Raw genomic sequence first — 54,613 nt, 5'->3', positions numbered from 1 at the left:
AACAACAACAACACCCCGACTGCCCCTACCAAGCAGACCCAGACAGCGGCCGCGAGACATTTTCCTGAAAAACGCCCCAAAACAGCGCGCCCTTCCCGCTTCAAAAGCACCATAATCCCCTGTTGAAATTCCCCCTACTTGTTTGAAATCGGTTTTCGCGAGGACAGCGTGTCTAAAGGTGTTGTGTTATCGGTGTCGGCCTCGGTGTTGTTTGCCGTGATGTATTACTTCACGTCATTGCTGACGCCATTGAGCGGCCTGGAAATTTTCGGCTGGCGCATGTTGCTGACCGTACCGTGCATGACGGTGTTCATGATCGTCAGCGGCGAATGGCGGCGGGTCTGGGAATTGCTGCGAGTGCTGGCGGCCAAGCCTCGGCTGATCGGCGGTGTGGTGTTGTCGTCGGCGTTGCTGGGCGTGCAGTTGTGGTTGTTCATGTGGGCGCCGCTGAACGGGCGCAGCCTGGATGTATCGGTGGGTTACTTCCTGCTGCCGCTGACCATGGTGCTGACCGGGCGCCTGGTATGGGGCGAACAGTTGTCCTACCTGCAAAAGATCGCGGTGTTTTTTGCCGGCCTCGGGGTACTCAACGAGTTGTTCCAGGCCGGCGGGTTCTCCTGGGCGACGCTGGTGGTGATCATCGGTTACCCGCTGTATTTCATTGCGCGCAGATACCTCAAGACCGACCACCTGGGCGGACTGTGGCTGGACATGGCGCTCATGCTGCCGGTGGCCTGGTGGTTTGTGCAAAGCGGCGAACAGGGCTTTGCGGTGATGGATGCCCACCCCAAGCTGTACGGGTTGATCCCGATGCTGGGCCTGATCAGCGCCTCGGCGCTCGTGAGCTATATCATCGCCAGCCGCCTGCTGGCGTTCAGCCTGTTCGGACTGCTCAGTTATGTCGAGCCGGTGCTGTTGCTGGTGGTGGCGCTGCTGCTGGGTGAAGGCATCAAGGCCGGCGAATGGTTGACCTACATCCCGATCTGGATCGCGGTCATGGTCCTGGTGTTCGAAGGGGTCAAGCACCTGGTGCGTCAGCGCAGGGCTTGAGCGACGAACAGGCGACAGGCCGCAACAGCGCCTGATGGTGCTGAATGGCACCCTCATCGTCCAGGGTGGTGAACTGTACTTGCGTACCGGTCAGGCCCTCGTGAGGCAGCCCGGGCATCGCAATCCGTGCAGTCCCATAGGGCGCGACCATCGGCGGATCTTCGCTGCGATGCTCCACTGCGCTGAGTGTCAGTACCACCCCGGACAAGGTCACGTGATAGGGCGTGGGGTTAAGCACCTCCAACCCCGCCTCGCCTCCACCGCTTACGGACCATTGCAGCGCATGAGCCGCGTCCTGCACCTGCCCCGGCAGTTCGGCGGGCCGGAGGAAAAGCTTGATCCGCGTACGAAAGGCAAATTGCAGGACGTTGGTTTCAGCCGAGGCCTCAACGCTCGGCCTGATTGCCAGCACGTTCAGCCAGTACACCGACTCCCGGCCAGCCATCGGCTTCGGCGTTTGATAATGCATGATCCGCAAGGCGCGTCCGGTGCTTGCATTCATGCGAACGATGGGTGGCGTAATCGTGAACGGCACATCACTGTTTTCGGGCGCCGCCGCCGCATCGCCGTCATCGATCCACGCCTGCACCAGGCGCGGACTGTCAGCCTCGTTGTGCAGGTTGATCACCACCGCGCGCGCGGCGCCCGGATAGATGACACGTGTGCGGTCAATCACGATTTCACCCTGCGCGACGATCGCCTGCAGGCTCATCAGCACGCCAAGGCCCCTGCTCCACAGCGCGATGCTCATCGGTAGCTCATTGTGAAGGACGCCAACCCGTTCGCGCTGCCGGGCCGGATCGATGAGCCCGTCTGGATATAACGTGCGGTCAAAGGAATCTGCACGGTTGCATTGCCGGTTGTGCCGACCAGCCACTGGTTCGGGTTGCCAATGGTCGTGGAGTCAGCGCCGTAACGCACCAGTGTGCTCCCCCGCAGTAATTGCAGTGCGACGCCGCTGGCCACGGAGGTCGGGGTCAGGGACAACACATCGCTGCGATTGGCCGGCGTGGTCTGGTCTGTCACCGTGATAAATACGTCACGCGTAGCGCCGCTGGTGCCGCCCGCACATGACAGTGTGATGTTGCGGGTCACGCTGCCGGCGAAGCTGCCCACCCCGCGAAAGTCACGTGCAGCCACGGCCGGCATGGGCATTGCAACCGAAGGCGTGGTGACGCTGCAGGTGGGTTTGCGGGGCGCATTGATCGTGATATTGGAGAAGTTCACCGCGTAATAACCGGCGCCGCTGATGGGCGTGCCGGTGATCGTATACCGTGCAAGGTTCCTGGCGGCGATCGTGCCGCCGGTGATGGGGCCCGTGGCTACAAAGTAGATACGGGTATCAAGCCCGAGGACGATGGGCCTTGCCCTGATATCTCCAACAATCAGTGTGACACCTGCCGTGTTGATAGGCATGAACGGCCGATTCGGGTCCCTCGCCATCAAGGCAAACCCGACCCCAGGTACATTGGTGGCATGCACTGGCATTGAAAGCCCGTTGGCGGAAAATGTCCGGCCCGTCGGCGGGCTATTGACCAGCGCCAGCCTGGCCTGAGCCCCGAAAGCAATGCGTTCGGTACACCGAAGCGCGGACGATGGAAGGCTATCAAAGCGATAGCCGCTGGCGGACCCTATCACTTGTCCTACCTGTTGCCCGGCCGCAACGGTGATCGGGGGAATAGTAATATTCACCGACGGGCCGGGGGCGCAGGTGATCGCTTGAGCTTCCAGCGCCACCATCCATCCTCCCAGCACCACGCTGACAAGCGAAAACCTAGTCATGAAAACAACACCTCTGTCATATCGGATAAGTCATGCATCGCATCAATCATGAATCGGCGCTCGCTCATGGCTGGCCCGCCACCTGGCGAGCCTGGCTCGCCACGCATACCCCTTGCATGAAGTCGGTAGTGACCTGTCGCTGGCCGGCGGTCGCCGGCGGCATGTGATAGTGGATATCGCACTGCTCGGCGATTTTGCTGCCCCACTTGACGGTCAGGCGGCCTTCCTGCGGGATGTCCCGGACGAAGGCTTTACTGGCCTGCCCCACCACACCGACCTCACGCCCTTGCCCATCGAATACCTGTGCGGCAAATGGCAGCGGGCTGCCATTCTCGCGAACGCCCTTGACCACCACTGCCCGGCCGTTGACCGTGTCGAACTTGACCAGCGATACCGCACCCGAGGTCGGTACGACGTTGCGGGTCGATTCCTGAAGCTCCACATCCAGCGACATGCCTTCCGGATCGATCTCCACCGTATTGTTCTGGAACGCCGTCAGATTGGGCACGACGGCGTATCCCTTGCTGTTGACCCGTGTACCGCCGCCGCCGCCAAGCCGGGCGCCTTCGGCTCCCGGCACATGGACCAGCGCCGAGGCTTCGCCCAGGCTTTGCGAGAACGCCACACCGTCGGCGTGCACGACTACTCCGCCGTCGGCGCCGAACGAAAGCTGCGAGCTATCGCGGCTCTGGCCATATCCGGCGCGCAGGTGGGTGGCATCGGTGCGATAACCCGCATAGGTGTTGAACTGGCTGGAGCGTGTGTCTTCACTGGTCGCACGGTGGGCGGAAACACCGTAGTTGACCTCGGCGTTCTCGCCCAGGAAGCCGTTGATGCCCACCTGTTGCTGGCTACCCCGTGTATCGCCGGTATCCCGGGACAGCGAAGTATTGATCGTCGGCGACCTCGACTCACTCCCCAGGGGCATCGATAGCGTGAGCATGTAGCGGTTATCAATGCGCCCGGGTTGACCGATACGCCCGAAGAACACATCGTCACTGAGCTCGCTTTGGGTCAGTTGTCGCGTGTCCTGGACCCTGGAACGTTGTGCCGAAAGGTTCCAGTTGAGCTTGTTCCAGGTCGAGCCGTAGCTGGCGGTGAATGAAACCTGGCGGCCCTCGTTCTCGCCCCAATAGTCGACAGAGCTGCCGTACAGGCTCAGGGTGCCGATGCCCAGTTGCTGGCTGATGGTCAGGTCGAGCCGGCTTTTTTGCCGGGCATAGCCGTTGACATCACCGGAGCGGCTCGCGATCTCACGCACATTCAGGGCATCCGGAAGGTTCAGGTATCCCTCTGTGGAGAATCGATACGCGCCCAGCGCAAAATGCGTACCCGATGCCGGCAGGCTTTTGTTGTAGCCAAGCCCGAGGCTTTGCCCGGTCAGGCGCCCATGGTCAGGCACCGCGGTACGTGAGGTGGCGGTGTCCAGCGAAAACGCGCCGACGGGCGTATTCAACGCAACACCAACCTTTCCCTGCTCATAACCTTTGGAAAGACTGCCGCCGCCGTACACCGTCAGGTCATCGGTCAAGCCGTGTTGCAGAGTGCCTTGAAAGACGCTCGCCCCCTTGGCATCGATGCCCTTTTGCTGCACCTCACCCAGGGTGGCGCTGTATTTTGTCGTGTCGGCCCGCAGCAGTTGCGGGGCCACTGAGTACGGCACGACGAAGGTGTTCCGACGCCCGTCGACTTCGGTCACGCTGACGATCAAATCACCGCCGTAACCGGTGGCATGCAGGTCACTGATGACAAAGGGGCCAGGCGCCACCGTGGTCTCATAAATGGTGTAGCCGTTCTGGCTGACCGTGACCGTTGCATTACTGTCGGCGACACCCCGTACCTGCGGTGCATAGCCTTGCTGCGTCTGCGGGCGCATGCGGTCATCGGTGGCCAGGGTCACGCCCCGCAGGCGGACCCCGTCGACGATCTGTCCGTTGCTGAAGGTGTCTCCCAGGGTCAGTTGTGACTGCCAGGGGATGATACTGCGCTGCACATACGTGGACGTGTTCTGATAAGTCTCGAAGCCTGTGCGATTGCTCCAGGCCTGGGCGCCCTGGTGCCGCAAGCGCCAGGCGCCCAGATTGATCCCCGCATTGAGGCCCAGGTAAGTACGACCGTCACCTTCACCGGCGGTGACTGCGCTGGTGCTGAAGTTGTAATTGAGTAACCCTGCGGCAATCCCCTCATCCAGCGACTCGGGGTCAATGTAGCCACGCATGGAGCGCTTCATATAGGCCTGCGGCACGCTGGCGGCCAACTCGAGCGCACCCGGGTCGAAAGTGCTGGACGCCATCGGAATCCACTGCCCCAGGTCGCCGCAATACTGGCCGGCTGCGGCAGGGTTGCCGACCTCGCGCCCATGGGCCTCGGTATCGACTTTATCCATCGCGATACCGATCTTTTCCAACACTTCGCGACTCAAGCACGGCTGCGCACCGGCCTTTGCCTGGGCTGCGACGAACTCCACCTCCCTGCGGCCCAATGCCTGGCCGTTGACCACGATATCTACGCGGTACAGGCCGGGGCTCATCGGGTTGCCGGTGTTGAACCGTGACGTGTCGACCGACGACGCCAGGCCACTGGAGAATGCGTTCAGATCAAAGCTCAACTCAGACGCAAGCGCGGCATCGCTTGCCATCACGGCCGCACTCATCAAACCACCCAACATCATCGTGCGAGGCTGGAATGGCAAAATCGGGGCGCAACGATGCACCCTTACCTGGATGTGACTAGGCATAGTTATGACTTCAGTGGCCGCTGGGAAATGTACGTTTGCTTGCCATCGTCAACGTTCCGGGGACGCGTTCAGCGGTGCAACACAGCAGGCTGCACCGATGAAAAGCCACCGAAATCGTTGATGTAGGTGAAACTCACCCGCGCATCAGCAGGTATTGCCTTCGCGGCTTTCGGCACCGGTACCTTCAATGTGCCTCCTGGTTCCACCATTCCTTCCGGCAGGATCAGTTTTTTCGCGTTGGGATCAGCGCCCATGAGCAGGGCAATGTCGTTGAAGGTGACGTGATACGCCGATGGGTTATGCACCTGTATCTCGTTGCCCTGGGCGACCCGCGCCAGGGACCAGCGCAACAGCCCGGGCGCCTCCTCGGGTGTTCCGGATAATTGCGCCGGACGAAAAAACACTTTGGTGCGGATACGGAACGCGAACTTGAAGTGGTTCCGCTGGTCGTCTTCAAGCGTGGGATCAAACTCACTGGTCGCACCAGGGACCTCAAGTACATTCAACCAGAACAGCGACTCTCTATCCGCAGGCAGCGGTGCCTTGGTGTAGGACAGGCGCATGGACTGGCTTTTGCCTGAGTCCAGGCGAAATACCGGCGGAGACAGGACGAAAGGCACATCGCTCAGCGACGGCGCTGCCTCTGGGTCACCGGCGTCCAGCCATGCCTGGACCAGGCGGGGTGCATGTTTGTCATCATTGGTCACTCGTAGGGTGACCTCGCGTCGCTGCTCGGGGTAAATCTGTCGCGTACCGTCGATAACCACGCCCGCGTGCGCCATGTGCGAGGCCATCCCCAAGGACAGGCTCATCGCCACGCACATCGCTCGACGACTTAAGATCATCAGTAAATCCTGCATCGGGTAATCCTTGATAACAGTTGTCCTGCGCCCGACCGCCGGGTCGAGCGAGGATCTCAGGCGATGGTCATCTGCGTGGCTGCATCAAGGAAAGGTGACCGAGTACTGCACACTGCTGGTGACATTACCCGCGCCCGCCGCGCCACCGTTGGCGATATAGCGTGCGTAGAACGGCAAGGTCGCCAGGCCATTGGTAACGGTGGCAACGGTCGAGTTGTTGCCGGTGCGCAAGTCCATTGGCGTGGAGGTCGCACCATCGAGGATTTGTACCTCCACCCGCGAGGCCGGCGTTGCCGTGGCCGTGTTACGCAAGTTGCCGGTTGCCGGGTTGATGCCAGGGCTGGTCGGCTCATAACGTACGGCGACCTTGGTACCGTCCGGGCACCCACCCGAGCCGCCAACATAGACAAAGTAGCGCTTGGCGCCGGCCGTATCGCCTGCGGCCTTGAGGGCCGAGGTTTGCACTCGGTCAAGCACTACCGGGAAGTTGGCGCCCGAACCTGGCGAGGCCCCGGTACCGCCACTGATGGTGCAGGTGGTGCCACTGACCGAGCCTGTGATGGTGATGGTACCGTCTGCCGCATAAGCGGAGCTGGCGGCAAAGCCGCAAAAAGCCAGCACTGCAGCCGCCAGAGTTTGTTTTGTCATAGTCAGTCTTTCCTTAAAGTTGGGTTCGCGGAATGCACGGTTGCGACACAGGAGAACATCAGCTCTTGCGCCCCCCATGTGTGGAAATCGCGATCAATCGGGTTCCCAGGCCAGGAAAAGGCGTTTGTTTCAAGCTGGTTCTGAATGGGCAGGCAAAAAAAATGCTCCGTACCTTGGGATACGGAGCATGTTCGTCAAGCACCTGGGCAGTCTGCCAGGCCCCACATGGATCAGTCGGCGGTCAACACACCTCGGCGAACCTGATCGCGCTCGATGGACTCGAACAGCGCCTTGAAGTTGCCCTCGCCAAACCCGTCATCGCCCTTGCGCTGGATGAACTCGAAGAACACCGGGCCCATCAGGGTTTCCGAGAAGATCTGCAGCAACAGGCGCTTGTCGCCTTCGATGGATGAGCCGTCCAGCAGGATGCCACGTGCCTGCAGTTGATCCACCGGTTCGCCGTGGTTCGGCAGGCGACCTTCGAGCATTTCGTAGTAGGTGTCCGGCGGTGCGGTCATGAAGCGCATGCCGATCTTCTTGAGTGCGTCCCAGGTCTTGACCAGGTCGTCGGTGAGGAACGCCACGTGCTGGATGCCCTCGCCATTGAACTGCATCAGGAACTCTTCGATCTGCCCGGCGCCCTTGGACGACTCTTCGTTCAGCGGGATGCGGATCATGCCGTCCGGGGCGCTCATGGCCTTGGAGGTCAGGCCGGTGTATTCGCCCTTGATATCGAAGTAGCGCGCTTCACGGAAGTTGAACAGTTTCTCGTAGAAGCCGGCCCAGTAGGCCATGCGCCCGCGATAGACGTTGTGGGTCAGGTGGTCGATGACCTTGAGGCCGGCACCTTGGGGGTTGCGCTCGACGCCGTCGAGGTAGACGAAGTCGATGTCATAGATCGAGCTGCCCTCACCAAAACGGTCGATCAGGTACAGCGGCGCGCCGCCGATGCCCTTGATGGCCGGCAGGTTCAGCTCCATCGGGCCGGTTTCGATATGGATGGGCTGGGCACCCAGCTCCAGGGCGCGGTTGTAGGCTTTTTGCGAGTCCTTGACGCGGAACGCCATGCCGCACACCGACGGGCCATGCTCGGCGGCGAAGTAGGAGGCGATGCTGTTGGGCTCGTTGTTGAGGATCAGGTTGATCTCGCCCTGGCGGAACAGCTGGACGTTCTTGGAGCGGTGATTCGCGACTTTGGTGAAGCCCATGATCTCGAAGATCGGCTCCAGGGTGCCCGGGGTCGGCGATGCGAATTCGATAAATTCAAAGCCCATCAGGCCCATTGGGTTTTCATAGTGGTCGGTCATGGCCGGCGCCTCATCATTCTTGTGGGTAGCAATTGGTTATTTGCGAGCAAGGATGAGGTCGGAGGGCGGCGCGCAGGAAAGGCCTCGCACACTGCGGGCGAGGAAGTCACCAAAGATGAGGGGGGAGCCGAGTAGCTTCATGGTTACATCAGTCTCTGACGGCCGAGGCTTGCGTGAGCGCAAGTCCATATTCTTGTATGCGTAAATCGATTCTACACAGCGTAACTGCGTTTGTCCGTACTCTTATCAAATCCCCATTGCCCTGGCCTGTGCAAGGGGTTTGTTGCACAGGTAGATGCCCAGCAGGATGATGGCCCCGCCCGCCAGCATGGGCGCCGTCAGTTGCTCCCCCAGCAGCAAGGCACCGCAGATCACCGCCGTCAGTGGGTTGAGTGCGATAAACACGCCGGAGCGCGTCGCGCCGATACGCCGGATGCCGTCGTAGTAACCGATATACGCCAGCGCCGAGCCCAACACGCCGAGGTAGGCCAGGCTGAGCCACTGGGTGAGTTGCAAGCGGCCGAGCGCTTCTACGCTGACGCTTGCGGTGACAAACGCGGTGCTGATCAACATCAACGTGCCCAGCAGCACCGACCAGGTGACCGTCTGCAATGGCCCCAGGCTTTGGTTGAGCCCACGGGCACACAACGAATAAACGCCCCACCCTGCCACGCAGCCAAGGATCAGCAGGTCGCCGATCCAGGCATCGGCGGTGGCCTGCAGCAACTGCGGGTTACGGCTGACAATGACCGTCCCGGCACCGACCAGGCACAACAGGATCCCCAGCAGCTTGATCCGACTCAGCCGCTCCTTGAATAACAGCCAGCTCGCCAGGCCGATCACCGCCGGGTTCAACGCCACGATCAACGAAGCCCGCGACGCATTGATGTACTGCAACCCATAGAAGAAGCACAGGTTGTAGAAAAAAATCCCGCAGAAGCCCAGCACCGCCAGCTGCGCAAACTGCCGAAGGTTCGGGCGTAACAGTCGAATACGCGCGCAGGCCATGAACAGCAACAACGCCAGGCTGGCGAGGATAAAACGCAGGCTGGCGGCCAGCAGCGGATTGAGGTGGTCGGCCAGGAAGCGCCCGGCGACAAAGGTACCGCCCCAGATCATGGTGACGGCGGCGAGTTTGCAATAAGTCAGGTAGTCGGAGGCGGGATGCATGGGGATGGCTCTAGGTACGGGGAGAATTGGCGTATTCTTCAGCTAATAACTATTCATCGTAAAATGAGCTTTCACTCATGACCCTGACCCAATTGGAAATCTTCTCGCTGGTCGCCGAGCTGCAGGGTTTTACCAGTGCGGCCCACCGCCTGGGCATCAGCCAGTCGGCGGTGTCCCATGCCATCAAGGCCCTGGAGCAGGAACTGGGTGTGGAGCTGTTTCGGCGCCACCAGTCACTGGTAGAACCCAGCGACATCGGCCGGCAATTACTCGGACGTGCCCGTGCCATGCTCGGCCTGGCCAACACCCTGCAACAAGAAGCGGCCGATGCCCGGGGCATGCGGCGCGGTACCTTGCGCATCGGCTCGTTCGGGCCGACCGCGTCGATTCGCCTGCTGCCCACCATCCTCAGCGAGTTTCGCAGCGCCCATCCGGGGATTGAGGTGCATGTGGACGAAGGCCCCGACCGCCAGGTGCTGCAGTGGCTGGATGAGCGACGGATCGATGTGGGCTTTGTGGTGCTGGAACAGGAGCGCTACGACACCTTTACCGTGTTCGAGGACGAGCTGGTGGCGCTGCTGCCGGCAGATCATCCATTGGCTGCGCGGGACACGCTGGCCCTGCAGGACCTGTGCGACGATGCCTTTATCCTGACCGAAGCCGGCTCCTCGGAACTGGTCACCCGCCTGTTCGACGCCAGACAACTGCGACCAAGGATTCGTTACCGCTGTGCACAACTGCTGAGCACCCTGGAAGCGGTCAGCCGTGGCGATGGCCTGAGCATCGTCGCCGAAGCGTCGCTGCCCCAGGCACTTGATCCGCGCTATGTGAAGCGACCCCTTTCGCCCCGTGTGCCGCGCCAGATCGGCCTGGCGGTGCTGGATCGTCGGCAGTCGTCACCGGCCACCGTGGCCTTTATCGAGATTGCGCAAAGCCTTGTCAGGGCGAGCAAACTCCAAGCGGGCCATCTATCATCGGAACATTCCCCGCCGGCCTGCCGGTAAAGCCCTCCCCCTGCGCAACAGGCCTGAACCCATGCCCCTCACTGTCAAAGGCCCGCGAAGACTTCTCACCCGCTATGCGATCAGCCTGTTGGCGGGTGTGCTGCCGATCCTGCTCGGTGCGGCCATCCTGTATTGGCAAGCCGAACGCACCCTCGAACAAAGCACCGCGCAAACCGCCCAGGAAGCCGTACGTCAATTCGACCTGATGCTCGACAATACCGCCCTCGCCGCCCAGGCCTTGCTGCCCCTGGCCGGACAGCCGTGTGACAGTGGCGCGCAACTGGCGCTGCGTGAACAGGTCACGCGCCGGCCGTTTGTGCGGGCGACGACCTTGTCCTGGCAGAGAAACATTTATTGCAGCTCCCTGTTCGGCAGCAACTACGAGTCACCGGTAAACCCGGATGACTACGTCGATGGCCGCCTGTGGCTGATGAACGGCAACCCGGTTACGCCGGATACCGCGCTGCTGGTCTACCGCCTGGTCGACGGCGACAAAGCGGCGTTTGCCTCCATCGACGGCTATCACCTGACCAACGCCCTGCGCCTGATCAGCCGCTATGCGCAGCTTGTGCTGCAAGTCGGCCCTCACTGGCTCGGCGCCGATGGCAACGTGCACGACACTGCAGTCCCGGTATTTGCCGTGGCCCATCATCACCTGGCGTCCGAGCGTTATCGCTACAGCGTCGACGCCGGCATGCCGGCCGGTGAAGTGTGGCGCTATATGCAGGCACGTTACCCGGCGCTGTTCAGCCTGGTGGTGTTCTTTGGCGTCCTCGCGGGCCTGCTTGCGCACTGGCTGCAAAAGCGCTCCTCGGCGCCCACCCATGAGCTGCAACGGGCGCTGGGGGCCAATGAGTTCATCCCGTACTTCCAGCCGGTGGTGCGCGGTGACACCCGCGAATGGGCCGGCTGCGAAGTGCTGATGCGCTGGCAGCACCCCAAGGAAGGCCTGGTCCGGCCCGATCTGTTTATCCCGCTGGCCGAACATTCCGGCCTGATAGTGCCAATGACCCGTGCCCTGCTGCGCCAGACCGCCACCCAACTGGCGCCCCATGCGACGCAGTTCAGCCCGGGCTTCCATATCGGCGTGAATATCACCGCGCGCCATTGCCACGACCTTGCACTGGTGGAGGATTGCCGTGAGTTTCTCGCCGCCTTTGCACCGGGCCAGGTGACCTTGGTGCTGGAGCTGACCGAGCGCGAGCTGATCGAGCCCACGGATATTACCCGCCGACTGTTCGACGCCCTGCATCAACTAGGGGTGATGATTGCCATCGATGACTTTGGTACCGGCCATTCCAGTCTGGGCTATTTGCGCAACTTCAATGTGGATTACTTGAAGATCGACCAGAGTTTTGTCGCCATGATCGGTGCCGATGCACTATCGCGGCATATTCTGGACAGCATCATCGAATTGTCCGGCAAGCTGGACCTGGGCATCGTTGCCGAGGGTGTAGAGACTGCCGAGCAGTGCGAATACCTGGCCGCTCACGGCGTGGATTTCCTCCAGGGCTACCTGTTTGGAAAGCCATTACCCAGCGATGAATTCATTAAAAACCTGGCCAGCCATTGAATAGCCATGCACTAGCGGCGTTGAAATAATGTTAATACGACAAAAGACGTGATTTACTCGTGGCGGATTAACTACTACAATTTTTCTTGCCTGTGCAGAACTCGCAGGACGACTTCTTCTGTGAGTCGCCTTAACGCTATTGGCTTATAGCTTTGTCTGTAGTTGACATCAGCCAAATACACTATTGGAGTACAGATTTTGTCCAGACTCGCCGAATTTCGCGCAGCAGAAAAAGCCCTTCAAGAGCAGCTCGCCCAGCTGGAGTCCCTGAAGAACGACGCCGGCCTGAAGAAAGAAATCGAATTCGAAGAAAAGCTTCAAGGACTGATGAAAACCTACGGCAAAGGCCTGCGCGACATTATCCTGATCCTTGATCCAAACCCGGGCAAGACCAGCGCTGCCGCCGCCAGCGCACCCAAACAGCGCCGTGCACGCGTGGTCAAGGTTTACCACAACCCGCACACTGGCGAACTGATCGAAACCAAGGGCGGTAACCACCGTGGCCTCAAGGCCTGGAAAGAACAGTATGGCGCAGCCACTGTAGACTCCTGGCTTCGCGGCTGATCGCAGCGCACTAACAAAGAGCCCCGCACATGCGGGGCTTTTTTATTCAAGGGTTCGAAACCGAACTTAAATAACATTTCACCTTGTTGAGAATCGACGGGCGAAACCCACTTAAAGTTTGAGGCTGGCGCGCACCGAACTGACTTCATCCTTGCTGGCTTCGTAGGCATCGGCTTGACCCGCGTATGAAAAAACATACGCTTTATCGGTATCTACAGCCCCCACCAATGTTTGCGAAAGGACGTGCCGTCCATTCTCGGTAATCACACAGGTAGTTTCCACGGCCTCAAGGCGACTCAGTGTTGTCGAGTGCATCTTGCTGCATACACTTTGATAACCGCCCTGGGCAAAATCTTTCTGGATGGACTTGCGCATCTCCAGCAATACGCCCTGGAGATTAACGTTATGCCCGGCCTCGATCGGCGTCCCCGTCAACTCCATCACCATCAATGTGTTGCCATTTTCGTCGTTCTTGATCGCACGCTGCCGCGAGACCGGCTGCCGCGTGGCCGGCGCGTCGCCGTCGGGCACCACCTCTTCTACCTGCCAGCCGCTGGGCCAGTGAATTTCCGGGTCGCCCGCCCACACCCAGGGGCTGGCCAACAGCAAACACAGAGCGCTCAACAGCGGTATACGACATTCGATCATTGCAAAAGACACCCAAGGTTCAAGCGACAAAGTGTGAGCCCCGCCACCGGCCGGTCGCAAGACCTGCGCGCGCTTTTTCATTTGGCGCAGCAAGCGGGCCTTGCGTATCATGGCCCGGCTGCACGGACGCCAGCCGCAAGCCAAGGGAACGCTCCTCTTACCTGGAGCCGCGTTTGCCCCATTTTTTTCTGGAGGGCCCATGAGCCTGCACGAACTGAACACCTTCCCGGGCGTCACCGCCCAACCTGACACCGCCACCTCGAACTTCGTGTTCAACCACACCATGCTGCGGGTCAAGGACATCACCAAGTCCCTGGACTTCTACACCCGCGTCCTGGGTTTTTCCCTGGTTGAAAAGCGCGACTTCCCGGAAGCCGAATTCAGCCTGTACTTCCTGGCCCTGGTGGACAAATCCCAGATCCCGGCCGACGCCGCCGCGCGTACCCAATGGATGAAGTCGATTCCAGGCATCCTGGAACTGACCCACAACCACGGCACCGAAAACGATGCCGACTTCGCCTACCACAACGGCAACACCGATCCACGCGGCTTTGGCCATATCTGCATCTCGGTGCCCGATATTGTTGCCGCGTGCGAACGCTTCGAGGCATTGGGCTGCGATTTCCAGAAGCGCCTGACCGATGGCCGCATGAAAAGCCTGGCGTTCATCAAGGACCCGGATGGGTACTGGGTCGAGATCATCCAGCCAGCGCCGCTGTAAGTTTCAACACACAACAAAAAACCCCATGATCACTCATGGGGTTTTTCGTTTCCTGACCTGGGCTTACGCCGGAGCGGAGGTACGGATCAGGTGATCGAAAGCACTCAGGGAAGCCTTGGCGCCCTCGCCTACTGCAATCACGATCTGCTTGTACGGCACGGTCGTCACGTCACCGGCGGCGAATACCCCTGGCAGTGAAGTTTCGCCACGGGCATCGACAATGATCTCGCCACGGGGGGTCAGTTCCACAGTGCCTTTAAGCCAGTCGGTGTTGGGCAGCAAGCCGATCTGTACAAAGATGCCTTCCAGGTCGAGGGTCTTGAACTCACCGGTATCGCGGTCCTTGTACGCCAGGCCTGTCACTTTCTGGCCATCGCCTTTGACTTCACTGGTCAGCGCGCTGGTGATCACGTCAACGTTAGGCAGGCTGTACAGCTTGCGCTGCAATACCGCATCGGCGCGCAACTTGCTGTCGAACTCCAGCAAGGTCACATGGCTGACGATACCGGCCAGGTCGATGGCCGCTTCAACGCCGGAGTTGCCGCCGCCGATCACCGCCACACGCTTGCCCTTGAATAGCGGACCATCGCAGTGCGGGCAGAAGCACACGCCCTTGGCCTTGTATTCCTGCTCGCCCGGTACACCCATTTCGCGCCAGCGGGCGCCGGTGGCCAGGATCACGGTCTTGGACTTGAGGGTCGCACCGCTTTCAAAGCGAATTTCGTGCAGGTCACCGGGATTCTTCGCCGGCACCAGGCTGCTGGCGCGCTGCAGGTTCATGATGTCCACGTCGTATTGACGCACGTGGGCTTCCAGGGCGCTGGCCAGTTTCGGCCCTTCGGTTTCCTGTACCGAGATAAAGTTCTCGATGGACATGGTGTCCAGCACCTGGCCGCCAAAGCGTTCGGCGGCAACACCGGTGCGAATACCTTTACGTGCGGCGTAGATGGCAGCTGCGGAACCGGCTGGGCCACCGCCGACGACCAGCACATCAAAGGCCTCCTTGGCGCTGATTTTCTCGGCGGCTTTTTCAATGCCGCTGGTGTCGAGCTTGGCGAGGATTTCTTCCAGGCCCATGCGGCCCTGGCCGAAGTTCACGCCATTCAAGTAGACGCTCGGCACCGCCATGATCTGACGCTCGTCGACTTCAGCCTGGAACAGCGCGCCGTCGATGGCGACGTGGCGGATATTCGGGTTGAGCACGGCCATCAGGTTCAATGCCTGGACCACGTCCGGGCAGTTCTGGCAGGACAGCGAGAAGTAAGTCTCGAAGCTGAACTCGCCCTTAAGGGCGCGGATCTGTTCGATGACTTCGACACTGGCCTTCGACGGGTGGCCACCGACTTGCAGCAGGGCCAGCACCAACGAAGTGAATTCATGGCCCATGGGGATGCCGGCGAAACGCAGGCTGATCTCGGCACCCGGGCGGTTGATGGAGAACGATGGCTTACGTGCATCATCACCATCGGTCTTCAGGGTAATCAGCGTGGTGAGGCTGGCTACGTCCTGCAGAAGGGCAAGCATTTCCTGGGATTTCGCGCCGTCGTCGAGGGAGGCGACGATCTCGATCGGCTGGGTGACCCGTTCCAGGTATGACTTCAACTGAGCTTTAAGATTGGCGTCCAACATACGGGCGATTTCCTATTAATTCGGTTTATTGCAGACAAAAAAACGCCCGAGCGACTCTCGCCCGGGCGTTTTGAGGGCGGATGCAGCTTACTTAAGTGCGGAGTTCCGCCCTTGATACGTCTTCACAGACTTAGATCTTGCCGACCAGGTCCAGGGACGGAGCCAGAGTAGCCTCGCCTTCTTTCCACTTGGCTGGGCACACTTCGCCTGGGTGGGCAGCAACGTATTGAGCGGCCTTGATTTTGCGCAGCAGCTCGGAAGCGTCACGGCCAACACCGCCGTCGTTCAGTTCAACGATCTTGATCTGACCTTCCGGGTTGATCACGAAGGTACCGCGGTCAGCCAGGCCAGCTTCTTCGATCAGGACGTCGAAGTTGCGGGAGATGGTCAGGGTCGGGTCGCCGATCATGGTGTACTGGATTTTGCCGATGGCTGGCGAGGTGTTGTGCCAGGCAGCGTGGGCAAAGTGGGTGTCGGTGGAAACGCTGTAGATTTCCACGCCCAGCTTCTGGAATTCGGCGTAGTTGTCGGCCAGGTCTTCCAGCTCGGTTGGGCAAACGAAGGTGAAGTCGGCTGGGTAGAAGAACACTACCGACCATTTGCCTTTCAGGTCAGCGTCGGTCACATCTACGAAGTTGCCGTTTTTGTATGCAGTTGCTTTGAACGGTTTTACTTGGCTGTTGATGATAGGCATCGTTGACTCTCCGTCAGGGGTTAAGAAGTTGATGAGGTGAATCCTACCCACTCTCTCGGCAGATGGCTCATTGGCAAACCTGATGCTGACGATTGGTTTTCCCTATCAGGTGACGGTATTAATAGAAGAAATCTCAAAGCAACGGTTGAGTGGCCAATGTCATGCCGAGAAAGGGCGTCGCTTCAACATAGCGCATGGCGGATTTCATGTCGCTCCAGCCGACGTAACTCATCAACGACTTCAAGTCCCACCCGCTGGAATGGGCCCAGGTGGCAAAGCCCCGACGCAGCGAGTGACTGGTGTACTGCTCGGCGGCGATGCCCGCACGCTCAAGCGCCTGGCGCAGCAGCGGTATCACGCTGTTGGGGTGCAAGCCCTCCTCCCCCAGGTTTCCCCAGCGATCGATACCGCGAAATACCGGACCGCGCACCAGAGCCGAGGCGCTGAGCCATTCGCTGTAGGCCTGCACCGGACAGAGGCGCAGCAGCGCCGGGGTGTGATAGGTCTTGCCGAGGTTGTCGCGGTCACTTTTGCTGCGCGGCAGGTACAGACTGATGCCTGCACCGGGTGTTGCCTGCACGTGTTCGATACTTAATCGGCACAACTCATCGCTACGGAAACCGCGCCAGAAGCCCAGCAGGATGAGCGCAGTGTCACGTTTGGCGCGCAGCAACCGCGGTGGGTCATGCGCCTCACTGGCCTCTCGCGCTTCAGCCTCAAGGGAGGCCGCGACCTGCTCCAGATGCCTGAGTTGCAACGGCTCGGCCTGCTTCTCCTGCGCCGGGTGCACGGCGCGAATCCCCTTGAGCACCTTGCGCACCACCGGCGCTTTCGTCGGATCGGGAAAGCCCTGGCTGGTATGCCATTGCGCCAATGCCGAGAGCCGCAACTTCAAGGTGTTGACTGCCAACACGCCGGCATGCGCCACCAGGTAACGCGCCACGCTGTCGCTGGTGGCCGGCAGAAATCCGCCCCAACTGACTTCGAAGTGTTCGATCGCCGCACGATAGCTGCGGCGCGTGTTATCGCGGGTGGCGGCGTTGAGGTAACGGTCCAGATCGCTCATGGGAGGCCTATTCGTACTGCTGGCAGAGGTATAAGCGCTCCAGTCGCTCATGACACGGGATAATACGCCAATATCCCATCTGTTAAATCATGAATTTTAACGAGTTTTTATTCGTGTTATAGTATGTATCTACATAATACATACCACAGTACTAAATCAACGGAGACCCCATGGCTCGCGGCGGCATTAATAAAGCAGTAGTTCAAACGGCACGCCTGGCGATCCTTGCCCGTGGCGAGAACCCCAGCATCGACGCGGTACGCATCGAGATGGGCAATACCGGCTCGAAAACCACGATCCACCGCTATTTGAAGGAGCTGGACGACAGCGAAGCCCGCCTGACTATCACCGAAGCGCCGATCGACGACGAGCTGGGTGAGCTGGTTGCACGGTTGGCGCAGCGCTTGAAGGACAAGGCTCAAGAGCCGATTGACCTGGCCCTTGCGCAGTTCGAACAGCAAAAATCCGCCCTGCTCGCCCAGATCGAGGCGCTTGAAGAAGCTCACGGCGAACTCAAGCAACAATTCGATATTCAGGCGGCTGCACTGGCAGAAGAAAGCGCTGCCCTGCAAACCACCAGTACCAGTCTGCAAACCGAGCAAACGCGCAACGCCGGGCTCAGCCAGGCCTGCAGCGATTACGAGCTAAGGATCAACGACAAGGACGAACAGATTCGCTCGCTGGAAGAAAAGCACCTGCACGCCCGCGAGGCGCTGGAGCACTACCGCAATGCGATCAAGGAGCAGCGCGAGCAGGAGCAACGGCGCCACGAAGGCCAGCTGCAGCAAGTACAGGCAGAGCTGCGCCAAGCCCAGCAAAGCGCAATGGTTCGCCAGGACGAAATCACCCAGCTGCACCGTGACAACGAGCGCCTGCTGATCGAGCACCGAGTGACGGCAAAGGAACTGGCTGCGCTGCAGGAGCAAACCCGCAAAGACCAGGCCCAGCAACTGAAGCTGAGCGAACACGTGAGCCAGATCGACAGCGAGCGCACTCTCCTTCAGGAGCGCCTGCGGGTGGCCTTGCTTGAAAGTGAGTCACGCCAACAAGCGCTGGCTGAGCACGGGCACACCAACAAGCGCCTGGAACTGGAGCTTATGAAGGCCCACGCCACTATCGAAGCCTTGCGCCTGGCCGCCGCCGTTGCAACGGCGCCAGAGGCAACACCGCCAGCCTGATCAGTCGGACACAGGCGTGCGCATGGTGACGAACTCTTCCGCCGCCGTGGGATGCACACCGATGGTTTCATCGAAGTGCTGCTTGGTCGCGCCGGCCTTGAGCGCGATCGCCAGGCCCTGGACGATCTCGCCCGCGTCCGGACCGACCATGTGGCAGCCCAACACCTTGTCGGTGTCCGCGTCGACCACCAGTTTCATCAAGGTTTTTTCCTGGCACTCGGTCAAGGTCAGCTTCATCGGGCGGAACCGGCTTTCGAAGATCTGCACCCTGTGCCCGTTTTTCTTCGCCTCCTCCTCCGTCAGGCCGACCGTGCCGATATTCGGCAGGCTGAATACCGCTGTCGGGATCATTGCGTAATCCACCGGGCGGTAATGCTCGGGCTTGAACAAGCGACGCGCTACGGCCATGCCTTCGGCGAGAGCCACCGGCGTCAGTTGCACACGGCCGATCACATCACCGATCGCCAGGATCGACGCTTCGGTGGTCTCGTACTGGTCGTTCACCTGGACGAAACCGCGTTCATCCAGTTTGACGCTGGTATTTTCCAAGCCCAGGTTATCCAGCATCGGACGTCGGCCAGTGGCATAGAACACGCAATCGGCCTCCAGCACGCGACCATCTTTCAAGGTGGCCTTGAGGCTGCCATCGGCTTGCTTTTCAATGCGCTCGATATCGGCATTGAACTGCAGGTCGAGGCCGCGCTTGGTCAATTCTTCCTTCAGATGCGTGCGCACCGAACCATCAAAGCCGCGCAGGAACAGATCGCCGCGATAGAGCAACGAGGTCTGCGCGCCCAGGCCATGGAAAATCCCGGCGAACTCAACCGCGATATAACCACCGCCCACCACCAGCACACGCTTGGGCAACGCCTTGAGGAAGAACGCCTCATTGGAGCCAATCGCATGCTCACGCCCCGGAATATCCGGAATCTGCGGCCAGCCCCCGGTAGCGATCAGGATGTGCCTGGCCGTAAAGCGCTCGCCATTGATTTCCACCTGGTGCGGGTCAACCAGGCGCGCATGCCCCTCATGCAGGGTCACGCCGCTGTTGACCAGCAGGTTGCGGTAGATGCCATTGAGGCGGTTGATCTCGCGATCCTTGTTGGCGATCAGGGTCGGCCAATCAAAATTCGCTTCACCCAGGGACCAGCCAAAGCCACTGGCTTGCTCGAAGTCCTCGGCAAAATGCGCACCGTACACCAGCAGTTTCTTCGGCACGCAGCCAACGTTCACGCAGGTGCCGCCCAGGTAGCGACTTTCCGCCACGGCCACCTTGGCCCCAAAGCCCGCAGCAAAGCGCGCCGCGCGAACACCGCCGGAACCGGCGCCAATTACATACAGGTCAAAATCGTAGGCCATTTCATTCTCCTCGGCAGGACATCAGCATACCGACTTACATGGGGCTGAAAAACGAAAAAGCCACCCGAAGGTGGCTTTTTCAAAGGCAGGCCTGCGTGAATCAGTAAGCCTTGCCAGTCTTGTAGAAGTGCTCGTAGCAGAAGTTGGTGGCTTCGATGTAGCCTTCGGCGCCACCGCAGTCAAAACGACGCCCCTTGAACTTGTAGGCGATCACACAACCGTCTTTGGCCTGTTTCAACAGGGCGTCGGTGATCTGGATCTCGCCACCCTTGCCTGGCTCGGTTTCTTCGATCAGCTTGAAGATGTCCGGGGTTAGAATGTAACGACCGATGATCGCCAGGTTCGACGGTGCATCTTCAGGCGCCGGCTTCTCGACCATGTCGCGTACGCGGATCAGGCCATCACCAATGTCGTCACCGGCAATCACGCCGTACTTGTTGGTCTCTTGAGGATCGACCTCTTGAACCGCAACGATGGTGCAACGGTATTTCTGATACAGCTTGACCATCTGGGTCAGTACGCCGTCGCCTTCCAGGTTTACACACAGGTCATCCGCGAGTACTACGGCGAACGGCTCGTCACCGATCAATGGGCGACCGGTCAGGATGGCGTGGCCGAGGCCTTTCATCTGAGTCTGGCGGGTGTAGGAGAAAGAGCACTCGTCCAGCAGCTTGCGGATACCGACCAGATATTTTTCCTTGTCGGTGCCCTTGATTTGGTTTTCCAACTCGTAGCTGATGTCGAAATGGTCTTCCAGTGCGCGTTTACCGCGACCGGTGACGATAGAGATTTCGTTCAGACCGGCATCCAATGCCTCTTCGACGCCGTACTGAATCAGTGGCTTGTTTACCACCGGCAGCATCTCTTTGGGCATGGCCTTGGTCGCTGGCAAGAAGCGAGTGCCGTAACCGGCTGCTGGGAACAAGCATTTCTTGATCATATAAGTCCTTACAAAGGGCTGTGCGTACGGAATTCGGCGCAGTCTAATCAGGCCGCAGTCACCTTACAATGGGTCCTGCTGGCGTTGCGATGTCATCTAGAGAAAAAATGTCGGCGTAAGTTCCGCTGATCTTACAAAGAGCGGCTCTGCCGGCACGCTAAAAAAAGCCGCCTGCTCATGCTTAAAGGGGCTGCAACCCTTTTAGCACGCTTTTCAGGCTGGAACACTGACCTGGAATAACTTGCGCGGTCCTGGAACATTTGGCGCTATCATTGCACCCTTGAATCAGACCATGAGATTGTTAATAGATGTCAGAACCAAAAGGCGTGAACGGCTACCTGATCACCAAGCGAGCGGACGGCTGGCACCTGATCAACTTCCACGGAGACAGCGTCGCCGGTGTTTTCGAGACCGAAAGCATGGCAATCGCAGTCGCCGAAGTGTTTGTGGATGAAGCAGGCCACGCGTCGAGCAAAAGGCCGAAGGGCAAGTAAGCCTCCATGCCTATGCAAAAAGCCCCGACTTACGGGGCTTTTTTGGTTTTGCCTGTACCTAGATGGCAGTTCGCTATAATCTTCCAAAAACGCCCCACGACAGTGTCAGCGCCCCTCCCACACCCTCGACGACGAACACACATGAACAAATTTCTGGCACTGACTGCGGTACTGGCACTCGCCGGCTGCACCACCACATCCGATGTCTACCTCAAGAACGGCGAGCAAGGCCTGACCATCGACTGTTCAGGCGAAGCCAACTCCTGGGCCAGTTGCTACGAAAAAGCCGATGCCTCCTGCGCAGGCACCGGCTATCGCATTGTCGGCACTGAAGGCACGCCATCGCTGAAGGAAAGCGACAAGACCCTGGGCCAGGATGTGGGCAACTACAAAAGTCGCAGTGTGGTGGTAGTCTGCAAGTAACCCCGCGGGTTACAGGTGGATCTCGGCGAATTTGATCCCCAGTTCCCGAAGGATTTCGCTCAGTTCGTCAAGACTGGCAAAGGATTCGACTTCATCCTGATCATCCACCAGAAAAAAGCTGCGACCGCCACTTTTCTTGAAGAAGACGATCCACTCGCCCAGGTCGGCGGGGTTCTGGATGACATGGGTGGCCGAGATTTCACCCTCGGCATGGCGGGCCTTGACGTGTTCACGCTTCATATCGGCTTTCCCCAGCGGCCTCAACCGGAAATGCACTCTTCCCCGGCTTTTTTCACATCACCCGGGCGGATCGGCACGTTGGACATGCTCTCGTAGAGCTTGATGCTGCTACCGCTGGAGCGCTCTTCAATTTCGAAAATAGCCGAAGGGTCGGCGGAAAATTTCTGCGGCACGATGACCTGTACACCGTCTTTATGCGGTTCAATCTGCGGCGGCCGACGGGTGGCCGATAATTTTCTTACCACACACGCGGCGTACTCCTGGGGTTTTTTCCCGGAGATGACGGCCAACGTCGGCGGGGTCTGCTTGATATCTGCAACCGAAGCACACCCACCTATCGCCAAGGCCAGAACCAACACACTCCACTTCATACAAAACCTCCAATAAAGACCCTACGACAGCGGGGATGGTAATTTTCTCCCGCCCACGTAGGATTTATCCCTGATAACTCGGTAAATAACTGTTTTAAATTGTCGACGTCGTTGAAGACGAGCCGATAATAAACGCGCTGGGGCTGATAAACTCTATCTTAACCTACGTATCGTTCTGATTTTTTCAGAAAAAGCCCTTCTGGAGACACCCTCATGAAATTCATCCACCAGCGCGAGCACCTCAACGAGGGAGACATTGTCGTCATCGAATGCTCGCAGACTTGCAATATTCGCCTGATGAGCGACGCGAACTTTCGCAGCTTCAAGAATGGCGGTCGCCACACATACCACGGCGGCGCCTTCGACAAGTTCCCCGCCAAGATCACCGCACCCAGCACCGGGTTCTGGAACATCACCCTGGACGTGGTGACGCGTCGCGCGATCAGCGTCACCCGCAAGCCGGCGCTGTCCCACAAGATTCGCATCGTACGTCGCACCAGCACCAAGCTGAGCTGACTCGAAGACGCCAGAGGAAATCACCGTGACTGCTACCACCAAATACGTGATCAAGTACAAGCTCAACGGCGAACGCCGCTTTGAGTTCGCCCAACTTACGAGCAACAGCGTGGAAGAGGCCCTGCAAGCCCTGGCGAAAATCCACGATGCCAGCGATGTCATCAGCGACATCAACGTGAGCAAGGCGCTGTAAGGCAATGCCCGGCCCCACTGATGACCTGTTCGCCAATGACGCCCTGCAACAACCCGCAGCACGTGAGCAGATCGGCGAACAGTCCTACGTGTTAAGGGGCTATGCCCTGCCCTGGACTGAGCGCCTTCTGCCAGAACTGCGCCGTGTGCTGGCGCAATCGCCATTTCGGCAAATGGTTACGCCCGGTGGCTTTACCATGTCGGCGGCCTTGAGCAGTTGCGGCTCGCTGGGCTGGACCAGCGACGCCAGCGGCTACCGCTACACGCCCCTGGACCCTCGCACCCGGCAACCCTGGCCAGCGCTGCCGGACACCTTGCGCCAACTGGCCATAGAAGCCGCGGCAGACGCCGGGTTTGTCGACTTTGCCCCCGACGCCTGCCTGATCAACCGTTATGTTCCGGGCGCGAAAATGTCCTTGCACCAGGACAGGAATGAACGTCGCTACAGCGAGCCCGTCGTGTCGATCTCCCTTGGACTGCCGGCAGTTTTCCTGTTCGGTGGCCACGCCCGCAGTGACAAGACCCGCAAGGTCTCGCTGCTCCATGGTGATGTGGTGGTCTGGGGCGGGGTCGATCGGCTGCGCTTTCATGGGGTGATGCCGATCAAGGAAGGCGTGCACCCGATCATGGGCCCGCAACGTATCAACCTCACTTTTCGCACCGCCGGCTGATTTGACCGCAAGCTTCGGAGTGCCAGGCCACTGCAGCACGGCTAATCTGGCCAGGATCCGTCAAGAGTGCCAACCATGACTACCGAACAAGATCCGCGCTGGGCTGCGATTCTTGCCCGCGATCCGAAAGCCGATGGGCTGTTCGTCTACGGCGTGAAAACCACCGGTGTGTATTGCCGCCCGAGCAGCGCCTCGCGATTGCCCCGCCCGGAAAATATCGAGTTTTTCGACACCCCGGCACAGGCCGAGGCCGCCGGTTATCGCGCCAGCAAACGCGCAGCCGGTGACCAGACACAACTGGCTGCGCAGCATGCGCAATTGGTGGCTGACGCGTGCCGGCAGATCGAACACGCCGACACCGCGCCCAGCCTCAGCACGCTGGCGAGCCGGGCCGGCCTGAGCCCGTTCCATTTCCACCGGGTGTTCAAAGGCGTGACCGGCCTGACGCCCAAGGGTTACGCCAGCGCCCATCGCTCACGCAAGGTTCGCGAGGGGCTCAAGGGTGCGCATTCGGTAACCGATGCGTTGTATGAAGCCGGCTTCAACTCCAACAGCCGCTTCTATGAGTCGGCCAACCAACGGCTCGGCATGACGCCCAGCGACTACAAGGCCGGCGGCACCAACAACGATATTCTGTTCGCCGTCGGGCAATGCTCGCTGGGTGCAATCCTGGTGGCGCAGAGCGCCCGTGGCGTGTGTGCGATTCTGCTCGGGGATGACCCGGACAAACTGGTGCGCAACCTGCAGGATCAATTCCCCAGGGCCAACCTGGTGGGGGCCGACCGCCGTTTCGAACAACTGATCGCGCAGGTGGTGGGCTTTATCGAGGCGCCGGCCCTGGGCCTGGACTTGCCACTGGACTTGCGTGGCACCGCGTTCCAGGAACGGGTGTGGCAGGCCCTGCGCGAGATTCCGGTGGGCAGCACGGCCAGCTATGGGCAGATCGCCCAACGCATCGGCGCGCCCAAGGCCTTTCGCGCGGTGGCCCAAGCCTGCGGGGCGAACAGCCTGGCGGTAGCGATCCCCTGTCATCGGGTGGTGCGCAGCAATGGCGATCTATCCGGCTATCGCTGGGGGGTTGAACGCAAGCGGCAGCTGCTGGAGCGGGAAAGAGACCACTGACGCGCACGAAAAGCGTCCCTCGTCCAGTGAATAAAACAGACTGGCCGGGTGCCAAGGGCCCTGTTAAAACAGCGACAAGCCTCACTGATACTGGAGACACGTCCCATGAGCACCTGGCCAGACACCCGTATTCTCGACCTGCTGGGCATCGACGTGCCCATCATCCAGGCACCGATGGCCGGTGCGACCAGCGCCGCCATGGTGATTGCCGCCAACCAGGCCGGTGCGCTGGGTTCGATCCCCGCGGCGATGCTGAGCATCGAGCAACTGCATGAAACCCTGGCCACCGTGCGCCATGCCAGTACCGGGCCTATCAACGTCAATTTCTTCTGCCATCAGCCGCCGGAGCCGGATGAGGAGTGCAATCGCCACTGGAAGGCCTTGCTGGAACCCTACTACCGCGAACTGGGCGCCGATTTTGATGCGCCGACTCCGGTCTCCAATCGCGCCCCGTTCAACGTCGCCAGTTGCGAAGTGGTGGAGCAACACCGCCCCGAGGTCGTGAGCTTTCATTTCGGCCTGCCGGAAAAAAACCTGCTGGAACGTGTCAAGGCGACCGGGGCCAAGGTGCTGTCCTCGGCCACCACGGTCGAGGAAGCGATCTGGTTGGAGCGGCACGGTTGCGACGCGATTATCGCCATGGGGTATGAGGCCGGCGGGCATCGGGGAATGTTCCTGGCTTCGGACCTGAGCAGCCAGATCGGCACGCTGGCCCTGGTCCCGCAAGTGGTGGACGCAGTGAGCGTCCCGGTAATCGCCGCCGGCGGAATCGGCGATGCGCGCGGTATTGCTGCGGCCTTCGTCCTCGGAGCCTCGGCGGTGCAGATCGGCACCGCGTACCTGTTCACCCCGGAGGCGACGCTCAGCCGGGCCCACCATCTGGCCTTGCTGACGGCCCAGGCCAGTGGCACAGCGCTGACCAACCTGTTCACCGGACGCCCTGCCCGTGGCCTCTTGAATCGCCTGATGCGTGAGCTGGGCCCGGTGAACCCGGCGGCGCCGGCCTTTCCTCTGGCAGGCGGCGCGCTGATGCCATTGAAGGCCAGGGAGGAAGCCGGTTTTGGCTCTCAGTGGGCCGGGCAGGCCGTCGGGCTCAAGCACGCACTGTCGACGCGCGAACTGACCACGCTGCTCGCCGCGCAAGCCCTCAAGACGCTTACCCGCACGCCGGATTAGAGCGGTACAGGTTCCGCAGGTCGTAGCCCGCTCAGGCGGTTTTCGTGGGCCTGGGTCAGTACCATGAAGCGCTTTTGCCGCAGGGCGTGGATACCGTAGATGATGCGGGCGAAGTGCTCGTTACTGTTCTTGTAGGGCTGGCAGGTCATGATCAAGGCGAAGAAGCAATCGGACTGCCGATGGGTGGCCATGGCGTTGATCAACTTCAGCCCGATAGCAAACAGCGCCTGGCCGGTGCTCATGGAGAGTCGTTCGTAGCTGGCCCCCAGTACGTGGTGTATCTGCACTTCGCGATGGGCGGCCAGCGTCTGGTGCAGGTAGTCGAGTTGCGCCCTTGTACACAGGTCCGCACTGGCGCGGTCCCCCTTGACATAGCGTTCGATTTCGCTGCGCAGCAAACTGCGCCAGTCGTCGTCTTCCTGGCCGGCCCGCAGTGCGATCCAGTCGACGCAATCGACCAGGGCGTTCTCCGCCGTGGCAATCGGGCTGGCGAGGCCCGATTGCAACTGGTCCAGGTGAGCCAATGCTCCGCGCACCAACTCCGCCTCTTCTGCGATAACGCTGTCCATCAGCTCCACATACTCTTCCAGCGACTCGTGGCGCCAGCTCCGGAAAGCCCCCAGCAGTTGCGCCCTGAGGTTGCCAACCACAGGCACCCCAACGGTACGGCGCAACATATCCTCGGATTCATCGATCAAGCCCCGCAGGTTACTGACCTGCAGCAACAGGCCGGCGTGATCGAACGGCTGCGGCGTATTTTGCAACGCCGTCGTCAGCTGCGACGCGCCCCCTGGCAGCTCCCGGGAAAGCACATCCCATAACCTGGGCAGTTGGCGTTGGATGGCGGTGATAAATCGCTGCGGACACGCGAGGACCGAATAGCTGCCGGTATTGAAGAAACGCCCCCAACTCACTCCCAGCCGGAACACCGTGTTGAGCTCATGGCTGGCCTCGATGACGTTGGCGTAGAGCTTGTAGACCACCAATTTGCCGCTCGACGCCGGTGCTTGCTGCACGCGCTGCTCCCAACCGGCGATGGAATCAAAATAGGCCAGTTGCTGCGCCGAAGGGTCCAGGCGCCCCAACCCCGTGTCCAGCACCGCCGCATCACTTTCATTGCGAACCGACAGGGCGAAATGGCACTGGGGACGCGGGTCGTCCGGTTCGGCGAACAGCAAGACGCCGATAGCCTGTACGTCCCAGGACTGGCTTGACAGGTAGTCCGCACAGCGCTTGGACTCAACGAAGCCGCCTGTACTCGAAGCCTCGGAGTCGCCCGCCAATTCGGCCAGCTTATTGGCGTCGCGATAAAGCTTTTCCAGACGACCGCGCATGCCCAGCAGGTCCGCTGATGTGGGCAGGAATAACGTGGAGGCGCTCGCCTGTTCCAGGGAAACAGGGGGGTCCGGGCGCTCACGGGATCTCAAGGCCGGCAACAGCAACTTCCCGGTCTGGGCCGACCGTTTCAACAGCGTGCGCAGTTGCCCCCTGGCCAGGGTAACGTCGGCGACCAGCTCCACCACGCCCAGCAAGACGCCCAACTTGCACTCATACACATAGGCGGCGTAATCCTCGGGTCGGTCCATGCTGCGCGCCAGTTGGTAGGAGAAGCTTGCGTCCGCGACATTGGCGATCAGGCCGACACCGCCGGACAACAGCAAAGCCCCGACGCCCGAAGCGGGACCGACCGCCGCTATCACCAGGCTGGACACCGCGCGGGTAGCGACCTTGAACAGGCCCCATTTCGCCAGGCGCCGCTCTTCATCGGAGGAAAATACCGCGTAATTCATCATGTGCTTGAGTTCGCCGATACCGATCTCATACAGCGCATCGTTGATGTTCGTCACCTCCCGGAAAGCCACCGGCTGCGGTGGCACGCGGCGGTAGTGATAGCCGTAGCGCTTTTTCTGCGGATAGAAATCCGAGCGCTCCACACTGAGTTTTTCCGGAAATGGCAGGTGGTGCGTGATAAACCGCATCAAGTCGTCACTGGGGTGCCCCGCCACGCCGCTGGGCTGCCACACCGCCCAAGTGAGCTCTGCCATGTTCAGTGAGATGAGGAGCGCCTTCTGTGAACTGAGCTTGAGCACCAACGCATTGGGCACCACTTTTTCCCGGAACAGCAGCAGGCGCGGCTTGACTTCCCCTTTCAGAAAACGATGGGCGAGTTCACGCAGGGACACATCCTGCTCAGCATCATCGACCAGGAACTGTGCCGCGCGGACCTTGGCCAAGGCCTCGCAGGTTTCGCCAAACAGTTGTTTGTAGTCGGTGTTGCGCGCCAGTTCGTCGATATCGGCGACAAAGGTTTCATACAAGATGTCGCGCAAGCGGCCCAGGGTGCGCACTTCCACGCTCGACAGCGGTTCCCCGCTGACATGGATGTTGGCGATGGTTTCCTGGAAATACGCCGTGCGCTGCGGCTCGCCCGTCAGCACCTGCAAGAAAGAAAAATGCTTGTAGCGCGGTGGCGCATAGGCGGTCATGCCCGCCGAATAGACCGGGTAGCCCACCTGGTATTTATAGCGAAACCGTTTTTCGTCCCTGAACCGATCCTGCGTCCGTTGCGGCAGCCCGGACTTGTTCAGGCAGCGCTCGATAAGGTTCTGGATATAGTCCTTGGAGAGTTCGGCGTTCCACACACTGCTCAGCAGGTTGTCCCATTTTTGCCAGGCCTTGGGGGGCGTAACCGGCTGTATCGACGTCGGCACGCCCTCCAGCCACTGCGCCAGGTCCCCAGGCAATATCTGTATCGAAAAAGACGCCTGGGAGGCGTCGCTGCGCACGAACCAGACATTCTGCTGGTCACTTTGTGCGCGGATCACGCCCTCTTCATCCATCACCCCGCAGTTCACCCAAGGACAACGGTGATTCAAATAGACCGCAAGATAATATTGCCAGCGTCCTGACGCTCGATATTCCTGGGCGACGGTGATCGAGTATTCCAGCGCTGGCGCACCGCCTGGAAGATTGCCAAGGGTCACCTTGAGCAATTGATTGGGCTCTATGTGAGTGTCTGGCAGCTGCACGTCCTTGAGTGTCCACCGCGCAAGGATACTCAAGATCGCAACCCCCACCGGCTCTTCGAAGGGTTTGAGCCACAGCCGGTTCTGGCTCGTATCGGCTGAATACTCGAAGCGGCTGCCCGACTGCACACCCATGCGCATGCCCGGCCACTCCAGGCTGATCGCCTTGGGCCATTGGTTGGCCCCCCGGGATGTGGGAGGCAGGTCGAACCAGATTTCCGCCATCATTTCGGCGTGGGTGTTCCACACCGATAGCACCACCACCTCGGTCTTGAGTACCGCCTGGTAAGGCATCATCAACTCATGCTGCACCCAAAAGCCCGCGTGGATCTGCCCACCGACGCGGATGCGACCGAGGAAAAATCGCGTGAAATTCAGCTCCCGTGCCACCTCACCGTAGAAATACGGCATCAGGACTTTGGTTTGTACGCTGTCGGTGTTTTGCTGCTTGCCGGCATATGCCTGCCAGGGAAACCGATCGTTGAGGATGTGCCACAGCGGCAACGACTCGTTCTCGACAATGATCGGCTGTCGCTGGCTGTCATCGGTATCGAATACCGAGAATTCGACGGGGATCAGGGCGTCCGCCCGGATCAGTGCCTTGGCCTGAGGTTCCAGCGTGGATTGAGCCAATACCCGCTCTATCCATGCTTGCGTGTAAGCCTCGCTGCTCTCGGTGTTTGTCGCGCCCACGTCGATGTAAGCGTATTCCTTGCCCATGATGTGCTTCCGTTTCAGATCAATACGCCGCTCACTATCGCGTTGCGACCAGCGCCCGGCTGTCAGCCATGGGGGTGTCGACGGGAGGAAATCTCGACCGCACGCCGACATCGATTCCAAGGATGGATTTCCCTTGCCATTTTTACGCTATATACCTATACATACAGCGCCTGGCAGCGCCCGTCCCTTATAATCGGCACCAGGTTCTGCACCTTCTCAAACGGAGCCGTTCATGACTTTCAATACCCCTCGCTTTGTACCCACGTGCCTGGCGGCATTGGTTGCGTTGCTCGCGACCGCAGCGGCCCACGCCGATGAAGTCCAGGTGGCCGTAGCGGCCAACTTCACCGCACCGATCCAGGCGATTGCCGCCGACTTTGAAAAAGACACCGGCCACAAACTGGTCGCAGCCTACGGCGCCACCGGGCAGTTCTACACCCAGATCAAGAACGGCGCGCCGTTCGAAGTGTTCCTGAGTGCCGACGACACCACCCCGCAAAAGCTCGAAAGCGAAGGCGACACGGTCAAGGGCTCGCGCTTCACCTACGCCGTGGGCACCCTGGCGCTGTGGTCGGCCAAGGAAGGTTATGTAGACGCCAAGGGCGAGGTGTTGAAGAGGAATGAATTCAAGCACCTGTCCATCGCCAACCCGAAAGCCGCGCCTTACGGCCTCGCCGCCACCCAGGTATTGGCCAAGGAAGGGTTGACCGAGCAGGTCAAGGACAAGCTCGTCGAAGGCCAGAACATCACCCAGGCCTTTCAGTTCGTTTCCACCGGCAACGCTGAGTTGGGTTTTGTGGCCTTGTCGCAGATCTATAAAGACGGCAAAGTCACCAGCGGCTCGGCCTGGATCGTCCCGGCCGCCCTGCACGACCCGATCAAACAGGACGCGGTGATCCTCAACAAGGGCAAGGACAGCGCTGCAGCCAAGGCACTGGTCGACTACCTCAAAGGGCCGAAAGCCGCCGCCGTCATCCAGTCCTACGGTTATGAACTGAGCAAGTAAATGCCCCTGTCGAGTGCCGATTTTTCCGCAATCTGGTTGACCCTCAAACTGGCGTCACTGACCACCGTGATCCTGCTGGTCATCGGCACTCCGATTGCCCTGTGGCTGTCGCGCACCCGTTCATGGTGGCGCGGTCCCATTGGCGCGGTGGTGGCCTTGCCATTGGTGCTGCCACCCACCGTCATCGGTTTCTACCTGCTGTTGACCATGGGCCCCCACGGCTACTTCGGCCAGTTCACCCAATGGCTGGGCCTGGGCACCCTCACCTTCAGCTTCGCCGGGTTGGTGATCGGTTCGGTGATCTATTCCATGCCGTTCGTGGTGCAGCCGTTGCAGAACGCCTTTTCCGCCATCGGCACACGCCCATTGGAGGTGGCCGCGACCCTGCGCGCCAATCCGTGGGATACCTTCTTCACGGTGATCCTGCCCCTGGCGCGCCCGGGGTTTATCACCGCGTCCATCCTGGGTTTTGCCCATACCGTCGGAGAATTCGGCGTAGTGCTGATGATCGGCGGCAATATCCCCGACAAGACCCGCGTGGTCTCGGTGCAGATCTACGATCATGTCGAAGCCATGGAGTATGCCCAGGCCCATTGGCTGGCCGGCGCCATGGTGGTGTTCGCGTTCCTCGTGTTGCTGGCGCTCTACTCCAGCCGTAAAACCAGGATGGGCTGGAGTTGATGCCGATGATCAATGTGCGCCTGAACTTGAAGTACACAGGCTTTGCCCTGGACGTGGACCTGCATGTGCCCGGCCGAGGGGTGACTGCGCTGTACGGGCATTCCGGCTCCGGCAAGACCACCTGCCTGCGCTGCATTGCCGGGCTGGAGCGGGCCGAAGATGGGTTTATCCAGATCAACGATGAAGTCTGGCAAGACAGCCGCAACGGCCTGTTCGTGCCCCCGCACAAGCGCGCGCTCGGCTACGTGTTCCAGGAGCCCAGCCTGTTCCCCCATCTATCGGTGCGGGCCAACCTGGAGTTCGGCCTCAAGCGCATCCCGCGCTCGCAACGCCGGGTGGATATGCTCCAGGCCACGGAGTTGCTGGGGATCGGCCATCTGCTGGAGCGTCACCCCCAACACTTGTCCGGCGGTGAACGTCAGCGCATCGGTATCGCCCGGGCCCTGCTCACCAGCCCAAGACTCCTGTTGATGGATGAACCCCTGGCCGCCCTCGACAGCAAGCGTAAAAGCGAAATCCTGCCCTACCTGGAACGCCTGCACGACGAACTGGACATCCCCGTGCTATACGTCAGCCATGCCCAGGATGAGGTGGCGCGCCTGGCCGATCACATCGTGTTGCTCAGCGACGGCAAGGCCCTGGCCAGTGGTCCCATCGGCGACACCCTGGCGCGGCTCGACCTGCCCCTGGCGTTGGGGGACGACGCGGGCGTGGTGATCAACGGCAGCGTCAGCGCCTACGACGATCACTACCATCTGCTCACGCTGCAACTGCCCGACAGTGCCCAGCACCTGCGCGTGGCCCATGCACCGCTGGCGTTGGGCAAGGCATTACGGGTCAAGGTACAGGCGCGCGACGTCAGCCTCAGCCTGCAAGCCGGAGAGCACAGCAGCATCCTCAACCGCCTGCCGGTGACGGTTACCCAGGAGATCGCGGCGGATAACAGCGCCCATGTGCTGGTGCGCCTGGACGCGGATGGCACGCCGTTGCTGGCGCGGATCACGCGGTTCTCCCGCGACCAGTTGCAATTGCACCCCGGCCAGGCGCTGTGGGCGCAGATCAAGGCGGTGGCCGTGCTGGCATAAGAAACCTTTTGGCACGACCGCACACGGCTGCGGTCAATCAGGAATACCGGCCTGATCCGTTGCCAAGGAACCCGCACCATGCCCGACTCCGCGCTGCCCGCCGACCTGCCCCGCGACCTGCATTACGTTGACGACACCCAGCCCGGCATCCGCCGCAAGCGAGTGCGCGGCAAGTTCCAGTACTTCGACGCCAAGGGCGAGCGCATCCGGGATGCCGATGAGATCAAGCGCCTGAACGCCCTCGCCGTCCCTCCGGCGTATACCGACGTGTGGATCTGCGCCGACCCGCGCGGGCACCTGCAAGCCACCGGCCGCGATGCCCGTGGACGCAAGCAATACCGCTATCACGCGCGCTGGCGTGAGGTGCGTGACAGCGACAAGTACGCGCGGCTGCAGGAGTTCGGCAACGCCCTGCCGAAACTGCGCAAACAGCTCGAAGCGCAAATCGCCGAACCCGGCTTCACGCGCGAAAAAGTCCTGGCCACGGTGGTGATGCTGCTGGACGCCACGCTGATCCGCGTCGGCAATACCCAATATGCGCGAGACAACAAATCCTACGGGCTGACCACCCTGCGCAACCGCCATGTGGATGTCAAAGGCAGCGAGATCCAGTTCCAGTTTCGCGGCAAGAGTGGCGTGGAGCACCAGGTCAGCGTCAAGGACCGGCGCCTGGCCACGGTGGTCAAGCGCTGCCTGGAGTTACCGGGGCAGAACCTGTTCCAGTATCTGGACGAAGACGGCGAGCGGCACACCGTCAGCTCCCATGACGTCAACGCCTACCTGCACGATCTTACCGGTGCCGACTTCACTGCCAAGGATTACCGCACCTGGGCCGGCACCGCCATGGCGCTGGCGGTGCTGCGGGAGTTGGAATGGCAACCGGAATCCGACGCCAAGCGACATGTGGTGGCGATGGTCAAGGATGTTGCCAGGCAACTGGGCAATACGCCTGCGGTGTGCCGCAAGTGTTATATCCACCCGGCCGTGCTGGAGCATTTCAGCCTGGGCGAATTGTCCAGATTGCCCAAGCCACGGGGGCGCAAAGGCCTGAAGGCCGAGGAAGTCGCCTTGGCGATGTTCCTTGAACAACTGGCCGCCGACTTGCCCGGCAATGCCAAGGCGGGTTAGGCTCTTGGCCCCCCTCTGACTTCCGGGACGACCGCCGACGTGAATCACTAAGCCTTCCAGAATGTACCTGCAACGAGCCGCCTGGCGCGCTTGTTGGCCTGTCCGACATTTTTTGGAGGTGCTGATGACTGACGTCAACCGGCTACCCGTATTGGTTTCCCTGCAACACCTGTGCTTCCAGTTCGCCAATGGCGAGACATTGCTGGACGACCTGAACCTGTCCATCGACCACACGCCCACCGGGATTGTGGGACGTAATGGACGGGGCAAAAGTATCCTCGCCCAATTGATCGCCGGCGTGTTGTCCCCCTCCTCCGGCTCGCTCAAGCGCTCGGCCAGCGTGGCCTATGTCCCCCAGGACATGGCGGTTGCAGCGGGAGACACCCTCTCTGACCTGACGGGCACCACGCCCGTGCTGGCGGCACTGGCACGCATGGCGGCAGGGACGGCGCAGGTCGATGACCTTGAGTTGATCGACAATCGCTGGGACCTTGCCGAAAGCTTGCGCGCCGCACTCGATACGGCAGGCCTTGCGCAGCTGGGTGTCGATACGCCGGCCGATCAACTCAGTGGAGGACAACTGGCGCGGCTCAGGCTGATCGGCGCCGTGCTGGCCGCACCGCAACTGCTGGTGCTCGATGAGCCCACCAACCACCTCGACAGCGCCGGCCGCCGGTGGCTGCTGCACCTGTTGCAGGAATGGCGTGGCGGCCTGGTGGTGGTGAGCCACGACCGACAAATACTCAACACCCTCGGGCGCATCATTGAACTGTCCCCACTCGGCCCTCACGTCTACGGCGGCAACTATGATGCCTATCGCCTGCAGCGCGACACCGAACAACACGCCGCCGTCGCGGCGCTGGAGCACGCACGCCTTGAACGCAACCGCGAACGCCGGCGCGTGCAGAAAGACCATGACAGCCTGCAACGCCAGGCGGCGCGCTCCCGCAAGCACGCAGAGACAGCCAATGTGGACCGGTTTACCAAGGCGCGCTGGAAAAGCGCCGCCACCGAAGTCGTCGGCACGGTGCGCAGTGCCCATCACGCCTACAAACACGCGCTGGATGAGCAGGTGCGCCAAGCCTACGAGCGCGTGGTGGATGAAACGCCGACCCTGTTGGCCTTGCCGGGGTCGGTCGTGCCCAATGGCCGACAGGTCGTGGCCTTGACGGAGGTCCGGTTGCCCTGGCTGGAGCATCCCGCCCTCACACTCAACCTCACAGGGCCGGTGCGCGTGGCTGTGCAAGGACCGAATGGTTGCGGCAAATCCACCCTGCTCAAGGTACTGGCCGGCCACTGCCAGCCCGCCAGCGGTGAGTGCTCGGTGCCGGTGCCCTGCGCGTATATCGACCAGCACCAGGCGCTGCTGGATGACCGACGCTCCCTCGTCGAACAGCTCAACCTGCTCGACACACCGCTGCCCGAAGCCGAACTGCGTACGCGCCTGGCCTTGCTGCAACTGGATGCCCGGCGGGTCACCCAACCGACCGTGCACCTCAGCGGCGGCGAGCGGTTGAAAGCCGCGATGGCGATTGCCCTGTGGGGTGAAACACCCGCGCAACTGCTGTTGCTTGATGAGCCCACCAACCACCTGGACCTGGAATCGGTGATCGCCTTTGAACAGGCGCTGCAGGGCTTCAGCGGGGCAATGATGGTTGTATCCCATGATGAGGCGTTCATCCAGGCGCTCGGGCCAACCCACCGCTTGCTCTGGCAACCTGAGGGTTGGCGCCTGGAGTGTGTCTGAGGTCATTGCGCGCGCAATCAAAGCGTCCTAGGGTAGTGGCCGGATAATCTCACCGAGGAACCCGGCCCTATGCTGCCTTCGCCCAACAAGCCTTATGCCAATGCCGCACTGGCCCATCAAAAGCGCTGGCGCGGCCGCGTCGGCCTGATGCTGGTGGCCAGCCTTTCGGTATTGGCGGGCATGACTGACGCCATCGGCTTCATGGCCAGCGGCGACTTTGTTTCGTTCATGAGCGGCAACACCACGCGCCTGGCCGTGGCCATCAGTGTGGGGGATCTCGGCTTGACCGCACGCCTGCTGTTGCTGGTCGCCACATTTGTCGCCGGTAACGCCTTGGGCGTAGTGGTCGGCCGTCTTAGCCGGCGCCATGCCCTGCCCCTATTGCTGTGTATCGCCACCTTGCTCTGCGGCGCAGCCTTGCTGCCCTTCGCCGACACCTTGCCGGCGCTGCTGGCGGCGATCATTGCGATGGGCATGCTCAACGCAGCCGTGGAAGAGGTCAACGGCTTGCCGATGGGGCTGACCTACGTGACCGGGGCACTGTCACGCTTTGGGCGCGGGCTGGGACGCTGGATGCTGGGGGAACGCCGCAACGGCTGGCGGGTGCAACTGATTCCGTGGGCGGGGATGTTTGTCGGCGCGGTGATTGGCGCGCTGCTGGAGCAGCACATGGGGCTGAGGGCGCTGGTGGTCAGCGGTGTATTGGCGGGCGTGTTGGGGCTGGTGTCGCTGAAGATTCCCCGGCGCTGGCATTTGGGTTTTATGCCGCGATAAAGACTAAAGGTGCCCGCCCGACGGTAAGGCCTCGACGTCCGTGTACTGGTAAAGAGCCATTATGTCGGGCGGGCGGATTGAATCATAAGCGAATGTCCGGCGGCTGTCCCGCCGGGCGTTTCCTGAAATGACTAAGGCAACGTATTACAGACAGGTCGCGAGTGCCGCCAAGCGACGCTTGGCCGGCATCGTGTCTTCAACGGCGTAGTACTTGACGGACGAACCGGCACCGGCGCTTTGCACGTCGACGAAGTAATCGCCACCGGTGGTGTAGACGGTGAAACCACCGGCCCCGTTCGGCTCTTTGAAGCCACCGGCGTCGACGCCAAACACGCTTTCATCCTGCCAGCCAAACTGGATGCACTCGGCAACCACCAGCGTGGCCTTGTCCGATGCCATGGCCTTGTAGGGAGCCCCCAGGCGCGCCTCGTTCATCTTCGAGCCCGCGCAACCGGCCAGTGCCGTCAATACCAATGCGCCCATTACCACCTTGTGCATGCCATTGCCTCGTTGGAAAAAACGCGACTGTACCATTGCCGCAAGGCTGACTGACGCCCCCATGAATTTTGTTTCACTGTGGAGGGAGAATATGCCGCCTATAGTGGCCTGGCTCATTTTTAGAAGTGTCCTTCTGCCCGCCCTCCCGCGGGTTTTTTTTCGCCTGCGCTTCAGAGCCACCCGCGAAACAGGTAGAACAACCCCATGCTCAGCAGCACGGTCATCAATACGTTACGCGTCCAGAACATCAGCGCCACGGCGCAGATACCGGCCAGCAAATACGGATTGGCCGGGCTCAGGTTGAGCTGGTGATCAGCCAGGAAAATAATCGGCCCGCAGATCGCCGTGAGCATGCCCGGCACCGCAAACCCGAGAAACTCCCGTGCCCCACGGTTGAGGCGCACCGGCAGGCGCGGCTCGATAAACAGATAACGGTTGAAAAAAACCACCAGGCCCATGGCCACAATCATCAGGTAAATCATCGCTGCCCAACCCCCAGGCGTTTACAGAAAAACCCTGCGCTCATGCCGAGCACACCCGACACCACCACGGCCGACTCCCAGTGCAGGAAGCTCAACCATACGGAAAACAACAACGACACCGCCACGCAGACCACCGTCGGCACATCGCGCACCACCGGGGTGATCAGCGCGATAAAGGTGGCGGCGATGGAGAACTCCAGGCCCAACTGATCAAGGCCTGGGATGCTTTTGCCAAGCACGATGCCGGCCAGGGTGAACAGGTTCCAGGCGATGTAAAACGTCAGGCCAACGCCCAGGGCGTACCAGCGATTGAAGGTTTCACGGTCATAGTGGTTGACCAGAGCAAAGAACTCATCGGTCAGCAGAAAGCCCAGGCTCATGCGCCAGCGGGTCTTGAGCGGCGAAAGAATCGGGCGCAGGTGCATGCCATACAGCAGGTGCTGGGAGGTCAGCAGCAAGGTGGTCAACACGATGGAAATCAGGCTGGCACCGCTCTTGACCATGCCAATGGCGACCAACTGCGCAGCGCCGGCAAACACAATGGCGGACAAGCCCTGGGCTTGCAGTGGCGTGAATTGCGCATCGATGGCCATGGAACCGGCCAGCAGCCCCCAGGGTGCACAGGCCAGGGACAGGGGAATGACGGCGATTGCACCACGAGCGAAGGCGTAATGAGGTAAGGCAGCAGGCATGGAAACGGCTCATCGACAGACAGTCCACAAGCATGCCAGCGTAGGATGGGGCTTGTCTTGAACGATCTTGCTCAGGCGAGCCTGACCGACACCTGCTCCACCGAGTCCCGCGCTTCACGCAGTTCGTGAGCGTCCTGGTTGAGCCGGTGAATGGTGTTGAGCAAGCGCTGGCGCAGCACTTCATCGCCGAGCTTTTCAACGGCACGCATCAGGTCGAATGCCGCGGTTTCGTTATTTTCCGCGACGGAATCCAGGGTTTTGCGCAGGTTGCGAGTGGCACGGGTCACGCGGGTCTTCCTTCATCAGCAATGGGGAGGCACTTTAGGACATTCGTGTTTCATTTTAATTTCAATCACTTGTGGCAGTTTTCCCGAGGTTTGATCCATATCAATTGAAACAGGATTTGACCGAAACATATGGACATACGTATATTCGAATTTCCATATGTATGTAGGCAATGGTCATGTCGGATCCCCTTACACCGCCCACCCTGTTCAAATGCCTGGCCGACGCCACTCGCGCACGCCTGACGCTATTGATTCAGCGTGAAGGCGAACTTTGCGTGTGCGAACTGATCCATGCCTTGGACGACAGCCAGCCCAAAATCTCCCGCCACCTGGCGCAACTGCGCAGTTGCGGTGTGCTGCTGGATCGTCGCCAGGGCCAATGGATCTACTACCGCGTCAACCCGGCACTGCCCGATTGGGTGAACCAGGTGCTGGACGTCACCCTGCAAGCCAACCAGCCATGGCTGCACAACGACACACAGCGTCTGGATGCCATGGGCGACAGACCACAACGAGCCAGCACCTGCTGCTGAGCCACCGGAGCGTTAATTCATGCTTGTCGCAGTCGCCATTTTTATTTTCACCATCGTCCTGGTCATCTGGCAGCCCAAGGGTCTCGGAGTGGGCTGGAGCGCCACGATGGGCGCGATCCTGGCACTGGCCTGTGGCGTGATCAGCCTGGCGGATATCCCGGCGGTCTGGCACATCATCTGGAATGCCACCGGGACGTTTGTCGCACTGATCATCATCAGCCTGCTGTTGGACGAAGCCGGGTTCTTTGCCTGGACGGCACTGCATGTGGCGCGCTGGGGGCGCGGGCGTGGCCGGCGCTTGTTTGCCTATATGGTGCTGCTCGGCGCCCTGGTGTCGGCGCTGTTTGCCAACGACGGCGCGGCGCTGATCCTCACCCCCATCGTGATGTCAATGCTGCTGGCACTGCGCTTTTCGCCGGCGGCGACCTTGGCGTTTGTGATGGGCGCGGGGTTTATCGCCGACACGGCGAGCCTGCCGCTGGTGGTGTCGAACCTGGTGAACATCGTCTCGGCGGACTATTTCAAGATCGGCTTCAACGAATATGCCGCGGTCATGGTGCCGGTCAACGTCGTCAGTGTCGCCGCCACCCTGGCGGTACTGCTGTGGTTCTTCCGCCGCGATATTCCCCAGGCCTACGACCCCGCCGACCTGGCAGACCCCGCCAGCGCGATCCACGACCGCGCCACCTTCCGCGCCGGTTGGTGGGTGCTCGGCATCCTGCTGATCGGCTGCTTTGCCCTGGAACCCCTGGGCATTCCCATCAGCGCGATTTCCGCGGTGTGCGCCGTGCTCCTGCTGGTGATCGCCGCCAAGGGCCACAAGATCTCCACGCGCAAGGTGCTGAAGGAAGCCCCGTGGCAGATCGTGGTGTTTTCCCTGGGGATGTACCTGGTGGTCTACGGCTTGCGTAACGCCGGCCTCACCACCTACCTGGCGACCTGGCTCGATACCTTTGCCACTTACGGCGTATGGGGTGCGGCCATGGGCACCGGCGTGCTGACGGCCTTGTTGTCCTCGGCGATGAACAACCTGCCGACGGTACTGATCGGTGCGTTGTCCATCGAATCCAGCCATGCCGTGGGCGTGGTCAAGGACGCGATGATCTACGCCAACGTGATCGGCAGCGACCTGGGCCCGAAAATCACCCCCATCGGCAGCCTGGCCACCCTGTTGTGGCTGCATATCCTGGCGCGCAAGGGCATCACCATCACCTGGGGCTACTACTTCAAGGTCGGGATTGTGCTGACCTTGCCGGTGCTGCTGATCACCCTCGCCGCCCTCGCGTTGCGCCTGAGCATCTAACGGAGAAACCGCAATGAAAGTCCTGTTCATGTGCACCGCCAACAGCTGTCGCAGCATCTTGTCCGAGGCGATGTTCAACCACCTGGCCCCCCAGGGTTTTGCCGCGATCAGCTCCGGCAGCTTTCCCAAGGGCCAGGTCCTGCCGCGCAGCCTGAGCACGTTGCAGGCAGCGGGTATCCGCACCGAAGGCTTGTACAGCAAGGGCAATGATGCGTTTGAAGGCAGCCCGCCGGATGTGGTCATCACCGTCTGCGACAAGGCGGCGGGCGAAGCCTGCCCGGTGTATTTCGGGCCGGCGGTGAAGGCGCATTGGGGCTTGGCAGATCCCTCGGAGGTTCAAGGTGACCAGGCCAGCATCCAGGCGGCATTCGATGCCACGCTGGAGACCATCGCCAGCCGTTGCCGGGCGTTTTTCGCCCTGCCCTTTGCCCGCCTCAGCCCTGGCGAGCTCAAGGTCGAACTCGAGCGCATAGCGCTGCTGGAAATGGCCACCTCCTGACGGCTGGATGAATCCGCTGCGGCGATATGGATTCCCATCCCTCTGCCAGCGTATGCTCTCGCACTTTCCTGAAAGGACGCGGGCATGCTGACGATCTTTTTTTACGCACTGGTATTCGGCTTTGTGTTTTGCCTCTCCCCCGGTGCGGTGCTGGCGGAGACGTTGCGCCGTGGCTTGCTCCACGGTTTCACACCCGCCTTGCTGGTGCAGTTTGGCTCGCTGGTAGGCGATGCCGTGTGGGCAGTGATCGGCCTCACCGGCATCGCACTGCTGATCCAGCATGACGCCGTGCGCGTGCCGCTGACGATCATCTGCGCGCTGTACCTGGCGTGGCTGGGCGTACGCAGCCTGATCGACGCCTGGCACTTGCCCGAAGCCGATGATGCACCGGCCAGCACCCGACAAAATGCGCTGGCCGTGGGCGCGGCGATTTCCCTGGCCAACCCGAAAAACATCGTCTACTGGGGGGCGCTGGGCAGCGCGCTGTCAGGCATCGTCGGCGCTACGCCCAGCCATGGGCAGACGCTGATGTTTTTCGCCGGCTTCATGCTGGCTTCGGTGCTGTCATGCTTTCTGATCGCCGCACTGGTGAACCTGCTGCGCAAGAATGCATCGCCCACGTGGCAACGCATCAGTTATGGCGCCTGCGGTTTGGTATTGATCTATTTGGCCGTTCTCGCCGCACAGGGTGTATGAAGTTATATATCGAGCAACTTTCGAGAGCCTCTTGTCTGAATGAACTCTGAACGCCGGGCTATTTAATTAATCATGCGTTGACATTTTGTAACTGCCTGAGTAGATTGCCCCTGCCCGCAACTGGGGCCTTTTTTAACCCTCACAAAAGAAGCCAATGGACACAGTATCCAGTCGCTGTCCGAGCACCGCCCTGGCGGGCATCGGGCGCCCAATCCCGAACATGACAGGACTCGCCTCCCCGGTCCGGTAAGCTGCGCTAGAGCTTGATGCTCCGCCGTAACTGCCTCGCCGGTCGCCCGTCCGGTCCCGAGGTGTGTTATGACCTTCCCAACCCTTGCTTTGCCCGATGTACCCACACTGGCCGCAGCCTTGCGAGCCAAGCGTTGCCATGCCCGCGTGGTTTTTCTGCCACGACGCACGCCCTGCTTTGCCCCCTCCCCCAAAGACCCGCAGAGACCGCCGCTTTTCAGCCTGGGATAGTGCTGAGCGCCCGCGCCGTTCAATCCGCTGAAACAATAACTTCCTGATTAAGTCCCTGGAGTTCTTTATGAAACTTTCCAGTTGTAGTTCGCTGCGCGCCTTATAACTAACGCGCCAGTAGAAGTTATCCAAGCACCTTATTTAAACCGATCGCGAAGTCAGCGACTCGGCATGCTTTCGCTCGCCTGTATTCAGGTAAGTACCGGGTATGTTTTGTCGAGAATTGGCGACAGGAGCACAGACAATGAGCGCCGTAAAAAACACGCCACTGCAGAAGAAAACCGGCACCGCCAGCGACACCAGACTGTCGATGCGTGCCGCCCGCGAAGCCCACAACGGCCTGTCGGCCACCCTGGCCAACGTACGCGCCACCCAGGATGGCCTGACCGAACTGGACGCCACTGCCCGCCTGCAACGGGAAGGCCACAACGAAGTGGCCCATGACAAACCGCCTCACGCCATCGTGCAATTCCTGCAGGCCCTGAACAACCCGTTCATCTACGTGTTGCTGACCCTGGGCGGCATCAGCTTTTTCACCGACTGCTGGCTGCCGATGCGGGACGGTGAAGAAGCCGACCCCACCAAGGTCGTCATCATCATGACCATGGTCCTGCTCAGCAGCCTGCTGCGCTTCTGGCAGGAGCACCGTTCGGCCAAGTCCGCCGAAGCCTTGAAAGCCATGGTCCGCACCACTGCCACGGTGCTGCGCCGTGAGCAAGTGGGCTGCCAGCCCACCCTGCGCGAAGTGCCGATGCGCGAGTTGGTGGCCGGCGATATCGTGCAGTTGTCGGCCGGTGACATGATCCCTGCCGACATCCGCCTGATCGAGTCCCGGGACCTGTTTATCAGCCAGGCGTTGCTCACCGGCGAAGCCTTGCCGGTGGAGAAGTACGACACCCTCGGCGACGTCACGCAAAAATCCGCCGGGCCGGTCGCCGCCGACCAGGGCAACCTGCTGGACCTGCCGAACATCTGCTTCATGGGCACCAATGTGGTCAGCGGCCGCGCCAAAGCTGTGGTGGTGGCGACCGGGCCGCGCACCTACTTTGGCTCCCTGGCCAAGGCGATTGTCGGCTCCCGGGTACAGACCGCATTCGATCGCGGGGTGAACAGCGTCAGCTGGCTGCTGATCCGCTTCATGCTGGTGATGGTACCGATCGTGTTCTTCCTCAACGGCTTCTCCAAGGGTGACTGGGGCGATGCGTTCCTGTTCGCCCTGGCGGTTGCCGTGGGCCTGACCCCGGAAATGCTGCCGATGATCGTCAGCGCCAACCTGGCCAAGGGCGCCACGGCGATGGCCAAGCGCAAAGTAGTGGTCAAGCGCCTCAACGCGATCCAGAACTTCGGCTCGATGGACGTGCTGTGCACCGACAAGACCGGCACCCTGACCCAGGACAAGATCATCCTCGAGCATCACGTCAACGCCTTCGGCCAGCGCGATGATGCGGTGCTGTCCCTGGCCTGGCTCAACAGCTACCACCAGAGCGGCATGAAAAACCTGATGGACCAGGCCGTGGTGCAGTTCTCGGAGCAGAACCCGAGGTTCCAGCTGCCGTTTGCCTACAGCAAGGTCGATGAATTGCCCTTCGACTTTGTGCGCCGTCGCCTGTCCATCGTGGTCAAGGACGCTGCCCACGACCATCTGCTGGTGTGCAAAGGCGCCGTCGAGGAGATGCTGGACATTGCCACTCACGTGATGGAGTCCGGCAGTGCAGTGCCTCTGGATGAGCGCCGCCGCGAGGAGTTGCTGGCCATAGCCAATGACTACAACGAAGACGGCTTCCGCGTGTTGGTGGTGGCCACGCGCAACATTTCCAAGGCCCTGGCCCGCCAGCGGTACACCACCGCCGATGAGCGCAACCTGGTGATCCAGGGTTTTCTGACCTTCCTCGATCCGCCCAAGGAAACCGCCGGCCCGGCGATTGCAGCCCTGCAGCAGATCGGCGTGGCGGTCAAAGTCCTTACCGGCGACAACGCCGTGGTCACCAGCAAGATCTGCCGCCAGGTCGGCCTCGAGCCAGGCCGGCCGCTGTTGGGGGGGGAGATCGAGCTTATGGACGACGCCACCCTGGCGCGCCATGTGGAGGAGCGCACGGTATTTGCCAAGCTCACGCCGCTGCAGAAATCCCGGGTGCTCAAGGCCCTGCAAGCCAACGGCCACACCGTCGGCTTCCTCGGCGACGGCATCAACGACGCACCGGCATTGCGGGATGCCGACGTGGGTATCTCGGTGGACAGCGGCACGGACATCGCCAAGGAATCGGCCGACATCATCCTGCTCGAAAAGAGCCTGATGGTGCTGGAAGAAGGCGTGCTCAAAGGCCGCGAAACCTTCGGCAATATCATGAAGTACCTGAACATGACCGCCAGTTCCAACTTCGGCAACGTGTTTTCGGTGCTGGTGGCCAGTGCATTCATCCCGTTCCTACCGATGCTGTCGATTCACCTGCTGCTGCAGAACCTGATGTACGACATCTCCCAACTGGCCCTGCCGTGGGACAAGATGGACAAGGAGTACCTGGCCAAACCGCGCAAGTGGGACGCCAGGAACATCGGTCGCTTCATGATCTGGATCGGGCCGACCTCGTCGATCTTCGACATCACCACCTTTGCCCTGATGTGGTACGTGTTCGCCGCCAACAGCGTGGAAATGCAGACCCTGTTCCAGTCCGGCTGGTTTATCGAGGGCCTGCTCTCGCAAACCCTGGTGGTGCACATGCTGCGCACCCGCAAGATTCCGTTCTTCCAGAGCACGGCGGCATGGCCGGTGCTGATGATGACCGGCGTGGTGATTGCGCTGGGCATCTACGTACCGTTCTCGCCCCTGGGCACCCTGGTGGGCCTGCAACCGCTACCGCTGGCGTACTTCCCGTGGCTGGTCGGCACGCTGCTCAGCTATTGCTGCGTGGCCCAACTGATGAAAACCCTCTACATCCGCCGCTTCAAGCAGTGGTACTGAGTTCCCCCGCCGTTTAAACGGTGGCGGTCGCCCGGCCGCCACCGTGCATTACAAGGAATAGGATCATGCGCGTCTTGATCTGTGCCGGTCGTCATTACGCCGACTGCAAAAAGTCCCGCCAAGTGCTGGACGCTTACCACCGCCTGCGCCCCGTGCAGGTGCTGATTCACGGCGGCAACCAGTTCCTCGGCAGCGCCATCGAGGACTGGGCGCGGGAACTCGGCATCGACGTGGTGCGCTACCCGCCCAACTGGCAACGCCACGGCAAGCAGGCGGAGCGCCAGCGCAACCATTTCATGCTGACCGACAGCCGCGCGGATGTGGTCATCGCGCTGCCAGGTGGTGACGACACGTCGGAGCTGGTCTGCCAGGCCAGGGCCAGCGGCATTTCGGTGCTGACCGTAGAGAACTGACATTCAAGCGAGGTGCATCATGCACAACAAACACACCCCGAAGCGCCCGGACGGGTTTGCCAAATACCGTGCGCGGCACTATCGCGGCGCGCGCCAGACCCTGCTGCTGTTGCCGCCGGCAAAACAGCGGGCGCTGCGGCGCAACCTGCTGTTTATCGGTATCACCCTGGGTTCGATCCTGTTAATTGCCCTGGTGTCCAAGGCCCATGCCGCCGGTGGCGCCTATGTGGTCGATGACGGCGCAATCAACGCACCGGGTGCCTGCAATCTCGACGCCTGGTACAGCGCCGACCGGCACGCCGGCAACACGCACACGGCAACGCTGTCTCCCGCGTGCACGTTCAGCGTACTGCCTTCGGTGCAGTGGGGCGCGGCGCTGTCACGGGCCGACAGCGCAGGCCGGGGCGAGACCCAGGTGAGTCCGCAACTCAAGGCGCAGGTGCTGTCACGGCAAGACCTGGGGCTGGAAATGGCGATCTCCGCCGGGGCGCATCTTGCCCTTGATCGACGACACGGGTTCGACGGCGCCGACTTCACCCTCCCCTTGACCTGGCAACCGCTGGCGCCCCTGCGCTTGAACCTGAATGCCGGCTGGGCCCATGCCTACAACGACGGCGAGCAAACCCAGCGCCTGAGCTGGGGCACCGGCGTCGAGTATCAACTGATGGATGCCCTCACGTTGATCGCTGAACGTTACGGCCAGGAAGGCGGTGACCAGGCCTGGCAAGCAGGGCCGCGCCTGCACTTCGGGGAGTTTGTCGACGTCGACCTGGTGCTCGGGCGCGACCTGGGCGGTGAACGCAATCAATGGCTGACCACCGGTGCGACGCTCAGGTTTTAGGCCTGGCCTGCTGCTCCCGGTGCAGTTGCCGTGGCGGGTCGTCCAGGTAATTACCTTATGATGGCGGCACCATTGCCAACGAGGGGTAGAGCACGTGGACCGTATCGAACAAATGACGCTGCTGGCGACCTACAACCAGTGGATGAACCGCAAGGTCTATGACGCGGCTGCCAGGCTTACGGACGATGAGTTGCGCGTGGACCGCCAAGCGTTTTTCGGCTCGGTCTTCGGCACGCTCAACCATCTCACGTTGGGCGACACCGTCTGGCTCAAACGCTTTGCCCTGCACCCCGCCGGCTACGCGACGCTGGCGCCGCTGAACAGCATCGCCGCGCCGTCGGACCTCAAGCAACTGGCGTTCGCCGACCTGGGTGAACTCGCCGCCCGGCGGCGTTGGCTGGACCAACTGATCATCGATTGGGTGCACACCCTGCGCGAACCCGACCTCGACCATCGCCTGCACTACCACAACATGCGCGGCGCGGCGGCCAGCAAGACATTCGGCGCCCTGCTGGTGCATTTTTTCAATCACCAGACCCACCATCGAGGCCAGGTCACCACGCTGCTGACCCAGGCCGGGCAGGACGTGGGCGATACGGACCTGCTCGCCTTGATTGACTGAACTCAGCGAGCGCTGAATTCGGCATAGGCCTGCAGCAACCGTGCAAAGTCCTCGGGTTGCGGCAACTGCTCGAAGCTTTCGACTGCCGGCGTGGTAGCCCAGGCCAGTTTTTCGCGGGTCCAGGTTTCCATAAAGGGCACGTACTCCGCAGCATTATCCAACAGCGTCGCACGCACGTTGACGAACTCATCGATGCCATGGGGGCGGGTAAACAGCCAGCTCATGCAGTGCGGGCAGCAATAGTGACGATCGACCCCGTGCAGGCCGCCGACCACCGGGCAACCCTGGGTCACCGTGAACGCGCTGGCGGGAATCAGTGCACTGAGGGAGAACGCACTGGCGGTCATCTTCTGGCAGCCGGTGCAGTGGCACGCCATGGTAATCACCGGCGCCTGGCTCACGCTGAAGCGCACCCGGTTACAACGGCAACTGCCTTCCAGGGGCAGGGGCTCGACGCTCATCACACACTCCTTTTCATGATCAGTGGCATGGCAGGGTAGCGCCGAGGCGGGGGTGTTGAACAGGTCCAGGGGCAAAACCGAACGCTGCTGCGCCCATGGGGTCGTAACCTCAGGTGCCGGGATTTCTTACCCCCGCCCTCCCCGCGTGCATTGTGGGTTTACCGATGTGCGTACCCTATAAGAAGGAGACGCTTACATGGTCATTCACTTCAAGGTTGCCGGGCATCTGGCCTGCGGCCATCACGGCAATAACCTGCCCTCCAGCACCGAGCTGAATCGGGTCAAGTGCCGCACCTGCCGCAACACCGATGCCTACAAGGAAGCGCGCCGCAACCAGCGCAACGCCGCACGCCGTGCTTCGCGCCAGGCCAAGACCCACACCAGCACCGACTGGCGCAGTGCCTGGACGCAGCGCCTGACCGATCTGCCAGGGCGACAGCGCCTGCCCCGCGGCTTCGGCGCACAGCCTTTCGTATAAGCAGAAACGCAGAAGCCCCGGACAAACCGGGGCTTCGTTTTCAATCAATCATCATTGGACACCGGCCTGTTGCGTGCCTGGTAACCCGGCAACGTGGCGGCATACGCCAGTGCCTGTTCACGGGAATTGAAGGACGCCAGCCGATCCTGGGGCGTACACACCCGCCATGGCCCGAAATTGACCTGCACGATGTCGTACCCATTCAGATGCAGCTTCTTCAGCAGTGGAGCGCTCATAGTCACCTCGCTTTCCTGAGATTTCCCAGCGTTGCACGCCCTACCTTACACCCGCATCCAGGCTCATGACCGACCGCATGTCGCATGCGGCCAGGCTACTTGACCTTGCTGCTCAAGGTATCCACGCTGCGCTTGAGATCATCCAGGCTGCGCTTCAAACCTTCGATATCGCTTTTCTGCCGTTCGATCGTGCTGTTCTGATCCTCGACCGTGCGCTTGAGGCTCGCCAACTGGCTGTCACTGGAACTGGCGCTCGAACCGTCCCTGCGCTTGAACTCATCGAACGCGCGGTCCTGCCCCTCCAGCTTGCCTTTCAGGCCTTGCACCTCACTCTCGGTACGTTTCTGCGCAGCCTGCAGCTGTTCAATATCCCCCACCGAAATGCTCGACGCCTTCAACACATACTGATTGCCCGCCTCCAGCGAAGTCCCCGTCAACCGATCACCGCCTGACGCGCTGAAATCCCCCCACTTCACCGCACTCCCAGCCTGTGCCGTACCGGCCAACAGTCCCACGACACCTGCAATAACCATCCAATAGCGCCTGCGAACACTGAGCATCAACCGATTCCTTTCCAGACTGCCGAGATGGCATATTGCTATGACTGTCATTTATACCGCTTGTTCCCGTACTGTAGGAATCCTCCGGTTCGCCTGTTAAAGCCGATGTAGATCACTGATCTGCCAAGCTTTTTCAGGCGCCGTCCATTCAAGAAAGCGGCAGACCGACCTTGCGTCGAAGCGCCTGGATCTATATATTCCCAACCCTGTAACAACGCGCTACCGCCCGAATGGCGAAACTGGTAGACGCATGGGACTTAAAATCCCCCGCTCGTAAGGGCGTCCCGGTTCGATTCCGGGTTCGGGCACCATCATTACGTTCCACGACCTCCCAAGAAGTCGCTGAAACCCACATAGAACCTGCCTTGTGCAGGTTTTTTGTTGCCAACATTTGTCCCTCACACTCACTTCACCCCAACATTTTTCTAGTACATCCTGAGTTCGATTTTGGGTGATGTACTAGGGTTTGTCTGAAAAGTCAGCCCGCAGGCATCTCTCGATGCAGACAAGTGTGGCCATGGCTTTAAAGCTGCTGACCAGTTTGTCGTAACGCGTACAGATCCGACGTTTTTCTTTGGGCCATCTGAACAGCCGCTCAATAATGTTCTCGCCGGGCGAGAGGATGATGGCCAACGGGAAGCCATGGGTGTCGCAGGCGAGGTGTATTTTGGTGGTCAGTCCACTGGGTGATCGCGATGACTCTCCCCCTACCGTCCAGTGAATCCATCCATAGGCCGATACGCTCGCACAGCGCCTGGACCGATTCACCCCCGTGAGGCGCCGAACTTGGATCGGTCATCCAAAGGTGTACGAACTCAGGCTCCGATTGAATCAAGTCGTCAATCCTTTTGCCCATCCACCGGCATTATCCCAGTCTCTCAAGTGGACATCGACCGCCGATCTTGCTGACAGCATCGCCGCGGTCTGCGCGGTTCGACGCTCCGATACATGGAGATAGCGGGTGGTACGGCCTACGGTTTGGTAAAGCGTAATCTGTTTAGACTGCCCATCCATTTCGAGGGGCTCGTCACTAGAAAAGCTGCACGAGCATGAGCCAACAAGGTGAGTCGCAGGGCCACGATGTTGCTCCGGCAATGGATTTTAACGCTCGAATACTGGATACCTTGAGGCACCAATCAGGAGGGCTATCCCCATACCCTGCGGTTTCAGCTGGCTGAAGGATAAGCCATTCCTACCGCCTTCTCGATAGTGGCGAATAGGCAGTGCATACTGTCTGCCCCACAACTGCCACACCGGCCTTCAGCAGAAGCTCATTGCGTTTTCCAGCAATCAGTCCAGCTCAGGCAACGCCTGTAATTCCCGGTTGCGGTTAGAGTCCACAGGGTCGTTGAAGGTGGCAGGGGTAATCCGGCGCCGGTCTATCGTCAAGTCAAATACGTCGAAGCGATTGTAATAACCGGCGATGTCATGAAACTGCTTGGGCTCCACGCATTCGTTCAAATCGAAAGTGGCGTAAGCCAGGCCTTCCTCGTTCTGCAACAGGTCGCCAATGGAGGCCCCCGCCGGGTCGAGAAATTGCGTAGCGGCACGTGGACTGTTGCGCAGCACTTCGATGGCTTGCTCATCACCGCTGGCAGAGAGCATGTCGAGCATCGAGTCATCCATGAAGCCTGCATTCAAGATGCCGAATACCTTGGCTTCAAAGCACTGCGCCCCTGCGCGAATTCTGTTGGCCGCGAGGTTGTCGAAATTCTGGCCGCCGGGTTTGCGCGTCGGCCAGATCGCCGGCCAAGCGGAGATGTGGATCTGCTCGCCTTGCGCCGCCAAGCTGTACTTGGCCAGGGGGTTGGTGTTTTCGCCACAGATCAGGGTGCCTATTTTGCCGATGCGGGTATCGGACACACGCAGGCCGTGACCATCGCCGGGCGCCCACACCATCTTTTCATAGAAGGTAGGCACCAGTTTGCGATGGTGGTTGAGCACGGTACCTTGTTCGCTGATCAGTACGTTCGAGTTCCAGATGCAGCCGACACTGGCCGGCGTCGCTTCACTGAACCCCAAGGAAACGAGGATGCCATGGCGCCGTGCGGCGGAGCGGATGGCGGTGATCTCCGGGCCGTCAATCATCACGCTGTTCTCGACCATCAGCTTGAACCAATCATGGTTATAGATGGGCGCCCACAGCGCCGCCCAGACCGGAAAACCTGGGATGAAGGACTCGGGAAACACCACCAGTTCGGCGCCATTGGCGGCCGCTTCGGCAATGAAGGAACAGGCCTTGTCTACGCAGGCGGCCTTGTTCATATACACGGACGCGGCGTGGGTGGCGGCGACTTTTACAGTAGGCAGGGACATGATGGAAACCTTGATAAATTAGTGTTGAGCCGCTTGTGCGACGCCCAGGCCGGTCTCGCGGCGCACGGAAAACTCCACCCAGCGCGACAGCGACAGCTGGCTGGGGAACAGCAGCGAAAACAGAATGACCAGGGCAAAGCCGAGCGGGATAGAGATCAACCCCGGGTTGCGCAGCTGCACCCATGGCTCACGTAGGCCGATGAGGCTGGTGGCGGAGTCCGGGATCAGGCTGGCGGTTGCCTGTTGCTTGGTCACATCGCTGAGTAATTGCTCGCGCTCCGTGGCGGTGGCAACCAATGCGCCCTTGTCGATCAATTCGATTTTGGCTTGGGATTTAGCGGCTGCGGCCAGTGCCACCTGTTTTTGCTGCAGCGGGTAGCTCATATTCGGCGACACCAGCACCAGGCCAATGGACAGCACCGTGCCGCCCAGCAAGCCCGCGACCACGCCAGCGGTGCTGCAGCGACGCCAGTACAGGGTCAGCAGCAGTGCTGGAAGGTTGGCCGACGCGGCGACCGCATAGCCCAGCCCGACCAGTTGCGCGACGTTCTGGCCCTTGGCCGAAATGCCCACGCAGATGGCGATGACGGCGATCGCCAATGTCGCCAGGCGGGCTGCGGTGGCCTGCTCGCCCTCGGTGGCCTTGCCCTGGCGCACTGCGCCTACATACACGTCATGGGCGAGTGTGGAGGCTGCTGCCAGCGTCAGACCGGCGACCACTGCGACGATGGTTGCGAAGGACACGGCTGCGACGAACGCGAGCATCAGGTTGCCGAGCAGGCTATCGGCGCCACCGCCCAAGAACTGGGCCAGCATCGGGGCGGCGAGGTTGCCACCCTTGTCCATGGCGGTAATCTCGAAGGGCCCCAGATGGAGCGCGGCGGAGAAACCGATGACGATGATGAACAGATGGCACAGGCCGATCAGCAGCATGGCGGTCAGCGCCGAAGTACGGGCACTTTGTGCGTCGCGCACGGTAAAGAAGCGCATCAGGATATGGGGCATGGCCGCCGTGCCGAGCACCAGCGCCAGGCTCAGGGAGATCTGTTCCAGCGGATTCTTCAGGTACAGCCCAGGCTCCATGAAGCGTTGCCCGGCTTGTTCCGCCGAGAGTTGGGACACGCCGTTGAGCAAGGTGCCGAGCACGTGTTCCTGCACGGCCGAGCTGCCTGCCAGGTCGCTGAAAAAGGCACTGATGTTGAAGCCATAAGGGGCCCAGCTCAGTACCACCAACAGGAAGCAGAAGGCAATCAGCAAGGTGGCCTTGAGGATCTGCACTGAGGTGGTGGCACGCATGCCTCCAAACAGCACGTAGACCAGCATCAGCACGCCCACCGACACCACTGATATTTCGAATGGGATACCGATAAGTGCAGCGATGATCACGGCGCCGCCAACGATCTGCGGCACCATATAAAAGAGCGCGACCAATACACTGGAAATCGCTACGGCGAACTTCGAGGCGCGGAAGTTATTACGAAACGCCAACACATCGCCCAAGGTATATTTACCCAAGTTGCGGCAAGGCTCGGCGATCAGTAGTAGCACCGGTATGAAAGATACAAAGAAGCCAATGACGTAGGTTATACCGTCCAACCCATAGATGGCGATAAGGCCGGAGACCCCTAGAAATGCGGCTGCTGACAGGTAATCACCGGCAATGGCGAGGCCGTTGATCCGGCCGGACAATGCACCGCCCGCGGTATAGAAATCCTTCACCGAACTGTTCTTGCGCGCGGCCCAGAAGGTAATCCCAAGGGTGATCAAGAACAGCACGGCAAACACGCCGAAGGTCAGTGGCCGGTTGGCTTCGGAGACCAGCGTGGCGGCGTTGCCTTGGCTCGCCGTGAGCAAGGCGGCCAGCCCCATGCAGGCTTTGAATGCTGTCGAGCCGCGCAGGGTGGCCAAGCGGTTAGTGCGGTTGGTTCGGGTCATGATTGACGCTCACGGAAGCTTCGGAAACCAGGGCGACGGACATCGCGTCGATGTTCTTCAAGCGGCAGGCATAAAAAATGGCAATCGCAGCACCGAAGAAATATTGCCCGACCAGATACACCAGGCCAACATTGATGGCGCCATAAATCTTATAAGAAAGAAATTCGGGGAAGTATGCAGAGAACAATGGAATGGCGAAGTACACCGCCATGCTGATCAGCATCAACGCGGAGACCAGCCGGCGCCGTCGTTTAACCAGTATTGCAAAGTTTGGGTGCTCGAATATGGCACTCCAGATGGAGTCTTGTTTCATTGAGTGCGCCTCGGTCGGGTAGGTGGCGAACTCAGTTTAAAGTACGGGCCCAGACTGCCAAGCCGTAATGCAACAACGTCTATTGCAAAGCTGCATCGCCGAAACGGTGCTTGAAATGAAGAAGTGCTGCGATATGGTGCAAAAGTGCGCAATTATCAATTTTGGATGTCGCGTGGTATTAGTTGATGGTGAATAGCTCGTCGTTACGAAACAGCCGCGACAGGTGCTCCAGCATGGTCTTGATTCGCGGCACATAACGCAGGTCCTGATGGACGCTCAGCCATAGATCACGGGTGACCTTGGGCCCATTCAGCGGGATTTTCCGCAGACCAAAGCGTTCTGCATGGGCAAAGGAGGGCAGCATTACCAGCCCTGCGCCGGCGCTGGCGGCAAACATCTGCGCGAGCATGCTGTTGGAATGGAATACCAGTTTAGGCGTTGAAATCAGTTCATCGAGCCATTTGACCGCCTCGATCTGCACCAACTCTTCGATGTAGCCGACGAACAAGTGGTTCTCCAATGTCTGCAGCGAAGGGGTGCCGTGAGATAGCAAGTAGTCGTCGCTACCGTACAGGTTCAATTCGAACTGCCCGACTCGTTCGGTGTGAAAGCCCTGGCCCGAGGGCTCGAAGAAGCCCAGGAAGATATCTGCCTCGCGGCGGGTCACCTGCAATTGGTGGGTCGAAGTGACCAACTCCAGGGTGACGTTGGGGTGCAGCAATTGCAGCTTTGGCACCTGCTGGGTCAGGTAGAGCGAGGCCAGGCCTTCCATGGTACCGACCCGGACCCTGCCGGAAACCGTGTTGGTGCCCGAGGACAACTGCTCAAGCAGCCCGGAAAAACCGTTGCCCATCACTTCCACCTGCGCCAGCAAGCGAGCGCCTTGGTCATTCAACTGCAAGCCGGAACTGCTGCGCTCGAATACGCTAAAGCCAAGGGCGTATTCCAGCTGGTTGATCCGGCGGCTTACCGTCGACTGGTCGATCTTCAGCTGTTTTCCCGCTCGGGAGAGGTTCTGGCACCTGGCGACGTGCATGAAGATCCGCAGATCATCCCAACTCAGATTGTCCGGCTTCATGGCGTGCTCGTTGGCTGATGGAAGGGCTCATTCTAAGCGGTAACGTAGCCAGCCTTAGCCATCCGCACACGTACGGCGCTGCCGATTTGAAAGATTACTCTGCAGTTTTCGGAAATGAATATGGCACAAATGAGTGCAGGCGACCTAGGGCTTGTATGAAAAGTCAGCCCGCAAACATCTCTCGATGCAGGCCAGCTGCCAGGAAGGCTGATCTGATCCAGCAACGGCATGAAGTAGCGCGAGTCAGCTTGCTCGCCGGGCGAGAGCATGATGGCCAGCGGGACGCTATGGCTGTCGCAGGCAAGGTGTATTTTGGTGGTCAGTCCGCCCCGGCTTCGGCGGAGACAGTGGTGTTGCGGTTCCTGCAGGCCCCTTTTTTGCAGCACCGCTGGCAGCTCGGGTTGCTCGGATTGACGTGGAATCGACCATCCAGGTATCCAGATCGATGACACCGTCTTCCCTCAATCGAAGATGAAGGTGACGCAGAACCTGCTCGAACGTGCCGTTGTCACGCCATTGTCTGAAACGTCCAACGCTCAGATGAAATTTCATAACGGCCTGTCATGACGACGCTCCTGGCAACCAGAGGGCATCGTTTTAGCCAAAGCGACTTTTCAGACAAACCCTAG

55 protein-coding genes, 1 tRNA gene and 2 pseudogenes are annotated in these 54,613 nt (G+C 60.6%); 29 read left to right on the top strand and 29 right to left on the bottom strand.

Going from position 1 to position 54,613, the window contains the following annotated elements:
• The first annotated feature begins 168 nt into the window (after window positions 1-168).
• A complete protein-coding gene (rarD, locus tag V3W40_RS33485; RefSeq protein ID WP_065927790.1) occupies window positions 169-1,050 on the top strand; it encodes an EamA family transporter RarD in 882 nt (293 codons plus the stop codon).
• Here rarD and V3W40_RS33480 read toward each other — a convergent pair.
• From V3W40_RS33480 to V3W40_RS33450, 7 genes are all read right to left on the bottom strand, one after another.
• A complete protein-coding gene (locus V3W40_RS33480; RefSeq protein WP_330216449.1) occupies window positions 1,019-1,801 on the bottom strand; it encodes a fimbrial biogenesis chaperone in 783 nt (260 codons plus the stop codon). The two genes, rarD and V3W40_RS33480, sit on opposite strands and share 32 nt — an antisense overlap.
• On the bottom strand, window positions 1,798-2,832 hold the full coding sequence (locus V3W40_RS33475) for a fimbrial protein (protein WP_330216448.1): 1,035 nt from the start codon (window positions 2,830-2,832) through the stop codon (window positions 1,798-1,800). The genes V3W40_RS33480 and V3W40_RS33475 overlap by 4 nt, the downstream gene beginning before the upstream one ends.
• Before the next feature lie 64 nt (window positions 2,833-2,896).
• The gene (locus tag V3W40_RS33470; RefSeq protein ID WP_330216447.1) at window positions 2,897-5,470 is read right to left on the bottom strand and encodes a fimbria/pilus outer membrane usher protein; all 2,574 of its coding nucleotides are present in this window, start codon (window positions 5,468-5,470) and stop codon (window positions 2,897-2,899) included.
• A gap of 167 nt (window positions 5,471-5,637) precedes the next feature.
• On the bottom strand, window positions 5,638-6,429 hold the full coding sequence (locus V3W40_RS33465; RefSeq protein ID WP_330216446.1) for a fimbrial biogenesis chaperone: 792 nt from the start codon (window positions 6,427-6,429) through the stop codon (window positions 5,638-5,640).
• 84 nt (window positions 6,430-6,513) lie between these two features.
• The gene (locus tag V3W40_RS33460; RefSeq protein WP_065927492.1) at window positions 6,514-7,077 is read right to left on the bottom strand and encodes a fimbrial protein; all 564 of its coding nucleotides are present in this window, start codon (window positions 7,075-7,077) and stop codon (window positions 6,514-6,516) included.
• Between the two features lie 230 nt (window positions 7,078-7,307).
• Complete coding sequence (gene hppD, locus V3W40_RS33455; protein ID WP_027606579.1) at window positions 7,308-8,384, bottom strand: 4-hydroxyphenylpyruvate dioxygenase; 1,077 nt, start codon at window positions 8,382-8,384, stop codon at window positions 7,308-7,310.
• Between the two features lie 246 nt (window positions 8,385-8,630).
• Window positions 8,631-9,554: a DMT family transporter gene (locus V3W40_RS33450; RefSeq protein WP_074846823.1), complete on the bottom strand. Its 924-nt coding sequence runs from the start codon at window positions 9,552-9,554 to the stop codon at window positions 8,631-8,633.
• A gap of 77 nt (window positions 9,555-9,631) precedes the next feature.
• Here V3W40_RS33450 and V3W40_RS33445 point away from each other — a divergent pair, with 77 nt between their 5' ends.
• The 3 genes from V3W40_RS33445 (at window position 9,632) to V3W40_RS33435 (ending at window position 12,695) form a co-directional block, all read left to right on the top strand.
• The gene (locus V3W40_RS33445) at window positions 9,632-10,558 is read left to right on the top strand and encodes a LysR family transcriptional regulator (protein ID WP_065927490.1); all 927 of its coding nucleotides are present in this window, start codon (window positions 9,632-9,634) and stop codon (window positions 10,556-10,558) included.
• A 31-nt stretch (window positions 10,559-10,589) separates the two neighbouring features.
• Window positions 10,590-12,131 carry an EAL domain-containing protein gene (locus V3W40_RS33440; protein WP_330216445.1) on the top strand — a complete coding sequence of 514 codons (1,542 nt, stop codon included), beginning with the start codon at window positions 10,590-10,592 and terminating at the stop codon, window positions 12,129-12,131.
• A 198-nt stretch (window positions 12,132-12,329) separates the two neighbouring features.
• Window positions 12,330-12,695, top strand: coding sequence for a histone-like nucleoid-structuring protein, MvaT/MvaU family (locus V3W40_RS33435; RefSeq protein WP_027606583.1), 366 nt, complete (start codon window positions 12,330-12,332; stop codon window positions 12,693-12,695).
• A 111-nt stretch (window positions 12,696-12,806) separates the two neighbouring features.
• Here the strand turns inward: V3W40_RS33435 and V3W40_RS33430 are convergent, their stop codons facing one another.
• Window positions 12,807-13,343, bottom strand: coding sequence for a DUF4946 domain-containing protein (locus V3W40_RS33430; protein ID WP_065927786.1), 537 nt, complete (start codon window positions 13,341-13,343; stop codon window positions 12,807-12,809).
• 199 nt (window positions 13,344-13,542) lie between these two features.
• Here V3W40_RS33430 and gloA point away from each other — a divergent pair, with 199 nt between their 5' ends.
• Window positions 13,543-14,064 (top strand): lactoylglutathione lyase, encoded by a 522-nt coding sequence (gene gloA / locus V3W40_RS33425; RefSeq protein ID WP_115487281.1) that lies wholly within the window; start codon window positions 13,543-13,545, stop codon window positions 14,062-14,064.
• A gap of 63 nt (window positions 14,065-14,127) precedes the next feature.
• On the opposite strand, the gene ahpF is transcribed toward gloA, so the two are convergent.
• The 3 genes from ahpF to V3W40_RS33410 form a co-directional block, all read right to left on the bottom strand.
• The gene (ahpF, locus tag V3W40_RS33420) at window positions 14,128-15,693 is read right to left on the bottom strand and encodes an alkyl hydroperoxide reductase subunit F (protein ID WP_065946967.1); all 1,566 of its coding nucleotides are present in this window, start codon (window positions 15,691-15,693) and stop codon (window positions 14,128-14,130) included.
• A 130-nt stretch (window positions 15,694-15,823) separates the two neighbouring features.
• Window positions 15,824-16,387 (bottom strand): alkyl hydroperoxide reductase subunit C, encoded by a 564-nt coding sequence (gene ahpC, locus V3W40_RS33415; protein ID WP_003173835.1) that lies wholly within the window; start codon window positions 16,385-16,387, stop codon window positions 15,824-15,826.
• A gap of 133 nt (window positions 16,388-16,520) precedes the next feature.
• A complete protein-coding gene (locus V3W40_RS33410) occupies window positions 16,521-17,453 on the bottom strand; it encodes a site-specific integrase (RefSeq protein WP_065927486.1) in 933 nt (310 codons plus the stop codon).
• Between the two features lie 170 nt (window positions 17,454-17,623).
• On the opposite strand from V3W40_RS33410, the gene V3W40_RS33405 reads away from it, so the two are divergent.
• Entirely contained in the window at window positions 17,624-18,631 is a 1,008-nt protein-coding gene (locus tag V3W40_RS33405; protein ID WP_065946966.1) for a DNA-binding protein, read from the top strand.
• Here V3W40_RS33405 and gorA read toward each other — a convergent pair whose 3' ends face one another.
• Together gorA and galU are read right to left on the bottom strand one after the other, a co-directional pair.
• A complete protein-coding gene (gorA, locus tag V3W40_RS33400) occupies window positions 18,632-19,990 on the bottom strand; it encodes a glutathione-disulfide reductase (protein WP_330216444.1) in 1,359 nt (452 codons plus the stop codon). It abuts the gene before it with no gap.
• A gap of 100 nt (window positions 19,991-20,090) precedes the next feature.
• On the bottom strand, window positions 20,091-20,930 hold the full coding sequence (galU, locus tag V3W40_RS33395; protein ID WP_003212579.1) for a UTP--glucose-1-phosphate uridylyltransferase GalU: 840 nt from the start codon (window positions 20,928-20,930) through the stop codon (window positions 20,091-20,093).
• 308 nt (window positions 20,931-21,238) lie between these two features.
• Here galU and V3W40_RS33390 point away from each other — a divergent pair, with 308 nt between their 5' ends.
• Together V3W40_RS33390 and V3W40_RS33385 are read left to right on the top strand one after the other, a co-directional pair.
• Complete coding sequence (locus V3W40_RS33390; RefSeq protein WP_017528082.1) at window positions 21,239-21,424, top strand: hypothetical protein; 186 nt, start codon at window positions 21,239-21,241, stop codon at window positions 21,422-21,424.
• A gap of 141 nt (window positions 21,425-21,565) precedes the next feature.
• Window positions 21,566-21,847, top strand: a complete 282-nt coding sequence (locus V3W40_RS33385) for a hypothetical protein (protein ID WP_027606590.1) — start codon at window positions 21,566-21,568, stop codon at window positions 21,845-21,847.
• Between the two features lie 9 nt (window positions 21,848-21,856).
• Here the strand turns inward: V3W40_RS33385 and V3W40_RS33380 are convergent, their stop codons facing one another.
• Window positions 21,857-22,087 (bottom strand): hypothetical protein, encoded by a 231-nt coding sequence (locus tag V3W40_RS33380; RefSeq protein ID WP_027606591.1) that lies wholly within the window; start codon window positions 22,085-22,087, stop codon window positions 21,857-21,859.
• Window positions 22,088-22,107: 20 nt separating this feature from the next.
• On the bottom strand, window positions 22,108-22,458 hold the full coding sequence (locus V3W40_RS33375) for a hypothetical protein (RefSeq protein ID WP_027606592.1): 351 nt from the start codon (window positions 22,456-22,458) through the stop codon (window positions 22,108-22,110).
• Between the two features lie 213 nt (window positions 22,459-22,671).
• On the opposite strand from V3W40_RS33375, the gene V3W40_RS33370 reads away from it, so the two are divergent.
• The 5 genes from V3W40_RS33370 (at window position 22,672) to V3W40_RS33350 (ending at window position 26,135) form a co-directional block, all read left to right on the top strand.
• Window positions 22,672-22,974: a DUF1883 domain-containing protein gene (locus tag V3W40_RS33370; RefSeq protein WP_003173824.1), complete on the top strand. Its 303-nt coding sequence runs from the start codon at window positions 22,672-22,674 to the stop codon at window positions 22,972-22,974.
• Between the two features lie 25 nt (window positions 22,975-22,999).
• Window positions 23,000-23,167, top strand: coding sequence for a hypothetical protein (locus tag V3W40_RS33365; RefSeq protein ID WP_178084549.1), 168 nt, complete (start codon window positions 23,000-23,002; stop codon window positions 23,165-23,167).
• 4 nt (window positions 23,168-23,171) lie between these two features.
• Window positions 23,172-23,837, top strand: coding sequence for a DNA oxidative demethylase AlkB (gene alkB / locus V3W40_RS33360; protein ID WP_330216443.1), 666 nt, complete (start codon window positions 23,172-23,174; stop codon window positions 23,835-23,837).
• Window positions 23,838-23,912: 75 nt separating this feature from the next.
• Window positions 23,913-24,959, top strand: coding sequence for a bifunctional DNA-binding transcriptional regulator/O6-methylguanine-DNA methyltransferase Ada (gene ada, locus V3W40_RS33355; protein WP_330216442.1), 1,047 nt, complete (start codon window positions 23,913-23,915; stop codon window positions 24,957-24,959).
• Between the two features lie 105 nt (window positions 24,960-25,064).
• Window positions 25,065-26,135, top strand: coding sequence for an NAD(P)H-dependent flavin oxidoreductase (locus V3W40_RS33350; protein ID WP_137212296.1), 1,071 nt, complete (start codon window positions 25,065-25,067; stop codon window positions 26,133-26,135).
• Here the strand turns inward: V3W40_RS33350 and V3W40_RS33345 are convergent.
• A complete protein-coding gene (locus tag V3W40_RS33345) occupies window positions 26,132-29,881 on the bottom strand; it encodes a hypothetical protein (protein ID WP_330216441.1) in 3,750 nt (1,249 codons plus the stop codon). The genes V3W40_RS33350 and V3W40_RS33345 overlap by 4 nt on opposite strands.
• 232 nt (window positions 29,882-30,113) lie before the next feature.
• Between V3W40_RS33345 and modA the strand changes: the two genes are divergently transcribed.
• The 6 genes from modA (at window position 30,114) to V3W40_RS33315 (ending at window position 36,302) form a co-directional block, all read left to right on the top strand.
• Window positions 30,114-30,887, top strand: a complete 774-nt coding sequence (gene modA, locus V3W40_RS33340; protein ID WP_315872449.1) for a molybdate ABC transporter substrate-binding protein — start codon at window positions 30,114-30,116, stop codon at window positions 30,885-30,887.
• Window positions 30,888-31,568 carry a molybdate ABC transporter permease subunit gene (gene modB, locus V3W40_RS33335; RefSeq protein WP_065927477.1) on the top strand — a complete coding sequence of 227 codons (681 nt, stop codon included), beginning with the start codon at window positions 30,888-30,890 and terminating at the stop codon, window positions 31,566-31,568.
• 5 nt (window positions 31,569-31,573) lie between these two features.
• Complete coding sequence (gene modC, locus V3W40_RS33330) at window positions 31,574-32,653, top strand: molybdenum ABC transporter ATP-binding protein (RefSeq protein ID WP_330216450.1); 1,080 nt, start codon at window positions 31,574-31,576, stop codon at window positions 32,651-32,653.
• Window positions 32,654-32,731: 78 nt separating this feature from the next.
• The gene (locus V3W40_RS33325) at window positions 32,732-33,781 is read left to right on the top strand and encodes a DNA topoisomerase IB (RefSeq protein WP_330216440.1); all 1,050 of its coding nucleotides are present in this window, start codon (window positions 32,732-32,734) and stop codon (window positions 33,779-33,781) included.
• 124 nt (window positions 33,782-33,905) lie between these two features.
• Complete coding sequence (locus tag V3W40_RS33320; RefSeq protein WP_330216439.1) at window positions 33,906-35,528, top strand: ABC-F family ATP-binding cassette domain-containing protein; 1,623 nt, start codon at window positions 33,906-33,908, stop codon at window positions 35,526-35,528.
• A gap of 69 nt (window positions 35,529-35,597) precedes the next feature.
• Complete coding sequence (locus tag V3W40_RS33315) at window positions 35,598-36,302, top strand: YoaK family protein (protein WP_330216438.1); 705 nt, start codon at window positions 35,598-35,600, stop codon at window positions 36,300-36,302.
• Window positions 36,303-36,446: 144 nt separating this feature from the next.
• Here V3W40_RS33315 and V3W40_RS33310 read toward each other — a convergent pair whose 3' ends face one another.
• The 4 genes from V3W40_RS33310 to V3W40_RS33295 form a co-directional block, all read right to left on the bottom strand.
• Window positions 36,447-36,800 carry a hypothetical protein gene (locus tag V3W40_RS33310; protein WP_027606604.1) on the bottom strand — a complete coding sequence of 118 codons (354 nt, stop codon included), beginning with the start codon at window positions 36,798-36,800 and terminating at the stop codon, window positions 36,447-36,449.
• 170 nt (window positions 36,801-36,970) lie between these two features.
• A complete protein-coding gene (locus V3W40_RS33305) occupies window positions 36,971-37,282 on the bottom strand; it encodes an AzlD domain-containing protein (protein ID WP_065927473.1) in 312 nt (103 codons plus the stop codon).
• Window positions 37,279-37,974, bottom strand: a complete 696-nt coding sequence (locus V3W40_RS33300; protein ID WP_027606606.1) for an AzlC family ABC transporter permease — start codon at window positions 37,972-37,974, stop codon at window positions 37,279-37,281. The genes V3W40_RS33305 and V3W40_RS33300 overlap by 4 nt, the downstream gene beginning before the upstream one ends.
• Window positions 37,975-38,045: 71 nt before the next feature.
• Complete coding sequence (locus tag V3W40_RS33295) at window positions 38,046-38,261, bottom strand: hypothetical protein (RefSeq protein WP_025856028.1); 216 nt, start codon at window positions 38,259-38,261, stop codon at window positions 38,046-38,048.
• A 176-nt stretch (window positions 38,262-38,437) separates the two neighbouring features.
• Here V3W40_RS33295 and V3W40_RS33290 point away from each other — a divergent pair, with 176 nt between their 5' ends.
• The 8 genes from V3W40_RS33290 to V3W40_RS33255 all read left to right on the top strand — a co-directional run bounded on the left by V3W40_RS33290 (window position 38,438) and on the right by V3W40_RS33255 (window position 46,607).
• Window positions 38,438-38,794 carry a metalloregulator ArsR/SmtB family transcription factor gene (locus V3W40_RS33290; RefSeq protein ID WP_330216437.1) on the top strand — a complete coding sequence of 119 codons (357 nt, stop codon included), beginning with the start codon at window positions 38,438-38,440 and terminating at the stop codon, window positions 38,792-38,794.
• A gap of 19 nt (window positions 38,795-38,813) precedes the next feature.
• Entirely contained in the window at window positions 38,814-40,097 is a 1,284-nt protein-coding gene (locus tag V3W40_RS33285) for an arsenic transporter (RefSeq protein WP_027606608.1), read from the top strand.
• Window positions 40,098-40,110: 13 nt separating this feature from the next.
• Window positions 40,111-40,596: an arsenate reductase ArsC gene (locus V3W40_RS33280; RefSeq protein ID WP_330216436.1), complete on the top strand. Its 486-nt coding sequence runs from the start codon at window positions 40,111-40,113 to the stop codon at window positions 40,594-40,596.
• An 84-nt stretch (window positions 40,597-40,680) separates the two neighbouring features.
• Entirely contained in the window at window positions 40,681-41,292 is a 612-nt protein-coding gene (locus tag V3W40_RS33275; RefSeq protein ID WP_092484499.1) for a LysE family transporter, read from the top strand.
• A 724-nt stretch (window positions 41,293-42,016) separates the two neighbouring features.
• Window positions 42,017-44,731, top strand: a complete 2,715-nt coding sequence (mgtA, locus tag V3W40_RS33270) for a magnesium-translocating P-type ATPase (protein WP_330216435.1) — start codon at window positions 42,017-42,019, stop codon at window positions 44,729-44,731.
• Between the two features lie 65 nt (window positions 44,732-44,796).
• On the top strand, window positions 44,797-45,144 hold the full coding sequence (locus V3W40_RS33265) for a DUF2493 domain-containing protein (protein WP_065927468.1): 348 nt from the start codon (window positions 44,797-44,799) through the stop codon (window positions 45,142-45,144).
• 19 nt (window positions 45,145-45,163) lie between these two features.
• Window positions 45,164-45,985: a hypothetical protein gene (locus V3W40_RS33260; RefSeq protein WP_315872451.1), complete on the top strand. Its 822-nt coding sequence runs from the start codon at window positions 45,164-45,166 to the stop codon at window positions 45,983-45,985.
• 94 nt (window positions 45,986-46,079) lie between these two features.
• Window positions 46,080-46,607: a DinB family protein gene (locus V3W40_RS33255; RefSeq protein ID WP_065927466.1), complete on the top strand. Its 528-nt coding sequence runs from the start codon at window positions 46,080-46,082 to the stop codon at window positions 46,605-46,607.
• Between the two features lie 2 nt (window positions 46,608-46,609).
• Here the strand turns inward: V3W40_RS33255 and V3W40_RS33250 are convergent, their stop codons facing one another.
• Entirely contained in the window at window positions 46,610-47,068 is a 459-nt protein-coding gene (locus tag V3W40_RS33250) for a GFA family protein (RefSeq protein ID WP_330216434.1), read from the bottom strand.
• Window positions 47,069-47,264: 196 nt separating this feature from the next.
• Between V3W40_RS33250 and V3W40_RS33245 the strand changes: the two genes are divergently transcribed.
• Window positions 47,265-47,546: a hypothetical protein gene (locus V3W40_RS33245; RefSeq protein WP_146476314.1), complete on the top strand. Its 282-nt coding sequence runs from the start codon at window positions 47,265-47,267 to the stop codon at window positions 47,544-47,546.
• 44 nt (window positions 47,547-47,590) lie between these two features.
• Here V3W40_RS33245 and V3W40_RS33240 read toward each other — a convergent pair whose 3' ends face one another.
• Together V3W40_RS33240 and V3W40_RS33235 are read right to left on the bottom strand one after the other, a co-directional pair.
• The gene (locus V3W40_RS33240; RefSeq protein WP_027606617.1) at window positions 47,591-47,782 is read right to left on the bottom strand and encodes a hypothetical protein; all 192 of its coding nucleotides are present in this window, start codon (window positions 47,780-47,782) and stop codon (window positions 47,591-47,593) included.
• Window positions 47,783-47,877: 95 nt separating this feature from the next.
• Entirely contained in the window at window positions 47,878-48,315 is a 438-nt protein-coding gene (locus V3W40_RS33235) for a hypothetical protein (RefSeq protein WP_235865590.1), read from the bottom strand.
• A gap of 251 nt (window positions 48,316-48,566) precedes the next feature.
• Here V3W40_RS33235 and V3W40_RS33230 point away from each other — a divergent pair.
• Window positions 48,567-48,653 (top strand) — tRNA-Leu (locus tag V3W40_RS33230).
• A gap of 298 nt (window positions 48,654-48,951) precedes the next feature.
• On the opposite strand, the pseudogene V3W40_RS35070 reads toward V3W40_RS33230, so the two are convergent.
• The 6 genes and pseudogenes from V3W40_RS35070 to V3W40_RS33200 form a co-directional block, all read right to left on the bottom strand.
• Window positions 48,952-49,050: pseudogene (locus V3W40_RS35070) on the bottom strand (IS5/IS1182 family transposase); the annotation flags it as partial.
• A 582-nt stretch (window positions 49,051-49,632) separates the two neighbouring features.
• Entirely contained in the window at window positions 49,633-50,658 is a 1,026-nt protein-coding gene (locus V3W40_RS33220) for a carbon-nitrogen hydrolase family protein (protein WP_330216433.1), read from the bottom strand.
• An 18-nt stretch (window positions 50,659-50,676) separates the two neighbouring features.
• Complete coding sequence (locus V3W40_RS33215) at window positions 50,677-52,593, bottom strand: solute symporter family protein (protein ID WP_330216432.1); 1,917 nt, start codon at window positions 52,591-52,593, stop codon at window positions 50,677-50,679.
• Window positions 52,571-52,906 (bottom strand): DUF485 domain-containing protein, encoded by a 336-nt coding sequence (locus tag V3W40_RS33210; protein WP_281112954.1) that lies wholly within the window; start codon window positions 52,904-52,906, stop codon window positions 52,571-52,573. The genes V3W40_RS33215 and V3W40_RS33210 overlap by 23 nt, the downstream gene beginning before the upstream one ends.
• 178 nt (window positions 52,907-53,084) lie before the next feature.
• Window positions 53,085-53,984 (bottom strand): LysR family transcriptional regulator, encoded by a 900-nt coding sequence (locus V3W40_RS33205; protein WP_003203128.1) that lies wholly within the window; start codon window positions 53,982-53,984, stop codon window positions 53,085-53,087.
• Between the two features lie 197 nt (window positions 53,985-54,181).
• Window positions 54,182-54,512 (bottom strand): annotated as a pseudogene (locus V3W40_RS33200) (transposase); the annotation flags it as partial.
• Window positions 54,513-54,613 lie beyond the last annotated feature (101 nt).

The organism is Pseudomonas sp. AM8, assembly GCF_036346475.1.
Classification (GTDB): domain Bacteria; phylum Pseudomonadota; class Gammaproteobacteria; order Pseudomonadales; family Pseudomonadaceae; genus Aquipseudomonas; species Aquipseudomonas marginalis.
Note: the sequence above shows the minus strand (reverse complement) of the source record. Positions and strands in the feature narration are given on the sequence as shown.

Coding starts and splice junctions, on each gene's coding strand:
- V3W40_RS33475 (WP_330216448.1), bottom strand. CDS start 2,832: ATGACTAGGTTTTCGCTTGTCAGCGTGGTGCTGGGAGGATGGATGGTG.
- V3W40_RS33465 (WP_330216446.1), bottom strand. CDS start 6,429: ATGCAGGATTTACTGATGATCTTAAGTCGTCGAGCGATGTGCGTGGCG.
- V3W40_RS33450 (WP_074846823.1), bottom strand. CDS start 9,554: ATGCATCCCGCCTCCGACTACCTGACTTATTGCAAACTCGCCGCCGTC.
- hppD (WP_027606579.1), bottom strand. CDS start 8,384: ATGACCGACCACTATGAAAACCCAATGGGCCTGATGGGCTTTGAATTT.
- V3W40_RS33325 (WP_330216440.1), top strand. CDS start 32,732: ATGCCCGACTCCGCGCTGCCCGCCGACCTGCCCCGCGACCTGCATTAC.
- mgtA (WP_330216435.1), top strand. CDS start 42,017: ATGAGCGCCGTAAAAAACACGCCACTGCAGAAGAAAACCGGCACCGCC.
- V3W40_RS33370 (WP_003173824.1), top strand. CDS start 22,672: ATGAAATTCATCCACCAGCGCGAGCACCTCAACGAGGGAGACATTGTC.
- V3W40_RS33305 (WP_065927473.1), bottom strand. CDS start 37,282: ATGATTTACCTGATGATTGTGGCCATGGGCCTGGTGGTTTTTTTCAAC.
- V3W40_RS33300 (WP_027606606.1), bottom strand. CDS start 37,974: ATGCCTGCTGCCTTACCTCATTACGCCTTCGCTCGTGGTGCAATCGCC.
- V3W40_RS33375 (WP_027606592.1), bottom strand. CDS start 22,458: ATGAAGTGGAGTGTGTTGGTTCTGGCCTTGGCGATAGGTGGGTGTGCT.
- V3W40_RS33290 (WP_330216437.1), top strand. CDS start 38,438: ATGTCGGATCCCCTTACACCGCCCACCCTGTTCAAATGCCTGGCCGAC.
- modA (WP_315872449.1), top strand. CDS start 30,114: ATGACTTTCAATACCCCTCGCTTTGTACCCACGTGCCTGGCGGCATTG.
- ada (WP_330216442.1), top strand. CDS start 23,913: ATGACTACCGAACAAGATCCGCGCTGGGCTGCGATTCTTGCCCGCGAT.
- V3W40_RS33460 (WP_065927492.1), bottom strand. CDS start 7,077: ATGACAAAACAAACTCTGGCGGCTGCAGTGCTGGCTTTTTGCGGCTTT.
- V3W40_RS33280 (WP_330216436.1), top strand. CDS start 40,111: ATGAAAGTCCTGTTCATGTGCACCGCCAACAGCTGTCGCAGCATCTTG.
- V3W40_RS33265 (WP_065927468.1), top strand. CDS start 44,797: ATGCGCGTCTTGATCTGTGCCGGTCGTCATTACGCCGACTGCAAAAAG.
- V3W40_RS33285 (WP_027606608.1), top strand. CDS start 38,814: ATGCTTGTCGCAGTCGCCATTTTTATTTTCACCATCGTCCTGGTCATC.
- V3W40_RS33245 (WP_146476314.1), top strand. CDS start 47,265: ATGGTCATTCACTTCAAGGTTGCCGGGCATCTGGCCTGCGGCCATCAC.
- V3W40_RS33205 (WP_003203128.1), bottom strand. CDS start 53,984: ATGAAGCCGGACAATCTGAGTTGGGATGATCTGCGGATCTTCATGCAC.
- V3W40_RS33445 (WP_065927490.1), top strand. CDS start 9,632: ATGACCCTGACCCAATTGGAAATCTTCTCGCTGGTCGCCGAGCTGCAG.
- V3W40_RS33210 (WP_281112954.1), bottom strand. CDS start 52,906: ATGAAACAAGACTCCATCTGGAGTGCCATATTCGAGCACCCAAACTTT.
- modB (WP_065927477.1), top strand. CDS start 30,888: ATGCCCCTGTCGAGTGCCGATTTTTCCGCAATCTGGTTGACCCTCAAA.
- modC (WP_330216450.1), top strand. CDS start 31,574: ATGATCAATGTGCGCCTGAACTTGAAGTACACAGGCTTTGCCCTGGAC.
- V3W40_RS33220 (WP_330216433.1), bottom strand. CDS start 50,658: ATGTCCCTGCCTACTGTAAAAGTCGCCGCCACCCACGCCGCGTCCGTG.
- ahpC (WP_003173835.1), bottom strand. CDS start 16,387: ATGCCTATCATCAACAGCCAAGTAAAACCGTTCAAAGCAACTGCATAC.
- ahpF (WP_065946967.1), bottom strand. CDS start 15,693: ATGTTGGACGCCAATCTTAAAGCTCAGTTGAAGTCATACCTGGAACGG.
- V3W40_RS33385 (WP_027606590.1), top strand. CDS start 21,566: ATGAACAAATTTCTGGCACTGACTGCGGTACTGGCACTCGCCGGCTGC.
- V3W40_RS33260 (WP_315872451.1), top strand. CDS start 45,164: ATGCACAACAAACACACCCCGAAGCGCCCGGACGGGTTTGCCAAATAC.
- V3W40_RS33405 (WP_065946966.1), top strand. CDS start 17,624: ATGGCTCGCGGCGGCATTAATAAAGCAGTAGTTCAAACGGCACGCCTG.
- V3W40_RS33275 (WP_092484499.1), top strand. CDS start 40,681: ATGCTGACGATCTTTTTTTACGCACTGGTATTCGGCTTTGTGTTTTGC.
- V3W40_RS33480 (WP_330216449.1), bottom strand. CDS start 1,801: ATGAGCATCGCGCTGTGGAGCAGGGGCCTTGGCGTGCTGATGAGCCTG.
- V3W40_RS33345 (WP_330216441.1), bottom strand. CDS start 29,881: ATGGGCAAGGAATACGCTTACATCGACGTGGGCGCGACAAACACCGAG.
- V3W40_RS33410 (WP_065927486.1), bottom strand. CDS start 17,453: ATGAGCGATCTGGACCGTTACCTCAACGCCGCCACCCGCGATAACACG.
- V3W40_RS33390 (WP_017528082.1), top strand. CDS start 21,239: ATGTCAGAACCAAAAGGCGTGAACGGCTACCTGATCACCAAGCGAGCG.
- V3W40_RS33430 (WP_065927786.1), bottom strand. CDS start 13,343: ATGATCGAATGTCGTATACCGCTGTTGAGCGCTCTGTGTTTGCTGTTG.
- gloA (WP_115487281.1), top strand. CDS start 13,543: ATGAGCCTGCACGAACTGAACACCTTCCCGGGCGTCACCGCCCAACCT.
- V3W40_RS33440 (WP_330216445.1), top strand. CDS start 10,590: ATGCCCCTCACTGTCAAAGGCCCGCGAAGACTTCTCACCCGCTATGCG.
- V3W40_RS33215 (WP_330216432.1), bottom strand. CDS start 52,593: ATGACCCGAACCAACCGCACTAACCGCTTGGCCACCCTGCGCGGCTCG.
- V3W40_RS33380 (WP_027606591.1), bottom strand. CDS start 22,087: ATGAAGCGTGAACACGTCAAGGCCCGCCATGCCGAGGGTGAAATCTCG.
- V3W40_RS33350 (WP_137212296.1), top strand. CDS start 25,065: ATGAGCACCTGGCCAGACACCCGTATTCTCGACCTGCTGGGCATCGAC.
- V3W40_RS33240 (WP_027606617.1), bottom strand. CDS start 47,782: ATGAGCGCTCCACTGCTGAAGAAGCTGCATCTGAATGGGTACGACATC.
- V3W40_RS33310 (WP_027606604.1), bottom strand. CDS start 36,800: ATGCACAAGGTGGTAATGGGCGCATTGGTATTGACGGCACTGGCCGGT.
- alkB (WP_330216443.1), top strand. CDS start 23,172: ATGCCCGGCCCCACTGATGACCTGTTCGCCAATGACGCCCTGCAACAA.
- galU (WP_003212579.1), bottom strand. CDS start 20,930: ATGATCAAGAAATGCTTGTTCCCAGCAGCCGGTTACGGCACTCGCTTC.
- V3W40_RS33250 (WP_330216434.1), bottom strand. CDS start 47,068: ATGAGCGTCGAGCCCCTGCCCCTGGAAGGCAGTTGCCGTTGTAACCGG.
- gorA (WP_330216444.1), bottom strand. CDS start 19,990: ATGGCCTACGATTTTGACCTGTATGTAATTGGCGCCGGTTCCGGCGGT.
- V3W40_RS33315 (WP_330216438.1), top strand. CDS start 35,598: ATGCTGCCTTCGCCCAACAAGCCTTATGCCAATGCCGCACTGGCCCAT.
- V3W40_RS33320 (WP_330216439.1), top strand. CDS start 33,906: ATGACTGACGTCAACCGGCTACCCGTATTGGTTTCCCTGCAACACCTG.
- V3W40_RS33470 (WP_330216447.1), bottom strand. CDS start 5,470: ATGGCAAGCGATGCCGCGCTTGCGTCTGAGTTGAGCTTTGATCTGAAC.
- V3W40_RS33235 (WP_235865590.1), bottom strand. CDS start 48,315: ATGGTTATTGCAGGTGTCGTGGGACTGTTGGCCGGTACGGCACAGGCT.